The organism is Deinococcus seoulensis (assembly GCF_014648115.1).
GTDB lineage: Bacteria > Deinococcota > Deinococci > Deinococcales > Deinococcaceae > Deinococcus > Deinococcus seoulensis.
In genome coordinates this window covers 1-57,671 of the sequence record NZ_BMQM01000009.1, presented here as the reverse complement: position 1 = coordinate 57,671, position 57,671 = coordinate 1, and the positions used below count along the sequence as shown (strand labels likewise).

At 71.0% G+C, this 57,671-nt stretch carries 45 protein-coding genes (1 of these 45 running past the window's edge); 25 read left to right on the top strand and 20 right to left on the bottom strand.

Annotated elements, in window-relative coordinates; translation table 11 throughout:
* The 5 genes from hypB to IEY70_RS08545 all read left to right on the top strand — a co-directional run.
* On the top strand, positions 1-656 hold the 3' portion of the coding sequence (gene hypB, locus IEY70_RS08565; RefSeq protein ID WP_189064587.1) for a hydrogenase nickel incorporation protein HypB. Its footprint begins 7 nt before the window's first position; the window shows 656 of its 663 coding nt (coding positions 8-663); the start codon falls outside the window, past its left edge; it ends in the stop codon at positions 654-656.
* Complete coding sequence (ureE, locus tag IEY70_RS08560) at positions 653-1,108, top strand: urease accessory protein UreE (protein WP_189064586.1); 456 nt, start codon at positions 653-655, stop codon at positions 1,106-1,108. Before hypB ends, ureE begins: the two co-directional genes overlap by 4 nt.
* Positions 1,109-1,241: 133 nt before the next feature.
* Positions 1,242-1,886, top strand: coding sequence for an urease accessory protein UreF (locus tag IEY70_RS08555; protein WP_189064585.1), 645 nt, complete (start codon positions 1,242-1,244; stop codon positions 1,884-1,886).
* A gap of 14 nt (positions 1,887-1,900) precedes the next feature.
* A complete protein-coding gene (gene ureG / locus IEY70_RS08550; protein WP_189064584.1) occupies positions 1,901-2,590 on the top strand; it encodes an urease accessory protein UreG in 690 nt (229 codons plus the stop codon).
* Positions 2,591-2,643: 53 nt separating this feature from the next.
* Positions 2,644-3,414, top strand: coding sequence for an urease accessory protein UreD (locus IEY70_RS08545; protein ID WP_229777773.1), 771 nt, complete (start codon positions 2,644-2,646; stop codon positions 3,412-3,414).
* A gap of 19 nt (positions 3,415-3,433) precedes the next feature.
* Here the strand turns inward: IEY70_RS08545 and IEY70_RS08540 are convergent, their stop codons facing one another.
* A complete protein-coding gene (locus IEY70_RS08540; protein ID WP_189064583.1) occupies positions 3,434-4,312 on the bottom strand; it encodes a LysR substrate-binding domain-containing protein in 879 nt (292 codons plus the stop codon).
* Positions 4,313-4,413: 101 nt separating this feature from the next.
* On the opposite strand from IEY70_RS08540, the gene IEY70_RS08535 reads away from it, so the two are divergent.
* Positions 4,414-5,532, top strand: a complete 1,119-nt coding sequence (locus IEY70_RS08535) for a TDT family transporter (RefSeq protein ID WP_189064582.1) — start codon at positions 4,414-4,416, stop codon at positions 5,530-5,532.
* 166 nt (positions 5,533-5,698) lie between these two features.
* On the opposite strand, the gene IEY70_RS08530 is transcribed toward IEY70_RS08535, so the two are convergent.
* The 8 genes from IEY70_RS08530 to IEY70_RS08495 all read right to left on the bottom strand — a co-directional run bounded on the left by IEY70_RS08530 (position 5,699) and on the right by IEY70_RS08495 (position 19,719).
* Positions 5,699-7,618, bottom strand: coding sequence for an ATP-binding protein (locus tag IEY70_RS08530; protein WP_189064581.1), 1,920 nt, complete (start codon positions 7,616-7,618; stop codon positions 5,699-5,701).
* Positions 7,618-9,399 carry a VgrG-related protein gene (locus tag IEY70_RS08525; protein ID WP_189064580.1) on the bottom strand — a complete coding sequence of 594 codons (1,782 nt, stop codon included), beginning with the start codon at positions 9,397-9,399 and terminating at the stop codon, positions 7,618-7,620. The genes IEY70_RS08530 and IEY70_RS08525 overlap by 1 nt, the downstream gene beginning before the upstream one ends.
* Positions 9,400-9,532: 133 nt before the next feature.
* Positions 9,533-10,171 (bottom strand): CIS tube protein, encoded by a 639-nt coding sequence (locus IEY70_RS08520; RefSeq protein ID WP_189064579.1) that lies wholly within the window; start codon positions 10,169-10,171, stop codon positions 9,533-9,535.
* A gap of 53 nt (positions 10,172-10,224) precedes the next feature.
* Positions 10,225-15,012, bottom strand: a complete 4,788-nt coding sequence (locus IEY70_RS08515; protein ID WP_189064578.1) for an FHA domain-containing serine/threonine-protein kinase — start codon at positions 15,010-15,012, stop codon at positions 10,225-10,227.
* Positions 15,009-15,983 carry an FHA domain-containing protein gene (locus IEY70_RS08510; RefSeq protein ID WP_189064577.1) on the bottom strand — a complete coding sequence of 325 codons (975 nt, stop codon included), beginning with the start codon at positions 15,981-15,983 and terminating at the stop codon, positions 15,009-15,011. Before IEY70_RS08510 ends, IEY70_RS08515 begins: the two co-directional genes overlap by 4 nt.
* Positions 15,983-18,115, bottom strand: a complete 2,133-nt coding sequence (locus IEY70_RS08505) for a putative baseplate assembly protein (protein ID WP_189064576.1) — start codon at positions 18,113-18,115, stop codon at positions 15,983-15,985. Before IEY70_RS08505 ends, IEY70_RS08510 begins: the two co-directional genes overlap by 1 nt.
* Positions 18,116-18,230: 115 nt before the next feature.
* On the bottom strand, positions 18,231-18,704 hold the full coding sequence (locus tag IEY70_RS08500; protein WP_229777772.1) for a GPW/gp25 family protein: 474 nt from the start codon (positions 18,702-18,704) through the stop codon (positions 18,231-18,233).
* A gap of 133 nt (positions 18,705-18,837) precedes the next feature.
* Positions 18,838-19,719, bottom strand: a complete 882-nt coding sequence (locus IEY70_RS08495; protein ID WP_189064575.1) for a Pvc16 family protein — start codon at positions 19,717-19,719, stop codon at positions 18,838-18,840.
* 296 nt (positions 19,720-20,015) lie between these two features.
* Between IEY70_RS08495 and IEY70_RS08490 the strand changes: the two genes are divergently transcribed.
* The 6 genes from IEY70_RS08490 (at position 20,016) to IEY70_RS08465 (ending at position 29,145) form a co-directional block, all read left to right on the top strand.
* Positions 20,016-21,659 carry a phage tail sheath family protein gene (locus tag IEY70_RS08490; protein ID WP_189064574.1) on the top strand — a complete coding sequence of 548 codons (1,644 nt, stop codon included), beginning with the start codon at positions 20,016-20,018 and terminating at the stop codon, positions 21,657-21,659.
* A 67-nt stretch (positions 21,660-21,726) separates the two neighbouring features.
* Positions 21,727-22,185, top strand: a complete 459-nt coding sequence (locus tag IEY70_RS08485) for a phage tail protein (protein WP_189064573.1) — start codon at positions 21,727-21,729, stop codon at positions 22,183-22,185.
* A 23-nt stretch (positions 22,186-22,208) separates the two neighbouring features.
* A complete protein-coding gene (locus IEY70_RS08480) occupies positions 22,209-22,658 on the top strand; it encodes a hypothetical protein (RefSeq protein WP_189064572.1) in 450 nt (149 codons plus the stop codon).
* Positions 22,655-22,855 carry a hypothetical protein gene (locus tag IEY70_RS08475; protein WP_189064571.1) on the top strand — a complete coding sequence of 67 codons (201 nt, stop codon included), beginning with the start codon at positions 22,655-22,657 and terminating at the stop codon, positions 22,853-22,855. The genes IEY70_RS08480 and IEY70_RS08475 overlap by 4 nt, the downstream gene beginning before the upstream one ends.
* Positions 22,856-22,954: 99 nt before the next feature.
* On the top strand, positions 22,955-23,584 hold the full coding sequence (locus tag IEY70_RS08470) for a phage tail protein (protein WP_229777771.1): 630 nt from the start codon (positions 22,955-22,957) through the stop codon (positions 23,582-23,584).
* Positions 23,585-23,658: 74 nt separating this feature from the next.
* Positions 23,659-29,145, top strand: a complete 5,487-nt coding sequence (locus IEY70_RS08465; RefSeq protein ID WP_189064570.1) for an eCIS core domain-containing protein — start codon at positions 23,659-23,661, stop codon at positions 29,143-29,145.
* 93 nt (positions 29,146-29,238) lie between these two features.
* On the opposite strand, the gene IEY70_RS21290 is transcribed toward IEY70_RS08465, so the two are convergent.
* Positions 29,239-29,526: a PAAR domain-containing protein gene (locus IEY70_RS21290; protein ID WP_189064569.1), complete on the bottom strand. Its 288-nt coding sequence runs from the start codon at positions 29,524-29,526 to the stop codon at positions 29,239-29,241.
* A gap of 47 nt (positions 29,527-29,573) precedes the next feature.
* Positions 29,574-29,876, bottom strand: coding sequence for a recombinase family protein (locus IEY70_RS08455; protein WP_189064568.1), 303 nt, complete (start codon positions 29,874-29,876; stop codon positions 29,574-29,576).
* Positions 29,877-30,114: 238 nt separating this feature from the next.
* Between IEY70_RS08455 and IEY70_RS08450 the strand changes: the two genes are divergently transcribed.
* The 6 genes from IEY70_RS08450 to IEY70_RS08425 all read left to right on the top strand — a co-directional run bounded on the left by IEY70_RS08450 (position 30,115) and on the right by IEY70_RS08425 (position 41,644).
* Positions 30,115-30,708 carry a TetR/AcrR family transcriptional regulator gene (locus IEY70_RS08450; RefSeq protein ID WP_189064567.1) on the top strand — a complete coding sequence of 198 codons (594 nt, stop codon included), beginning with the start codon at positions 30,115-30,117 and terminating at the stop codon, positions 30,706-30,708.
* A gap of 300 nt (positions 30,709-31,008) precedes the next feature.
* Positions 31,009-32,460, top strand: coding sequence for a TolC family protein (locus IEY70_RS08445; protein ID WP_229777770.1), 1,452 nt, complete (start codon positions 31,009-31,011; stop codon positions 32,458-32,460).
* Positions 32,457-33,551, top strand: a complete 1,095-nt coding sequence (locus IEY70_RS08440; protein WP_189064566.1) for a TolC family protein — start codon at positions 32,457-32,459, stop codon at positions 33,549-33,551. The genes IEY70_RS08445 and IEY70_RS08440 overlap by 4 nt, the downstream gene beginning before the upstream one ends.
* A complete protein-coding gene (locus IEY70_RS08435) occupies positions 33,548-34,882 on the top strand; it encodes an efflux RND transporter periplasmic adaptor subunit (protein WP_229777769.1) in 1,335 nt (444 codons plus the stop codon). The genes IEY70_RS08440 and IEY70_RS08435 overlap by 4 nt, the downstream gene beginning before the upstream one ends.
* On the top strand, positions 34,879-38,301 hold the full coding sequence (locus IEY70_RS08430) for an efflux RND transporter permease subunit (protein ID WP_189064565.1): 3,423 nt from the start codon (positions 34,879-34,881) through the stop codon (positions 38,299-38,301). The genes IEY70_RS08435 and IEY70_RS08430 overlap by 4 nt, the downstream gene beginning before the upstream one ends.
* 373 nt (positions 38,302-38,674) lie before the next feature.
* Positions 38,675-41,644: an EAL domain-containing protein gene (locus IEY70_RS08425; RefSeq protein ID WP_189064564.1), complete on the top strand. Its 2,970-nt coding sequence runs from the start codon at positions 38,675-38,677 to the stop codon at positions 41,642-41,644.
* A gap of 22 nt (positions 41,645-41,666) precedes the next feature.
* Here IEY70_RS08425 and IEY70_RS08420 read toward each other — a convergent pair whose 3' ends face one another.
* Together IEY70_RS08420 and kynU are read right to left on the bottom strand one after the other, a co-directional pair.
* Positions 41,667-42,464: a tryptophan 2,3-dioxygenase gene (locus tag IEY70_RS08420; RefSeq protein WP_189064646.1), complete on the bottom strand. Its 798-nt coding sequence runs from the start codon at positions 42,462-42,464 to the stop codon at positions 41,667-41,669.
* Positions 42,465-42,529: 65 nt separating this feature from the next.
* Positions 42,530-43,846 carry a kynureninase gene (gene kynU / locus IEY70_RS08415; RefSeq protein ID WP_189064563.1) on the bottom strand — a complete coding sequence of 439 codons (1,317 nt, stop codon included), beginning with the start codon at positions 43,844-43,846 and terminating at the stop codon, positions 42,530-42,532.
* A gap of 295 nt (positions 43,847-44,141) precedes the next feature.
* Between kynU and trxA the strand changes: the two genes are divergently transcribed.
* Both trxA and IEY70_RS08405 read left to right on the top strand, forming a co-directional pair.
* Positions 44,142-44,570 carry a thioredoxin gene (gene trxA / locus IEY70_RS08410; RefSeq protein ID WP_189064562.1) on the top strand — a complete coding sequence of 143 codons (429 nt, stop codon included), beginning with the start codon at positions 44,142-44,144 and terminating at the stop codon, positions 44,568-44,570.
* A gap of 120 nt (positions 44,571-44,690) precedes the next feature.
* Positions 44,691-45,320, top strand: coding sequence for a hypothetical protein (locus tag IEY70_RS08405; RefSeq protein WP_189064561.1), 630 nt, complete (start codon positions 44,691-44,693; stop codon positions 45,318-45,320).
* Between the two features lie 137 nt (positions 45,321-45,457).
* Here IEY70_RS08405 and IEY70_RS08400 read toward each other — a convergent pair whose 3' ends face one another.
* Positions 45,458-45,763, bottom strand: a complete 306-nt coding sequence (locus tag IEY70_RS08400; protein ID WP_189064560.1) for a metal-sensitive transcriptional regulator — start codon at positions 45,761-45,763, stop codon at positions 45,458-45,460.
* Between the two features lie 113 nt (positions 45,764-45,876).
* Positions 45,877-46,200: a GNAT family N-acetyltransferase gene (locus tag IEY70_RS08395; protein ID WP_189064559.1), complete on the bottom strand. Its 324-nt coding sequence runs from the start codon at positions 46,198-46,200 to the stop codon at positions 45,877-45,879.
* A gap of 126 nt (positions 46,201-46,326) precedes the next feature.
* Here IEY70_RS08395 and IEY70_RS08390 point away from each other — a divergent pair, with 126 nt between their 5' ends.
* From IEY70_RS08390 to IEY70_RS08370, 5 genes are all read left to right on the top strand, one after another.
* Complete coding sequence (locus IEY70_RS08390) at positions 46,327-47,109, top strand: type 1 glutamine amidotransferase domain-containing protein (protein WP_189064558.1); 783 nt, start codon at positions 46,327-46,329, stop codon at positions 47,107-47,109.
* Complete coding sequence (locus IEY70_RS08385) at positions 47,106-47,411, top strand: putative quinol monooxygenase (RefSeq protein ID WP_189064557.1); 306 nt, start codon at positions 47,106-47,108, stop codon at positions 47,409-47,411. The genes IEY70_RS08390 and IEY70_RS08385 overlap by 4 nt, the downstream gene beginning before the upstream one ends.
* 271 nt (positions 47,412-47,682) lie before the next feature.
* Positions 47,683-48,990 carry a hemolysin family protein gene (locus IEY70_RS08380; RefSeq protein WP_189064556.1) on the top strand — a complete coding sequence of 436 codons (1,308 nt, stop codon included), beginning with the start codon at positions 47,683-47,685 and terminating at the stop codon, positions 48,988-48,990.
* Complete coding sequence (locus IEY70_RS08375) at positions 48,987-50,306, top strand: hemolysin family protein (RefSeq protein WP_189064555.1); 1,320 nt, start codon at positions 48,987-48,989, stop codon at positions 50,304-50,306. Before IEY70_RS08380 ends, IEY70_RS08375 begins: the two co-directional genes overlap by 4 nt.
* A 230-nt stretch (positions 50,307-50,536) precedes the next feature.
* Entirely contained in the window at positions 50,537-52,366 is a 1,830-nt protein-coding gene (locus IEY70_RS08370; protein ID WP_229777768.1) for an APC family permease, read from the top strand.
* A gap of 180 nt (positions 52,367-52,546) precedes the next feature.
* On the opposite strand, the gene cobU is transcribed toward IEY70_RS08370, so the two are convergent.
* The 5 genes from cobU to IEY70_RS08345 are packed head-to-tail and all read right to left on the bottom strand — an operon-like array spanning position 52,547 to position 57,611.
* A complete protein-coding gene (cobU, locus tag IEY70_RS08365) occupies positions 52,547-53,086 on the bottom strand; it encodes a bifunctional adenosylcobinamide kinase/adenosylcobinamide-phosphate guanylyltransferase (protein WP_189064553.1) in 540 nt (179 codons plus the stop codon).
* Entirely contained in the window at positions 53,083-54,501 is a 1,419-nt protein-coding gene (locus tag IEY70_RS08360; RefSeq protein ID WP_229777767.1) for a cobyric acid synthase, read from the bottom strand. Before IEY70_RS08360 ends, cobU begins: the two co-directional genes overlap by 4 nt.
* Positions 54,494-55,555 (bottom strand): pyridoxal phosphate-dependent aminotransferase, encoded by a 1,062-nt coding sequence (locus tag IEY70_RS08355; protein WP_189064552.1) that lies wholly within the window; start codon positions 55,553-55,555, stop codon positions 54,494-54,496. The genes IEY70_RS08360 and IEY70_RS08355 overlap by 8 nt, the downstream gene beginning before the upstream one ends.
* Positions 55,552-56,469 carry an adenosylcobinamide-phosphate synthase CbiB gene (cbiB, locus tag IEY70_RS08350; RefSeq protein ID WP_189064551.1) on the bottom strand — a complete coding sequence of 306 codons (918 nt, stop codon included), beginning with the start codon at positions 56,467-56,469 and terminating at the stop codon, positions 55,552-55,554. The genes IEY70_RS08355 and cbiB overlap by 4 nt, the downstream gene beginning before the upstream one ends.
* Positions 56,466-57,611, bottom strand: a complete 1,146-nt coding sequence (locus IEY70_RS08345) for a cobyrinic acid a,c-diamide synthase CobB (RefSeq protein WP_189064550.1) — start codon at positions 57,609-57,611, stop codon at positions 56,466-56,468. Before IEY70_RS08345 ends, cbiB begins: the two co-directional genes overlap by 4 nt.
* Between the last annotated feature and the right edge of the window lie 60 nt (positions 57,612-57,671).

Below are 57,671 nucleotides of genomic sequence, written 5' to 3'. Positions count from 1 at the left end.
TAGCGAATCCGCGCATCGTGACGGTGCGGCAGAACATCCTGAAGGCGAATGATCACACGGCGGCCGAAAACCGCGCTGCCTTCGCGGCGGCGGGCGTGCGGACGATCAATCTGGCGAGCAGTCCCGGTGCGGGCAAGACGGCGCTGCTGGAACGCACGCTGCGGGATCTGGCGGGGCAGGTGAGCATGGCGGTCGCGGTGGGGGACCTGGCGACCGAGAACGACGCGGCGCGGCTGCGGCAGCACGGCGCGCAGGCCGAGCAGATCGTGACGGGCACCATCTGCCACCTGGACGCGGCGATGGTGCAGGCGGTGCTGCCGCGCTTCGATCTGGCGGGGCTGGAGGTGCTGTTCCTGGAGAACGTGGGGAACCTGGTGTGCCCCAGTTCGTACGATCTGGGCGAGGCGGCCCGCGCGGTGCTGATCAGCACCACGGAGGGTGAGGACAAGCCGCTGAAGTACCCGACGATGTTCAACACGGCGGACGTGGTGGTGATCACGAAGATGGACCTCGCGGACGCGGTGGGCTTCGACCGGGACCTGTGCCGGGAGAACATCGACCGGGCGCGGCCCGGCGTGCCGGTCATCGAGCTGAGCAGTCGCAGCGGCGCGGGCCTGGACGCGTGGTTCGCGTTCGTGCGGGGCGAGCGGGCGTGACCCGTCTGTCCGGGCTGCGCCGCCCGGTGCTGGGCACGGTGACGACCGCCGGGGCGGTGGCGGGCGAGGTGGTGCGCGTGCCCATGACGGCCGCCGACCGCCGCCGGGTGCGCCGCCGCCTGCGCGCCCCGGACGGCGCGGAACTGCTGCTGGCCCTGCCGACCGGGACGGTGCTGTCGCCCGGCACCCTGCTGGAGGTGAGGGGCGGCGTGAGTTACGTCGTGGCCGCCGCCCCGGAGGACGTGGCGGTCGTCACGCCACGCACGCTGGCCGAGGCGGCGGCGCTGGGGCACGCGGTGGGGAACCTGCACCGTGACCTCGTGCCGGACGGGGCGACGTTCCTGGCGTTGTGGGACGCGCCGCTGGAGCTGCTGCTGACGCGGCTGGGCGTGCCTTTCACGCGCGAGGAACGCCCGTTTCATGGCCGCCCGTCCTGGGAGCACGAAGGATGATACGGATTCCGTTTGTTTCGCCGACAATCCGGAAGTTCACCGGATTGCCAGCTCCACGTCCGGAACCCGTTTCTCTCCTGCTCGCATCCGCTCGAATTGAACGGGCTTTGCAGCCCATTCAATCGGAGTCCGTATGAGCCTCCTGCGCCTCCTGCAACTGGCGGACTCGGCGTTTCCCACCGGGGCGTACGCGTTCAGCGACGGGCTGGAGACCCTCACGACGCGCGGCGAGGTCCGCACGCCCGGCGACCTGACGGCGTTCCTGGCGGGGCAGCTGACACACGGGTGGGGGGCGCAGGACGCGCCCGCCTGCGCGCTGGCGTGGGGCGCCGCCCCCGCCACGCTGGCGGACCTCGACGACCTGCTGGACGACCTGAAGCTCGTGCCGGGGCCACGCGCGGCGAGCACGCGGGTCGGGGCGAACCTGCGCCGCGCCGCCACGCACCTCTGGCCGGACATCGTGGCGGACCTGCCCGCCACCCGGCACCACGCGACCACCTTCGCGCTGCTGGGGCACGCGCTCGGCACGCCACGCGCGGACACCGTCACGGGGTTCGTGAGCGGCTGGCTGCTGGGCCGCGCCACCAGCGCCACGCGCCTGATGAAACTCGGCGGACTGGACGCCCAGCGCTGCGCCGCCCACTGCGAGGGGGCCGCGCAGGCCTGCATCCACGCGGCCCTGCACGCCACGCCGGACGACCTCTTTACCTTCACCCCGCACCTGGACGTCGCCGCGAGCGAACAACCCCGGCTGGACGCGCGACTGTTCCAGACGTGACCCAAGGAGTTCCAATGAGCAATCCCAATCCTTCCTCTCCCCTGCGGATCGGCGTGGGCGGCCCGGTCGGCAGTGGCAAGACGGCGCTGCTGGAGGCGCTGTGCCGCGCGCTGCGCGACCGTTTCGAGCTGGCCGTCATCACGAACGACATCTACACCTTCGAGGACCAGCGGATCCTGACGGCCGCCGCCGCGTTGCCCGCCGACCGCATCCGGGGCGTGCAGACGGGCGGCTGCCCGCACACCGCGATCCGCGAGGACGCCTCACTGAATCAGGAGGCCGCGGAGGCCCTGACGCGCGAGTATCCAGGGCTGGAACTGCTGTTCATCGAGTCGGGCGGCGACAACCTGGCCTCCAGTTTCTCGCCGGAGCTGGTGGACGCGTGGATGTTCGTGCTGGACGTGTCCGGCGGCGAGAAGGTGCCGCGCAAGGGGGGTCCCGGCGTGCGCGGCAGCGACCTGCTGGTGATCAACAAGACGGACCTCGCGCCGCACGTGGGCGCGGACCTGCGCGTGATGGACGCCGACGCGCGGGCCGGGCGCACCGTGGGCGGCGAGGTGCGGCCCTTCGTGTTCACGAACCTCAAGAGTGGCGACGGCCTGGCGGACGTGATCGCGTGGATCGAGCACGACCTGCTGTTCCGGAACGTGCCGCCGCCCCGCGTGGGGTTGCAGGACACGGGCCAGCGGGGAGCGCCGGTCTGACCCTGCCCCGCCCCCTGTCTTCCGGCACGCTGCTGGCCCGCACGCGCACGGGCGTGCTGCACCTGCACTTCGGCGTGCGGGGCGGGCGCACCGCGCTGCTGCGGGACACGCAGAAGGCGCCGCTGATGGTCATCCGGCCCTTCGAACTGCCGTGCGGGACGCTGATGGTCTTCATCGTGAATCCGACCGGCGGCGTGCTGGGCGGCGATCACGCCGAGATCCGCGTGACGGTGGAGGCGGGCGCGCGGGTGCTGATCCTCACGCAGTCCGCCACACGGGTGCAGCCGTCGCCGGATGGTCGCCCCGCCACGCAGGACGTTCACTTCACGGTGGCGGCGGGCGCGCGGCTGGAATTCCACCCGGAACGCACCATTCCCTTCGCCGGGAGTGCGTTCGCGCAGACCCTGACCGCCGAGCTGGAGGTCGGCGCGCAGTTCGCCCTGACCGAGACGCTCGCGTCGGGCCGGGTGCAGACCGGCGAGCGGCTGGCCTTCCTGTCCTACGAGAGTCGCGTGCAGGTGAGTGTCGCGGGGCGGCGGGTGTACCTGGACCGGCAGCGGCTCGTGCCGGGCGAATTCACCCGCGCGCCGGGCGTGTGGAGCGGGCAGGACTATCAGGCGTCCGGGGTGTTCGTCGGCGGCCCGGTCCCGGCGGACCTGCCGGACGTGCCGGGCGTGCTGGCGTCCGGGGTGTCGGCGGGCGGCGCGGTGTGGCTGCGCGGCGTGGCCGCCAGGGGACCGGACCTGGACAGGACGCTGCTGGGCGCGCGCGAGTCCCTGCGCGGGCAGCTGTGGAACGCGCCGCCCGTGCAGGTGCGGCGCTGAGCAGTCCACGCTGACCCGGTCAGGGCCGCTGGTCCAGCAGTGTCAGGAACGCGCGGGCCGCGCGGGACTGCCCGTCCGGGTGCGGGGTCACGCGGGTCAGGGGGCGGCGCAGGCCGGGCAGGGTCAGCGGCAGGCGCACCAGCAGTCCGGCGCGCAGTTCTCGCCGCACGCGCAGTTCCGGCAGGAACGCCGCGCCCAGGCCCTGAATCACGGCCTCCTTGACGGCCTCGGTGCCCGGCAGTTCCAGCAGGGTGGGGGGCGTCAGGCCCGCGCGGGCCAGGGCGGCCTCGGCCACCTCGCGCGTGCCGGAACCGCGTTCCCGCCAGATCAGCGGCAGGTGATTGAGGTCCGGGGGGGGCGCGGCGGGCGTGCCGGGCGGCGCGACCAGGATCAGTTCGTCCTGCCCGAACGGCGCGGCCACCCAGTCGGGGCCGGGCGTGCCGGGCGGTCCCTCGATCAGGGCGACCTCGGCCTGCGCGGCCTGAAGGGCGGCCAGGACCTCGCGGGTGTTGCCCTGACGGACCTGGATGGTCACGCGCGGGTGCGCGGCGTGAAAGGCGGCCAGCACGCCGGGCAGGATCGCGGCGGCGACGGTGCTGCTCGCGGCGACGTTCAGGGTGCCGCTGTCCAGGCCGCGCAGTTCGTTCAGGTAGTCCTGCGCGGCGCGCAGTGAGCGGGTCAGGGTGCGGGCGTGCGGCAGCAGGCCCTCCCCGGCGGGCGTGAGGGTCACGCCGTGGCGGTGGCGGGTCAGGAGCGGTTCCCCGACCGCCTGGGTCAGCAGTTTCATCTGGGCGGACACGGCGGGCTGCGTGAGGTTCAGTTCGGTCGCGGCGGCGCTGAGGCTGCCGCGCGCCGCCACGCGGGCGAAGGTCAGCAGGTGGTGCGGGTCGAGGCTCACGCGCCGCAGCATACCCGCCAGGGGAGTGGTATCAGTATTTTTTTGGGGAATCCAATGAACTCTCATTTGAGTTGAGGTCAGCGGGCGCCTACGCTCGGGGCATGGTTCCCGCTCGCCTCCCTGCCCGCCCGGCCCTGCACGCGGACGTGATCCGCGGTTTCACGCCGAACTGGTTCACGGCCGTCATGGGCACCGGCATCGTGTCCCTGACGCTGCCGCACCTGCCCGTGGCGGGCGCAGCGGCGGCGGGCGAGGCGCTGTGGTGGCTGAACATGACGCTGCTGCTGCTGTTCACGGTCCTGTCCGCCGCGCGGCTGATCCTGTACCCGGCCGAGAGCCGCGCCACGCTGCACCACCCGGCGCAGAGCATGTTCCTGGGCGCCGTTCCCATGGGGCTGGCCACCGTCATCAACGGCCTGATCGTGTTCGGCGTGCCCCACTGGGGCGACGGGGCCGCGCAGGTCGCCCGCTCCCTGTGGACCCTGGACGCCCTGCTGGCCGCCGCGACCGGCCTGCTCGTCCCGTACCTGATGTTCACCCGGCAGGACCACGCGCTGGAACGCATGACCGCGCTGTGGCTGCTGCCCGTCGTGGCGTCCGAGGTGGCCGCCGCCAGCGCCGGACTGATCGCCCCGCACCTCGGCGCCGCGCAGGCCGCCCCGCTGCTGGTGGGCGGGTACGTGCTGTTCGCGCTGTCCGTGCCGATCGCGCTGATGCTGATCACCATCCTGCTGCTGAGGCTCGCGCAGCACAAACTGCCCGGCGCGGAGGTCGGCGTCAGCATGTTCCTGCCGCTGGGACCGCTCGCCACAGGCGCGCTGGCCCTGCTGCAACTCGGGCACGCCGCGCCGCCCGTGCTGGGCACGCTGGGCCTCGCGGACCTCGCCCCGGTGTTCAGCGGGTTCGGGCTGCTGGGCGGGCTGATCCTGTGGGGGTTCGGCGGGTGGTGGCTGGCCCTCGCCGCGCTCACGACCCGCCGTTACGTGCGGGGCGGCCTGCCGTTCAACCTGGGCTGGTGGGGCCTGACCTTCCCGCTGGGCGTGTTCACGGCCGCCACCTTCGCGCTCGGTGAGCAGAGTCACCTGAGCGGATTCACGCACCTCGGCTGGGCGCTGACCGGCGTCCTGGCGGGCCTGTGGATCATGGTCGCGGCCCGCACGCTGCGCGGCGCGTGGAACGGCAGCCTGTTCGCAGCGGGAGCCGCGCCGCGCCTGCCCTGAACCGGGAGCCTGATACGGATTCCGTTTGTTTCGTTGACAGATCGGAACACCACCGATCTGCCCACTCCACGTCCGGAACCCGTTTTGCTCCTCCTCGCTCTTCTGCGAAGCTCTGCGAGTCCGCTCGGATTGAACGGCTTTATGAGCCATTCAATCGGAGTCCGTATCACAGCACCAGTCGGCCCAGCTTGCGGTACTCCAGGTGCAGCGCCTCCTCGACCAGCGCCTGACTGACGGGCACGCCGCGCGCCACGGACATGAACACGGCGTTCATGACCACGCTGCGGATGTTGCCGCCCGACACGTCCGCCTGCGCCAGCCGCGCGAAATCCACCTCGGTGGTGTCCAGCGTACGGGGGAACGCGCCGCGCCACAGCCGCTCGCGTTCCGGGGCCTGCGGCGCGCGGAAGTTGATCACGAACTGAAGGCGGCGCATGAACGCCACGTCCATGCTGCTCTCCAGGTTGGTGGTCAGCAGGGCCAGTCCGTTGAAGCTCTCCAGGCGTTGCAGCAGGTAGTTCACCTGCGTGTTCGCGTAGCGGTCGTTGCTGTCGCGGACCTCGCCGCGCTTCCCGAACACGCTGTCGGCCTCGTCGAACAGCAGCACGCAGCCGCCCTGATCCGCCGCGTCGAAGATCCGCTTCAGGTTCTTCTCGGTCTCGCCGATGTACTTGCTGACGGTGCTGCTCAGGTCCACGCGGTACAGGTCGAGGTTCAGGTCGCGGGCCAGGACCTCGGCGCTCAGGGTCTTGCCGGTGCCGCTGGGGCCGCTGAACAGCGCCGTGATCGAGCGGCCCCGTCCGGGGCGGGCCATGCCGAGGTCCTCGTACACCACCGAGCGGTGCCGGACGTGCGCGGCGATCTGCTCCAGGGCCAGCCGCTCGGTGTCCGGGAGGATCAGGTCCGCCCAGGTCGCGCGGGTGTCGATGCGCTGCGCGAGGCTGCCCATCAGGCGGCGGTTCGCGCCGCGCGCGGCGTCCCAGGCGCGTTCCAGGCGGGCGGCGTGGCTGGCGTTGCCGCTCAGGCCCGCGCGGGCGTCGCGGGCCAGCGCGTCGATGCGGTCGAGGTTCAGGTGAAACTGGTCGCCCAGTTGCCGCAGCAGCGCCTGATCCTCACTGACGCCCAGCGCGTGCGCCCAGCGTTCGCGCTGCTCGGCGGGCGTGGGCGCCCCAACCTCGGCGCTCAGGACCGCGCGCGGCGAGTCCAGCGGCAGCGGGTCAGCGGCCAGGACCACCACCGGGCCAGCGGCGACGTCCAGCACGCGGTCCACCAGTCCCTCGGGCGGCTGCGCGTCGGGCAGGGGCGTGGCGGCGTCCACGGTCAGGCGGGTGCCGCGCAGGCGGGTGTCGCGTCTCAATGCGCGCAGCACGCCCTCCTGCTCCTCGGGCGGGCGGGACGCCAGGACGGGCAGGTCCAGCAGATGCGCGCCGTTCCCCAGCAGGTGCCCGGCAACCGCCTGCATCCCGGCCACGTTCGCGCCGAACAGCAGCGCCGCCCGGTCCTCCTTCTTCAGGTGCCGGGCCAGCGTCTCACGCTGCGCCTCCTGCGAGTCGCTCAGCAGACCGCCGGGCGGCAGGGCGCGCAGCACGCCGCGCAGGTCCGGCGGGACGTCCGGCGCGCCCCGCAGGTCGGCCAGCAGACCCGCACTGAGCCGCAGGGGCGTCAGGGCTTCGAGCACGCTGGCATTCACGCTCGCGCCGAACTCGATCAGGCCGCAGTCCAGCAGGGGCCGCCCGGCGCTGAACGCCGCGCCCTGCGCCCAGTCGTCCCCCAGCAGCCAGCGGCGCGTCAGGGACGGCGTCAGGAACGCCGCGTACAGGCTGTCCATCTGTAGCGCCGCCGCGCACGCCGCCAGCATCCGCTCGGGGAACAGCTCGGTCGAGAGGGCCAGCGCCAGCACCCCAACCTCGAATTCCGTCAGCTCCAGCCGCGCCTGCACGTCCTCCAGGCGTGTTCCGCTCAGGTCCGGCAGGACCACCACGTACCGCACGTCCGGCTCGGCCTGCTCGTTCAGCGCGACGTCCAGCACCTGCGCGCTCAGGGCGTCGCACAGGGCGTGCAGGGCCTGCACCCGTGTCCCGTCCATCAGTTGAGGTTGATCATGACGCCCTTGACGTCCACGTTCCCGCCGCCCGCGTCGATCTTGATGCCGCTGCGGGCCTTGAGTTCAAGGCGGCCGGTGCTGGTGATGGTCAGGGTGTTGGTCTTGGTGTCGAGTTTCAGCTGGTTGCCGTTCCTGTCTTCCAGGGTCACGTGGGGGGCTCTGGGGTCGTCCATCAGGGTCAGGCGGTGGCCGGAGGTGGTGCGCAGTTGCAGGAAGGGTTTTTTCTTGTCGTCGTTGAGTTCCAGGGCGTGGTTCTTGCTGCTCTGGAGGGTGATGCGGGGCGGGTCGGGGTCGGGCGGGTCGTCGTACACGAGTTCGTGGCCCAGGCGGGTGCGGTAGACGCGCTGGATGACGCTGCCGTTCTTGATGGTCTTGCCGGTGGGGCGTGGGGGGGCGTCGCTGCCGTTCCAGAGGCCGCCGATCACGTACGGGTGGTGGATGTCGCCGTGTTCGAAGCCGATCAGGACCTCGTCGTTGACTTCCGGCGTGAACTGCGAGCCGCGGTTCGGGCCGCCGCCCAGGTTCACGACCCTGGCCCAGTCGCTCTCGTCATCCTCGGTCAGGGCGGGGAATTTGACTTTCACGCGGCCCAGGTTGTCCGGGTCGTCGTTGTTGGTGACGACGCCGATCATCAGGCCCGGTGCGGGCGTGACGGGCGCGGCGCCGGGTCCGGCGGTACTCTCGCGGATCAGGGCGGCCAGCGAATCCGGGCGGCTGCCCGTGACGCTGAATTCGGTGCTGTAGCCCTCGCCGTTGCGGTACAGGTGCCGGACGTTACTGGCGACGTACGCGCCACTGAAACGCTTGCCGACGTTGCGGACGTTCAGGGTGGTCCCGGCGGTCAGGCGCGGGTACCCGGCGGCGGTGCCGCGCGCCTCGATCAGGTGTTCGCTCACGCGGTTACGTTGCGCCTGCGCGATGGCGGTGGCGTACGCCTGCTCGCGGACGATCAGGGTGCTGCTCGTGGCGGGCGTGTCCATCCCGAACGCCTGCTGCGAGACGCCCTCGCTGCGGCTGCCCTCGGGCACCTCGGCGCGCCCCTGGCCGCTGCCGCCCTGGCCGACCACGCTGCGTTTCTGCCTGGGGTCCCAGGAACGCACGGTGCTCTGACTGGTCTGCCCGAGGCTGGTCAGGCGGGGCGTGAATTCGGTGAGGGTGTCGCCCCACGTGAGGTCGATGGGGTCCTGGCCGCGCACGGCCTCGCAGTGCAGGGTGGTGCCGTCGGCGTACAGGATCAGGCCCAGGCGGGAGGCGCGTTCCCGCAGGAATTCCAGGTTGGTCTGGTTGTGTTGCAGCACGTACGGGTGCACGACGCTGCTGTCGGCCGTCTGGGCGGTCATGCCGGCCTCGGCGGCGAGTTTCTTGACGAGGTCCATGTCGCTGACGTTCAGGAACGAGCGGGTGTGCGTGCCGCGCGCCAGGCGGTGCAGGCGGTCGAAGGCCCGCAGGCGCAGGTGCTGCGTGCCGCGCGAGAAGCGGGGTTCGATCTCGACGAGTTCACCGTCGAACACGGTTTCCTGGTTGCTTTTCACCTGCGCGATCACGCGGATGCGGGCGCCCAGGCGGTACTTCTCGTCGTCGATCAGCAGGCCCTGCGGGTCGCGCAGCGTGACGGTCGCCACGTCCGGCAGTTGCAGGCTGCTGTCCACGGTGATCTCGTCGATCATGCGTACGGCGTCGGCGGTCATGTCCTGCCCGTCGATGTTCAGGTACAGGGTGCTGACCGCGCCTTCCATCGGGTGGCGGGTCGCGTTGCGGGTCATACGGACTCCGATTGAATGGGCTGCAAAGCCCGTTCAATCCGAGCGGACGCGAGTGGGAGCCGGGCGGATTCCGGACGTGGAGTTGGCAACCCGGTGCCCTCCCGGGTTGTCAACGAAATAAACGGAATCCGTGTCACGTGCCCTTCCCGTAGGAGGTCTGTCGCAGGTCACCCACGAAGCCGCGCTGTCCGGCGGCGGCGCGGATGCCCTGGCTGATGTGGAAGGTGGAGGTGCTGCCGCTCTTGCCCTCAAAGCCGGTGCTGGCGTCGCCCTGTTCGAGGCTGACCTTGATGATGGACCGCACGGGCGTGCCGTCGGGCATGAACAGCGTGAACTGCTGCTCCATGCTCTTGATGACCGCCTGGAAGTGCCAGGTGGACCCCCACTGGAACAGCACCATGGGCGGGCGTTTCTTTTCCACGCCGGACCCCTTGGCCGTCTCGGAGGTCTGGGGGTCCATGCGGGTCAGGTCCCACAGCGGTTTGGTGTACCGGCGGACGTCCTCGACCATTCCGGCCGACTGGCGGCGGGCGTACGTGTCGAAGAACAGTTCGAGGGTCATGGTGGCGGGCTGCCCGCCCCGGAAGACCTTGTTGGCGCTGTCGCCGGTGTCGGTGGTCTGGTTGTCGTACTGGACGCTGCGGGTGATGGTGTACTCGCGCGGGTTGAACATGCACTCGATGGGCGTGCGCTGGTTGCTGTTCTCGTCGATGGGAACGATCTGGGCCTTGGTGAACTGTCCGCCGGTGCCGCCTGCTGACGTGATGCTCATGGGGTTCCTCCGTGGTCGGTGGGTGAGGGCGCGGTGAGGGGATGGGACGGGCTTCAGCGGCAGTCGGCGGGCTGCTGGACGGTGGGACGGTACGCGCACCAGCGTTCGCTCTGGCCCTGCAGGGTGTATGGCCCGCGCAGGATCTTGCGGCCCGCGTCGATGGACGCCACGATCTTGAAGGTGTCGAGTTTCGGTGAGGTGATGGTCAGGGTGCCGCCGCTGAAGATCACGTTGATGGGCAGGTCCGGGATGTCGTCGCGTTCGCTGGCGAAGGTGCCGGTCGCGCGGCGGCCCTCGATGTTGTAGAAGGTCAGGTACCCGAACGGGTGCGTCCAGGAGCCGATCAGGTCGCTGTACTCGCTGACCTGCGTGGCGGCGCTGGTGACCGTGACGGTGACCGGTTCGCTGCGCACGTTCCCGGCGACCAGGGTGTAGGTGGTGGTCTGGGCGGGGCTGACCCGCAGGATGCCGCTGCTGCGCAGACTGCCGCCCGCGCCCTCGATGGTCACGGAGTCGGTGCCCGTGACCTTCCAGGACAGGGTGGCGCTGCCGCCCGCACGGATACTGGCGGGTTTGGCGCTGAAGTACGAGATGACCGGCGTGGCGGGCCTGGCGGGCGGGACGTTCCCGGAGTCCTGTCCGGGCGTGGTGGCCGACGTGGTGACGGTGGAGGGTTTGACGATCACGGTCCGGCTGGCCTGGGCGCTGCCGGCCGTGAGGACGAAGGTGGTGGTCTTGCCGACGTTCACGGTCGTCTCGCCAGTGGCCGCGAGGGTCTGCGGCACGCCGCTGATGCGTACGCTGCTGGCGTTACTGACGCTCCAGCGCAGGCGCACCGGTCCCGGCGCACTCAGGGCGGCGCTGGAGGCCGTGAAGCTGTTCACGCGGGCCTGCGGGGCGGGCGTGACGGTCACGGACGCGGTTTTCGTGACGTTCCCGGCACGCAGGGTGAAGGTGCGTGTGGCCTTCACGGGCAGGGTGGTGCGGCCCGTGGCGGGCCAGGACCCGTCGGTGTTCGGGCCGCGCACGCCGTCGATACGCACGGTGCTGGCGTTCCGGACACTCCAGGTCAGGACGGCCGTGCCGCCGCCCGTGAGCTGCGTGGGCGCGGCGCTGAAGGTGATGACGGGCGTGGGCGGCTTGACGCGCACCGTGACGCTCTTTTGCAGGGCGCCGACACTCAGGACGAAGGTGCGTGTCTTGGGGACGTTCAGGGTGGTACTGCCACGCGCGGGCCACTTGCCGCCGGGCAGCGGGCCGCTCAGTCCGGCGATGCGCACGGCGGGCGTGTTCGCCACGTCCCAGCTGAGCGTGACGGGGCCGGGCGCGCCCAGGTCGGTGGCGCTGGCCTTGAAGGTACGGAATTCGACCGGGCGCGGCGTGACCTTGACCGTCCGTTCGATCTCGAGTGGTTTGCCGTACTTGAGGTACAGCACCAGTCTGTAGGTGCGGGTGGTGTTGACCTTCTCGATGATCTCGCTGCCGCTGGCGTCGAACTTCCCGTTCTGCGGGCCTTTCAGCGGCAGGATCGTGACTGTCTCGAAGCCCTGCGCGTTCCAGTTGAGGGTCACGTCACCCTCCCCGACGATGGTGGCTGGCTGCGCCGTGAAGGTCACCTTTCCGGCGGCGGCCTTCTCGGCTTCGGCGGCGGCTTTCTCGGCGGCGGCGGCCGCCTCGGCTTCGGCTTTCTTGCGCTCGGCTTCCGCGTCGACGGGCGTGACCTTCAGGGGTTTCTTGACGGTCACCTGGTCCCCGGCGTCGTTGCGGGCGGTCAGGATGATGTCCACGTCGGTGGTGGGCGCGGGTTTGATGGTCTGCCCTTCCGGGGCGTTGTCCTCGGTGCCGCTGCCGTACTGCACGTTCACGCTGCTGGCGTTCTTGGTCTTCCAGCGGATCGTGAAGGTCTGATCCGAGCGCACGGTGCTGGGGTCGATCTCGAAGTTCAGGAATTCCGGGGCGGGCGAGGTGATTTCCAGGCGGGCGTTGGCGCTGTTGGTCAGGTTGTTCGCGCCGCTGGCCGTGATGGTGTAACTGGTGGATTCGCGCGGTTTGACGGTCTTCTTGCCCCTGGCGGGCACGATGCCCAGGCCCTCGATCATGACCGTGCTGGCGTTCTGCACGTTCCAGGACAGGACGGCGCTGCCGCCGCGTTCGATTTCGGCGGGTTCCAGTTTGAAGGTCTTGACCTGCGGCCCGAGCACCGTGACGCTGCGGGTGTCGGTCTCGCGTTCGGTGCCGTTCTGGGCGGTCAGGGTGAAGGTCGTGTCGCGGCTGGGCGAGAAGCGCCGCGTGCCGCTGGCCGGGACCTTCCCGAGTTCGCTGATGGTCACCTGCTGCGCGTTACGCACCTGCCAGCGGATGGTGACCTTCTGGTTCCCGGCGACGCGGGCGGGCGTGACCTCGAACGTCTGGATTTCCGGGCGGTCGAAGCGGGCCTGCACGGTCTGCGGGTTGATCACGGTGCGGCCCAGCAGCGAGCGGGCGGTCAGGGTGTACTTCTGGTCGCGGGTGATGCCGGGCACGGTCAGTTGACCGTCGCGCGGCAGGTTCCGCCCGGCCGCCCCGAGTTCCGGGATGGTGACGCGGGTGGCGTTCTGGGTGTCCCAGCGCAGCGTGAACGGCGTGCCGGGCCGCACGACGGTGTCGCTGTCGGCCCGGTCGAACTGCGTGATCTGCGGCGGGCGGGTCAGCAGCCAGATCAGCACGCCCAGCAGGATCAGCACGATGGGCAGCATCCACAGCGGGATCAGCGGCAGGTGGTTCAGTTCGGCGCTGGCCTGCGCGGCCGGGTGTTCGCCGCTCTCGCCGCTGGGCAGTTCCGGGAACACGTCCACGTGCATCTGATGCTGCGAGGGCGCGCCCAGCCAGCGCAGCGGCACCCGCACCTTCAGGGTCTCCTCGGCGCTCTGCCCGGCGCCCAGGGGCAGGCGGGCGGGCAGGTCGGTCACGCGGATGCGGCCCTGGCCCTGCACGGCCTGACGGGCGGCGGCCACGGCGGCGTACCGGGCCTCGGCGGTCGCCTGCCGGGCCGTTTCGCGCGCCAGTTGTGTCGGGTCGACTGGCATGCCGGTGGTCGTGACCTGCGGGACCGTCATCAGGTCGTGCAGGCGCGGCAGGATCCGCAGTTGCCCCTCGTTGTCCCGCAGGCGCGGGTGGTACGCCTCGTCGGTGTTGCCCCGGTTTTCCAGCCGCACCGTGTACCGCGCGTGCCGCCACGTGCGGCGCACGGGGGGCAGCATGGTGGCGACCAGTTCATGGAACGGCTCGACCGTCACGGCCAGCGGGGCCTGCCCGGTCTGCGCGGGGTCCTCGCGCGAGTGGGCGACGACGGTCACGTCGTAGTCCCCGGCGCGGCTGTCGCTGTGGCGGGGGGCCAGCAGGGTCAGGGTCGCGCCGCCCTGCATGCCGGGGTTCAGTTGCACCTCGGTGTGCGCGCCCTGCACCCACTCGGCCGGAATGCCGCGCAGGTCCACCCGGAAGTGATCCACGGTGGGGCCGGTGTTCGCCAGCATGACGTGCAGGGTCAGCGGCGTGCCCGGCGTGAGGGTCACGCGGTCCCGTTCGGGTTTCACGACGATGCGGGGCCGCGCCGGGGCCTGCTGGGGTTCCAGCAGCACCAGCCAGTAGGGCCGCAGGTACAGCGGCGTGCGGTACGGCCAGCGCAGGCGGGTCATGGGCGTCAGGGGCAGGCCGTCCATGACCGTGCCGTTCGTGGCGGTCAGTTCGGTCACGTGCGCCTGCCCGCCCGTGAATTCCACGTTCAGGTGGTGGCGGCTCACGCCGACATGCTCGAGTTTAACGGCGTTGTCCGGCGCGCGGCCCACCGTGAAACTGGCCTGCGTGACCGGGTCGCTGCGCAGCAGTTCCAGGCGTTCGCTGAACACCAGCAGGGTCGGTTCCGGGCCACTGGCGTGCCCGTCCAGGCCCGGCGCGGGCGGCATGACCGGCAGGGCACTCAGGCGCACGGTGGGTTCCGGCCCGCCGGGCATCAGGCCGTTCAGGACTTCCTGTAGCGCCGCTTCCAGTGCCGGCGCGCCCGCGTAACGGTCCTGCGGGTCCTTGGCGAGGCAGGTCAGGATGATCTCCTCGAGGGCCGGAGGCAGGTCGGGGCGCAGCAGGCTGGGCTGGCGCGGCGCGACGTGCTGGTGCTTCTCGAGCGCCTCGGCCGCGTCGCGGATGTCGAAGGGCACCAGTCCGGTCAGCAGTTCGTACAGGATCAGGCCCAGCGCGTACAGGTCGGTGCGCAGCTCGTTGCGGATGCCGCGGCACTGCTCGGGGCTCATGTACGCCAGGGCGTTCACGACGGCGCGGTCGTGCGTGCCGTAACTCCCGGCGCGCAGTTCGGCCAGCCCGAAATCCGAGAGTTGCGTGACGTACCCGGTGTGGCCCAGCAGGGTCCGGCCGGGTTGCAGGATCAGGTTCTCGGGTTTCAGGTTGCCGTGCATCAGGCCCTGGTCGTGTGCGTACGCCAGTCCGGCGGCCGCCTGGCGGATCAGGTCCACGGCCGTCACGACCGGCAGCGGCTGCGCGGCGCGGGCCTGCCCCTGTAGCAGCTGGCGGGCGCTGCCCTGCTGGCCCAGGTCCATGGCGTAGAAGGCGCGGCGGTCGCGTTGTTCAAGGGCGCCGGTGGGCAGGATGTTCGGGTGGCGCAGCGAGCCGACTTTCAGCAGCAGCCGCTCGAGCTGCATGATCAGGAAGGACTGGCCGCTGCTGGCGTCGTCCAGGATGCGCAGGGCGACCTCGCGGTTCTCGTCGAGGTCGGCGGCGGCGTGGACCGGCCCGAGCCAGCCTCCGCCGAGCAGCCGTCCCAGCTGGTAGTGGTGGAAGATGCGGTCGGTCATGCGGTACCTGCCTGCGGGCCGCCCGGCCCGGTGGGAGTGGTCTGGTCTGGGGTGTGGCCTGGGGTCTGGCCTGGGGGCGTGGGCGCGTCCACGAACTCCACCGTGACCCGCGTGTGCGCCGGGGCGTGTCGCTGCACGAACTCCGTGATGGCCTCGCGGCTGGCGGTGTCGTCGCCGTCCGGCGAGTCAAGCAGCGTGACGCGCAGCGTGTGCGGCTGCGCGGAATCCTCGCTCAGCACGGGCGTCAGGCCGAACACGGTTTCCAGGGCGCGGCTCAGGCCGTAGCGGGTGCCGCGCCAGCGGTACAGCGTGACCGCCTCGCGCAGCCACGCCCGCTGCCGCGCCTCGGGCCAGTGCGGGTCCAGCGGCACGCCCAGCCACCCGGCCATCCAGCCGAGCAGTTGCGGCGGCGACACGCGCGGATCAAAGTGCAGGTCCACGCTGTCCTGGCGGCGCTGCATGGGTTCCCACACGGCCTCCAGGATTTTTAGGAAGCGGCCCAGGAACTCGGATTCCTGAAAGTACGGCGGCAGGAACGACGTGTACAGTCCGGCCCCGCCGGGCGGCGGCAGCGGCGCCGGGAACGTCGGGATGGGCGGCCGGGCCGGGTGGGCGGCCAGGGTGCCCTGCACGTCCGTGCGGCCCTGCGGGGGTTCGGGGGGCGCGGCGACCGACTCGCTGAGGAACGCGACCGTGAACGGCCCGATCTGGATCTCGTCGCCGTGCGTCAGGCGCCAGGGCTGGTTGGGCGTCAGGCGGCGTCCGTTCACGAAGGTGGCGGCCTCGCCGCCGGTCAGGTCGGTCAGCAGCAGCGCGCCGCCCTCCACGCTGATCTCGGCGTGCCGGACGGCCACGCTGGGGTCGCGCAGCGGCAGGCCGTTGTCGGGCGTGCGGCCGATGGACAGCTGGCGCATCCCGAGGTTCAGGGTGCGCAGCACGTCCCCGCGCTGCCGGACCTGAAGTTGCGGCATCAGTGATCCACCCGCACCACGTGCACGTCCGAGACGATCAGCGCCTGCGGAGGCAGCGGCAGGCTGCCGGTGATGGTTTCGCGCTGCTGCGGCTGGCCGGGTTCGGTCAGGACGACCTGCACGTCCTCGGCGACCTCCACGCCGCTCACGCCGCGCAGCAGGCCGTACAGTTCGCTGAGGCTCAGGGTCCGCCCGAACGGCCAGCCGCGCCCGTCCGGGCCGCCCGTGTAGGGGTTCAGGTAGCGGTACAGCGCCTGCGTGGCGCGGCGGCGCACGTCCTCGCGGGCGGGGCGGCTGGCCCCGGCGTACGCGCGGATGGTGGCGGTCACGCTGACCCACACGTACTGCGGGGCGCGCAGGTCCAGGGTCGTGCCGACCGGGCGGCGCAGGTCCAGGTCCTCCTGCACGGCCCCGCGCAGTTCGGCGCTCAGGGTCAGGCGTTCCGGCGCGATGCGGGCGCTCAGCGGAGCGAACGGGTCGGCGCTGTCGTCGCCCCGCGTGATCTGATCCTCGAAGGACACGCTGGGCAGCACGGCCAGCGTCACCTGTCCGGGCGGGACGTTCAGGGCGCGCAGTTGCCCCGGGTACGTCTGGCCGGGCGCGGCCATGTTCGGCGTGACGCAGCGGGCGCGGGCGACGCCCGGCACCTGCGCCGCGAGGTGCTCGTAATCGTCGGCGGTGACGGCGCGGGTGCGGGTGTGCAGCAGCGTCGGCACGCGCTGAATGGCGTCCTCGAGCAGTTGCCCGTTGCGGCCCCCGGCGGCCGGGGCGTGGTTGGTCACGCGGGCCACGTACGGGATGCTGCTTTTCAGGACGGTCAGCGTGCGGGCCGGGACGTTCCCGCTGGCCCCGCCGCCGTACTGGTAGCGGCGCATGCGGACCGTGGCGTCCTGCGCCGGCACCGCGCCGAAGCGGTACACGCTGCCGTCGGGTTGCAGGATGCTGGGCCCGAAGGCGACCTCGCCGCTGCCGGTGTCCAGTGTGAAGTGCCGGTCGTCGGGCGTGGACGCCGAGAAGTCCGCGACCGGCGCGTAGATGTGCGCCTCGCCTTCCGGGGTCATGACCTCGATCACGTCGCGTTCCGGGTCGAGGTTCAGGACCGGGCCGCGCAGCAGCCGGAACCGCTGGCCCGGCACGCCGCTGCTCTGGCCCAGCAGTTCGCCGCGCACGATGGTCGCGTGGCGGGCGGGGACCGTGACGCCGCGCGCGTCGATCTGCAACGTTTCGAGGTCCGGGCTGACCTTGTACCCGGCGTGCATCTGTTCGTTCGTCAGGCGGCAGCGCAGCCAGTAGCCGCTGGTGTCGAAGAACACGCCCTCGCGCATGGTCGGCAGCCGCAGGATCAGTTCGCCGCTCACGTTGAAGGCCTGGGTGCCGTCGTACTCGACCTCGCAGGTCGCCCAGCGGCCCACGCCTCCCTGCCACGCCTCCCACACGTACGGCGGGTGGTTGGGGTTCACGCCCGCCCCGCCCGCGAGTTCCACGCCGAAGATCAGGGCCAGCACGTGATCGCTGTGGTCCCCGGCCAGCTGCACGAACAGCGCGTCACCGGGACGCGGTTCCGGCTGGAAGATCGGGAAGCGGTGCCCCGGCAGGCCCAGCTGCGCCAGGTCGTGCTGCGTGCCCGCGTGCCCGCTGCCCTGCGGCCCGGCGGTGACGCCGCCGTCCGCGCCGGTCTGCCCGTCGCTGTCCATCCGCACCTGCGCCAGGGTGTTCGCGCTGAACAGGCCCAGCAGGGTCGGCGGGCGGACCACGCCGCCGCGCTCGGTGGAGAACACGATCGCCTCGTTCACCTCGGTGCGCAGCGTGGCGACCTCGGTGCCGGCCGCGATGGCCAGCGGCGTGTCCTGCGGGGCGCTGAGGTAGAAGGTGACGGGCGCGCCGGCCGCGCGGGGCGGGGCCAGCTGCACGCCGATCATGTCCAGGAACGCGATCAGCAGTTTGTCCGGCACCTGGTTCACGCGGTACAGCAGCAGATCCGTCATCCAGGCGAAGATCTCGATGATGGCGATGCCGGGGTCGCTGGCGTTGTGGTCGGTCCATTCCGGGCAGTACTGCGGAATCAGTCGGCGCGCCTCGTCGAGAATGTCATCGAAGCGGCGGTCGTCGAGGTTCACGGTCGGTAGGGGCACGGCGGGTTCTCCAGGGTGAGGAAAGTTGAGGCGGGCGCGGCGGCCCGGTTGGGACGGGGTGGGTCGGGATCGGGCGGGGCGGGGGCAGTCGGAGCGGGGGCAGTTGGGGCGGGCGTTACAGGGAGCGGTAGAACGGGAAGACCAGCGAGCGCGGCTCCGGGTTGCCCTTCAGGCGGTAGCGGATGTCCACGACGATGCGTGAGGTGTCCTGGCCGTCCAGTTGCGCCTGCACCTGCTCGACTTCGATGCGGGGCTCCCAGGCGCGCAGGGCCTCGTCCACGTAGTACGACGCGAGGCCCAGCGTGGTCGCGTCGCCCGGCGCGAACACCAGTTCGTGAATGCGGCAGCCGTACTCGGGCCGCATGACCCGCTGGCCGCGCGCGGTCATCAGCAGGCTCAGGATCGCCTGCGTCACGGCCCGCTCGCCGGACACCATGGACAGTTGCCCGCGCGGGTTCACGCCGATCGGGAAGGCCACGCCGGTGCCGAGCACGTCGGCCGGTGAACGCAGCGGCGTGCCGGGCAGCGCGCCCGGCGCGGACTGCGCCGTGGAGTGCGGGGCATTCAGGGGCGGTCTGGACTGGGTCACCGGGGGCCTCCTGCGCGGTGTGCCGGGTGGGGGGCGGACCAGAGTGGATCGGCGGAACGGACGGAACCGGCGGCACTGTAACTCAGGCCGGGCCGCCGCGTGGGCAAGGTTGCGGCGGGGCGGGTCACGCAGGTCACGCGGTCCCCGGTTCGGCCGCCTGAGGGGTCAGGGCCGGAAGTGCCCGTGGGCCGGGCGCGGTGGGTTGATCGGTGGAGTCGTGGGCCGGGAGGGTCAGGGCGCGGCCGTCGAGGGTCAGGACGCGCAGTTGCTGCACCTCGCTGCGGCTGACGTTCAGATGCACGAGGCCCGCCTCGTCGCTGAAGGCGCGCACGCTGCCGTCGCCGCCCTCGCTGCGGACCAGGGCGTCCGCGATGGGCTGCCCGAGTTCGTCCAGCAGGTGCCAGCTGCTGCGAATGCGGCGCGAGACGGGGGGTTGCTCGCCGGGCGTGGCCTGCGCCCGGAAACTCAGGTCGCGTTCCAGGACCATGGGCGAGCGGGTCGTGACGCCCAGGTCGAGCGGGACGGTCACGGTGTAGTTCAGGTGGGGCCGCACGGTCTGTCCCAGACTGCTGAACACGCCGCTGCTGGTGTCGCCGGGCGTGATCTGGCCCAGGATGCCCAGGCCGGTGGCGCGGGCCGTAGCAGGCAGGTAGCGGTCCTCCCACTCGTCCTGGCGCATCAGGGCGGCCAGCACGCGCCACAGCACCTGCCACTCGTCGCGGCCCAGTTCGTCCAGTTGCGCCTTGAAGAACACCGTGACCAGAAACCGCAGGTCCATGCGGCGCGGGGCCAGGGTGCGGGCCACGCCCAGCCCGGTGGGCGCGTGCGTGAATTCCATGGACCGCAGCGAGGCGTTCTCGCGCAGGTCGTGCATGAAGAAGTTCAGGGTGGGACGGGTCAGGCCCGACACCCAGGCGGGTGTGGGCGCGGCGAAGCGGATGTCCAGCGCGTCGCGCGGCAGACCCGCCTCGGTATAGACAAGTTCTTTCAGGGACTGCTGGATTTCGTCGATCACGCGGCGCACTCCCGTCCGTGCACGCGGGCCGACGCCAGCGCCCCCACGGCTGCCACCACCGGGGGCGTTGTGGAGTTTCGCACTGAGATCTGTCGTCCTGGAGCGGTAATTTTCAAGTTTATCCCTCGGCGCTGAATGAATGACTGGTCAGTATAGAACCCGGCCCCCGCCCGCGTCTGCTCAAGTTCGCTTGAGCCCAAACCGGGCGTCTGCAATGTTGGGTATCTCACACCCCACGGGCGCCGCCACACCCGGCCGACGCCCCCCTACCCCTGCCCCGCACTCCGGAGGAATCCATGCCCGAATACCTGTCCCCAGGCGTCTACGTCGAAGAAACCCAGAGCGGCCCCCGCCCGATCGAGGGCGTCAGCACCACCACCGCCGCGTTCGTCGGCTTCGCACCCAACGGCCCCGCCAACACCCCGGTGTTCGTCGCCAACTGGCAGAAGTTCAAGGAGATCTTCGGGACCGTCACCGCCAGCGGCGAACGCGACCCCTTCATGGACGGCGCGTACCTCGCGCAGACCGTGTACGCGTACTTCAACAACGGCGGCACCCGCTGCTACGTCGTGCGCCTCGTGCCCACCCAGCCCGACGCCAAGGGCGCGCGCACCGTCGAGGCCGCCCGCCCGCTGCAACTGCCCAGCCGCGCCAGCAAGGCCGTACCCAGCCTCAGCATCGTCGCCCGCGACGGCCGCCAGAGCGACATCCAGATCGAAGTCCTCGCCCCGGACCCCGTCAAGACCGAACAGGCACCCAAAGGCAAGGACGGCAAACCCGCCGATGGTGGCGGCGGCGCCACCCCCGACGAGGGCACCGACGGTCTGTTCACGCTGCGCGTCTCCCGCAACGACGTGACCGAAACCTTCCCGAACGTCTCGATCGGCAAGAAGCACAGCCGCAGCGTCGCGGACGTCATCAACCGGGAAAGCACCCTGATCACCATCGAGGAAGCCAGCGCCACCGGCCCGCTCGTGGAACGCGCCCCCGAAATCGGCAGTTACGTGCTGCAGGCCCACAGCAACGTGATCGAGGAAGGCCGCGAACTCAAGGGACAGGACTTCGTGGGCAGCGTGGACAGCCGCAGCGGCATCGAGAGCCTCGAAATCGCCGAGGAAGTCAGCATGATCGCCGTGCCCGACCTGATGAGCGCCTACCAGGCCGGCATGATCGGCGCGGACGGCGTGAAGGCCGTGCAGCGCGCCCTGATCGACCACTGCGAACGCAACGCCAACCGCATCGCGCTGCTCGACACCCCCCCGGACCTGACCCCGCAGCAGGCCGTGCAGTGGCGCAACGTCGAAACGAACTTCGACTCCAGCTACGCCGCCATGTACTACCCCTGGGTCAAGATCGAAGGCCCCGACGGCAGCCCCATGATGGTCCCGCCCAGCGGCTTCGTGGCCGGCATCTACGCCCGCAACGACGTGGAACGCGGCGTACACAAGGCACCCGCCAACGAGGTCGTGCGCGGCATCATCGGGCCGGCCCTGCAGATCACCAAGAGCGAACAGGACATCCTGAACCCCATCGGCGTGAACTGCATCCGCGAGTTCCCAGGTATGGGCGTGCGCGTCTGGGGCGCCCGGACACTGTCCAGCAACGCCCAGTGGCGCTACGTGCCGGTCCGGCGCCTGTTCAACTACGTCGAGAAGAGCATCGAACGCGGCACCCAGTGGGCCGTGTTCGAACCCAACGACGAGAACCTGTGGTTCCGCATCCGCCGCGACATCAACTCCTTCCTGACCAGCGTCTGGCGTGACGGCGCCCTGTTCGGCAACACCACCCGCGAGGCCTTCTACGTGAAGTGCGACGCCGAACTGAACCCCGACGAGATCCGCGACCGTGGCGTGCTGCAGGTCGAGATCGGCCTTGCGCCCGTCAAACCCGCCGAATTCATCGTGTTCCGCTTCAGCCAGTACGCGGGCGGCGGACAGTAAGACAGCTGTTACCTGACCACCCCCTCCCCCACCACGCTCCCCTCATTCCCTCACCGGAGGTATTCATATGACCGCACCCACCCGCAAGGACCCCCTCGTTGCCGCCTACTTCAGCGTTCAGTTCGACAACAAGGTCGTCGGCGCGTTCCGCGAATGCACCGGCCTGGGCAGCGAAAGCCAGGTTGTCGAGTACCGCGCCACCGACGCCAAGGGCCGCGCCGTCCTGATCCGCGAACCCGGCACCATGAAGTACAACGACATCGTCCTCAAGCGCGGCATCACCAACGACATGGACATGTGGGAATGGCGCCAGCAGGTCGAGGAAGGCAACATGGACGAAGCCCGCCGCAGCGGCACCATCACCCTGCACAACCAGAAAGGCGAACCCGTCGCCGCCTGGACCTTCGAGCGCGCCTGGCCCAGCAAACTGAACGGCCCCACCTACGACGCCAAGAGCAACGAGGTCGCCATCGAGGAACTGACCATCACGCACGAAGGGTACAAGCGCGTCCCCGCGGGCAGCTAAGCACCCGTGACCCGGACTGACGCGTGAACGAACTGACATTCATGCTGCCCGCCGGACTGCACACGTCCGACGGGCAGGTTCACCGGGGCGGCGTCATGCGCCTCGCCACCGCCCTCGACGAGATCGAACCGCTGGGCGACCCGCGCGTGCAGCGCAACGAGGCGTACTACCCGCTGCTGCTGCTGGCCCGCGTGATCACGCGCCTCGGGCCGTTCTCACCCGTGACACCCGACGTGCTGGGCGTGCTGCCCGCCGCCGACTTCGCGTACCTGCAATCGCTGTACGCCCAGATGAACACCGCCCCCACCCTCGCGCTGCCCCCGCAGTCCGCGCCGCCCGCCGCGCCGCCTACCTGGAACGCCGCGCCCACACCGGCCTTCACGGACGGTCAGATCGAGACGGAATGCCCGCACTGCGGCGCGATCCTGGAACTCGACCTGAGCGCCGACCTGGAACAGGGCGTTCCCTCATGACCCCCCCCGCACGCCCACCACACCCGGCCCCACCACACCCAGCCCCGCCCCGCCCGACCGGCGCGGCGGGCGAAGCCGTCCCGGTCGGGTCGCGCGCCCAGACGACCGCGGACATCGACCTGGACGAGGTGACGCGCCGCGTGTACCGGCTGTTACAGGACGACCTGCGCCTGGACCTGACCCGCAACGGACGCTGATACGGACTGCCGTTCAACCGGAGTCCGTACGACACCCCACCCAGGAGACCGCCGATGACCTTCCGCTCCAATGTCAGTTTCAACCGGGGACGCCCGCGCGTGACCGCCTCCCTGAGCCTCGGGCCGCTGGGACAGGTGAACTTCAGTGCCGGGTTCGACCTCCGCAACCCCACCAGACCGAACCTGCCGCGCCCGGTCGCGCCGTCCGAACTGACCATGACGCACGCCACCCGCTTCAAGACCATCACGCCGCAGCAGACGTCGCTGCACGTCCTGAGCAACCACCGCTACCAGGTGTCCATCGACGGACTGGAACACGCCGCGTTCAGTGAGGTCAGCGGGCTTCAGGTCGAGACCGAGACCATGGACTTCATCGAGGGCGGCGTGAACGACCGCGTGCTGCGCCTGCCCGTGCGTTCAAGGGTGGGGAACCTGATCCTCAAGCGCGGCATGGTCTCCGGGAACGAACTGCTCGAATGGCACCTGAACATCGTGCAGGGCTACCTGGACGTGCGCAACATCACAGTGACCGTGTACGACCACCCCACCGGCGCCCGCGACAGCGGCGGCACCTACCGCACCGCCGACCCGAAAGTCCGGATGCGGTTCGAACTGCTGCAGGCGTACCCGGTCAAGTGGAGCGGCCCCACCTTCTCCGGAAACGGGGACGCCGTCGCCGTCGAATCGCTGGAACTCGCGCACGCCGGGTTCCTGCAACTGAGCCGCTGAGCCGCGCTCATCCTTTCCCCCGAACAGACCTGCGGCCCGGCCACCCACTCCGCCCGGCCCCGTGAAGGAGTCCAGTGAGTATCTTCGACGAGCGGCTGCGCCGCCTGAAACACGCCTCGCAGATGGCCGTCACCCGGCGCGACCATCCCCGGAGTGACGCGGCCCTCGCGGCGAACCCCACCCTGACCCTGAACCCCCCGAGCCCCCTGAGTCCCCTGAGTCCCTGGTCGCCCGTGACGCCCTTCACGCAGCCCGCCGTGCCCGGCCATCTGCCCGGCCATCCGCTCAGCCGCGCCCGCAGCGGGCCGCGCCGCGTGCCTGCCCGGCTGCTGTCGGCCCCGCCCGGCGCGGTCACACCCACCCCGGACGACCTGCCGCAGTGGTCACCGGCCGCCACCCCCGATCTGTTCGTGCCCGGCCCGGCGCCGCGCAACACCGACAACCACGCGGCCGAGTGGGCCGCCGGGTGGGCCGCCGCACCGGCCGTCAACGATCCGTACGGCGATTACGAGGACGCCCTCGCGGCCGGGCTGAGCCCACTGCCCCCGCTGGGCGCGCTGCCCCCGGAACCACTGCCGGACCGGGCCGCGCCCCGTGAGGCCGACGCGCACCGCCCGGCCCCGCTGCGCCCCGCGTCGTTCCTGGAAACCATGGCCCTGAACGCACCGCCCCCGGAACCGGATGCGGCCACCGAGAAGACCCCGGATACGTTGCCCGCCACCGAACCCGCTCCTGAACCCAGCACGGAACCCCAGGCCGGGAGCACAGGCCCGCAGGTGACTGGCCCCCAGGTGCCCGGCCCGCAGGTGAATGCACCCCAGGTGAATGGCCCGGCGCAACCGCACACGGAGCTGCCCCAGACCACGCCACCCAGCCCGGCGCCACCCATCACGGGTCTGCCCATCGCGGCTCTGCCCGACCCGGTAACGCCCGGCCCGGAAGCGCCGCGCCCCCCGGCACCGCAGGCGACCGGCGCGCAGGCAATCACCCGCACCGAGACAGCACCTGAAACCGGGGCAGCCACCGAAATCGAGGCAAGCACCGGAACGCCCGTCACCGGAACGCCAGTCACCGAAACGCAAGACGCTGGAACACGCGTCACTGGAACGGGAACCACCAGCGAACCCCGCGCCGACCGCAGCGAACCGGCGGCCCCCGCACCGGCTGCACCCGCCCCCTCCGGGAAACGGGACGGAAGCGACCAGCCGCCCCGGCCCGCGACCCCGGCCGCGCCTGAACCGTCCCGCACACCCGCGCCGGACGCGACGGCCGGTGAACCCACGGACGAGGACGGGCCGCCGCTGGTGTTCCCGGACGTGCTTCCGCCGGACGTGCGTGAACAGCAGGAACAGGAACGCCGCGAGCTGGAGCGACTGCTGCGTTCCGGGAACAACGACATTCCGGTGCGACTGCCGCGCCGACCGCGCCCGCAGGCGGCGCCCATCGTCGCGCCGAAGGTCGAGGAGGAAGTGAAGCCCGCGCCGCCCATCCCGCAGGACGTCTCGCAGAACATCCTGGCGCGCCTGAACCGCTTCGCGGAACTGGAGGAACGCGGCGAGATCGAGAGTTCCGCGCTGGGAGCCGGGCAACTGCACGCCTGGCAGGACCACCATCCGGAACGCAACGTGAGTGCGCCCGGCGCGGCGGAACCCGACCTGACGGACCGCGCCGCGCCCACCCAGGCACGCGCGGACCAGCCGGGCACGCGCGGCAGCGTCACGCCCCGCCTGCGCGCCCGCGCCAGCCGCTCCGGCCGGAACGCCCGCACCCCGGACGGCGGCCCGGCCGACCCGGACGAGGAACCGGACACAGCGGGTCACACGCCCGGTCAGCCCGCTGCCAGCGCCCCCATGCTCGGCGCACCCGTGCCCAGCGAACCGGCACCCAGTGAGCCGGTGCCCAGTCCCACTGTATCTAGCCTCTCTGTGCCCGACACCGCCGTGCCCGACATGCCTGGACCCGCCCAGGATGAACCCGCCGGGTCCAGCCGTGCGGAGGCCGCGCCGGTGCAAGTTCACTCTGCGGACACCAGTCTTGCGGAAATCTCCCGCCCGGCACCGACCGCGCCCAGCCCGGCCGCCGCGCTGGACAGGCTGATGCCACCGGCTGCTCCGGTTCCAGTCGCCACAGCACCGGGAGCAGACCGCAGCTCAGACGCGCCTCTCCCTGGCGGCACCCCGGTGACCCCAGCGGTTCAGGCGCCAGTTCAGGCCCCGGTGGTCGGGGTTCAGGCTGCACCATTCCCGGTGGCCGGTCAGGTGCCGCCGCACCCTGACCTCCGGCCGACCCCGGGTGTCCAGCCCGGCCCGGTCGGGCGGCCCGGAACGCAGCCGGAGGCCCCCTCGTCCACAGCGGCGCGGCCCGCAGCGGTGCGCCCCACAGCCGATGAGGGCCTGCCCGGCGAGGCTGTACCTGTCCTGCCCGGGTCGGGCACGCCCCGTTCAGAGGGGATGGACCGCGCGCCCCTGCCTGCAATCCCCCCGCCTGCAATCCCCCTGGCGGCACGGCCCGTTCAGCGCAGCGTCCTGGAGCGGGAGGCGTTCCCCGCCCTGCCCGTGCCCATCCTGCCCGTGCCCGGCCTGCCTGCCGCGCAGGGGGTCGTCTCCGTACCGCCAGCCGCGCCCGTCGGCCGTCCGTCCGGGGCGACCCGGCGGCCCGACCGGAACGGCGTTCAGCCTCTTCCCTCCCGGACCGATCAGGTCCCGGCGAACGAGGCGACGACCGGGGCGACGACCGGGGCGGTCCCCTCGCCTGCGGGGCCTGCGGATACTGCGCCGGACTTCCCGGCCGACCGCACGCGGGAACCTGTGGCGGGTACGCACCCACCCCGGCTGCTGCCGCCCCAGCCTGCGCCGCCTCCGGCTGATCTGACACGACCCGTGCTGTCAGTGCCTCTGTCGTCAGCACCTCTGTCGTCAGCACCTCTGTCGTCTGTGCCCGTCGCCCCGGTGCCTGTCCCGGTGGTGCCTGTCCTGCCCGTGCCCGCGCATCTCACCGGCAGTGGCCCTGTGCCCGGCTGGCCGGAAGAGACCGTTGACGGACCACAGGTCACCCCCGCGCCCCTGTCACCCGAACAGTCCCACGCAGAGCCGACCGGGAGGGAGGCGGCCGCCCCTGCCACTGAACGCCCCCCCCTCCCGGAGACTCCACGACTTCCCGACCCGCCGACCGGACACCCTGCCGGGCAGGCGGGCCGGAACGCGCCGTCACCGCTGAACTGGCCAGAGGCGCCCGCCGCTCCCCAGACCGGTCCTGTGGTTCAGGCGGAGACCGCGCCGATCGCCACTGCACCGATCGCCACTGGGCCGATCACCACTGCGCCGGTGGTCACTGCGCCGGTGGTCCCTCTGCCCATCGTTCCTGGGCCGGTCATTCCTGGGCCGGTCGCTGCCGCGCCGGTTCCTTCCGACGGGCGGCCCGCCGCCGTCCGGCCAGGAGCCACGTCCGGGCCGGAGGCCGGTGATGTGCCGGGCCGTTCCCTGCGGGCAGAGCGGGCAGAACCGGCCTCAGCCCAATCTCGATCAGCCCAATCTCAATCAGCACAGTCTCGATCAGCCCAGGTTCAGCCCGTCCGGCCGGGAATTTCCTCCGCTGCACCCGCGGTGTGGGAGGGTCCGGCACGCGCCGCGCCGCGCGTGCTGCCGCGCCCGGTGAGCGCACAGCCCGCCGGGGTCGGTCCGGCCCGCACGTCCCTCAATGCGCCGCCCCTGCCCGTGCAGAGGTCGGCCCGGCCGGACGCTGCCCAGGTCCCGGTGGACGCTGAGGTGGACGCTGGCCGGTCAGCCTCCACGGTCCCAGGCCGCGCACCGACCACCCGGCCCGCTCCGGCGGTTCCGGCGCCCGAAAACCCGGACAGCCCGCCTGCCGATGCGCTGGTCACCATGCCCGTAGCTGTACAGCCCACTCCTGTGCAGCTCAGCCCTGTGCAACCCAGTCCTGTGCGGCCGCAGCTTGCCCCGGTGCAGGTGCCGGACCTGAATCCAGGGGCGGGGTCGTGGCCCGCTGGACCGGGTGGCCCTGTTGCGGTGCTCCCGGTGGCCGGGCTGCCGACCGTGTCTTCCACGGGGGTGCTGCCTGCCGGGCCGTTCCAGTCGAGTCCGGTGGGGACCGGGTATGCGGTTGATGGGCCGCTGCACCTGCCGTACGCGCGTGACCCGGACGGACAGCGCGGCCGGACGGCGCCGGTCCCGGCAGAGGCGGCGGAGGTCGTCCCGGTCCTCCCGGACGCGCCCTTCAGCGCAGCGGACGGGCGCCCCGGCACCGCCATGCAGGTGCCGTGGGTCGAGGCGGTCGTGCCGGGATTCGAGGGGCCGGGCGTGCCGGGGTCCGGGGATCGTCCGGGCGTTCAGTTCACGGCGGTTCCGGCGCCCGTGACGGCCGCAGCGGTGGGCGGGTTGACGGACAGCGTGACTGGCGGCCCGACTGGCGGCCTGAATGACGGCTGGGAGAGCACGCTGCGGGCCGCGCTGCCGTCGCTGTTCGGGCCGGGGCCGAGCATCAGGATTCCTGTGCCGGAAATACCGGGACTGGTGGGGCCGGGGCCGGAGGTGTCGGGGCCGGTGGTGTCGGGGCCGGTGGGGCCGGGCACGTCGCGGCCGGGCGTGCAGGCGGTGACGCCGCAGGGTGCGCCGCTGCACAGGGATGGGCTGCCCGGTGCCCTGTTGCCCGGTACCCTGCTGGGCGGTTCGGAGTTGGATGGGCCGCAGGCGCGGTTGCTGCGGACCTTGCAGGCGGCCGTCATCCGGGACGGGCATGGTCAGCCGTTGCCGCCGGGGGTGCAGGCGTCCCTGGCGCAGTTGATGGGTACGTCGGTGGCGGATGTGCGCGTGATCCGCAACGCGGGGGTTCCGGCGGCGTTGCGGGCCGCGCGGGCCGAGGCGCTCACGGTGGGGCGCACGGTGTTCCTGTCGCCGGACACGCCGCTGGAGTCGGCGGCCGGGCGGGCGCTGGCGGCGCATGAGGTCACGCACGCCCTGCGCCGTGACCGCGCGGGGTTCGTGCCGGAGGTGCTGCGCCGCGCGCCGGGCCGTCCGGACAGCGGGGCCGAGGAGGCCGTGGCGCTGGCGACCGAGCATGCCAGCGCCCGCCAGTCGGCGCAGGACGTGCGTGCGGGTTCCCGGCCGGGCATGAACACGTCGGCACAGTGGGCGTGGACGGTCAATCCCTTCAGGAACGACGGCCCGAGCGATGGCCCGGACGACAGCACCGACGCCCGCGCAGACGCCTCGCCCTGGTGGTCGTCGGACGTCCCGTCGCCCGCCGGGCGGGGTCCGCTGTCCGGGCAGCGCGCGCCGGAGCCTGCGCCCCCGCCGCCACTGCCGTTGCCTGCGCTGGGCATGGCTTCTGGCGGTCTGGGGTCTGCGGGCAGTCTGCTGGGCGGCGTGGTGAACGCGGCCGCCAGTGACCGGGCCGCGCCGCAGGTGCCGAAGGATACGCAGGCGGGCGCCCCGCCGGTGGGGCGGCGGGCGCAGGCTCCGGCGCAGGTGGATCTGGATCAGGTGGCGCGTGAGGTGTACGCCCGCCTGCGTGATCGACTGAGCAGTGAGTTGCGGCGGCACTGAGCGAGGGAAGCGCAGAGCGAGGCAGGCGCTGAATCCGGCGGCGCTCCCCCACGATGGCACTCCCCCACGGTAGCGGGGCGCCGCCTGTGCGGGTCAGCCGCCGATGTTCACGGTGGGCGCTCCGGCGCTGATGACGCCGCCGTGCGCGGTGCTGTCGCCCAGGCGGGCGGCGGGGCGGCCGTTGATGCGGACGGTGGCGCTGCCCTGCGCGATGGTGTCGGGCGGGCCGATGCACACGCAGGGGTCACCGGCGCGGGCGGCGGGTTGCCCGCCGATCAGGACGTTGGCGCTGCCGCCGCTGACCGGCCCGCCGACGTGCGGGGTCCAGCCCTGGAACTGGGGGCAGGTGTGGGTGTCTCCGACGCGGGCGGCCATGGGCATGCGTGCATGGTACGGCGTGTGGGGGCGTGAGGTGCGCGCAGGTGCGGTCAGGGGGTGGGGGCGCGGCGGGGCGTGTCGTGCAGGAAGCGGGCGTCGGCGCCCTGCTGCGCGACGCGGCCGAGCAGGATGGTCGTCTGGGTGGCGTTGCGGCTGAGGCGGTCGCGGTTTTGCAGGATCAGGGTGTCGCCGGGGCGCAGGCTTTCGATGGCGCGGTGCAGGACCGGGCGTTCGAGGTGGTCGCCGCTGTTGTTGTCGATGAAGATGGACTGGCACCCGGCGCTGAGCAGTTCCTTGATCTGGGTGATGGGTTGTTTCTGGGCCTGGATGGAGCGTGCGTAGCCGATCAGCATGGGGGGACCTCGGTCGTGTGGGGCGGGTGGGTGGCCGGTCTGTCGGGCCGGGCGGGGTGCAGGTCCGTGAGTGGGGGCAGGTCCGTGAGTGTACGCCCCGGAAGGGGGTGCCCGTGGGAGGCGCAGGGGTGGGTCTTCTTCATCATGCACTGCCCGGTGGGGGGGCCGGGTGGGTGGTGGGGGAGGTTGTGAGGAAGCACACACCACGCCGCCGGGTTAATGGAGTAAATACTCAGGTATGGCCCGTCCCCGCTCGATCACCGATGAACAGATTGTGGAGGCCGCGCACGAGGTCTTTCTGGAACAGGGCTTCTCGGCCACGACCGCCGCCATCGCCCGCCGCGCCGGGGTGTCCGAGGGCACGCTGTTCAACCGTTTTCCCACCAAGGAGGACCTGTTCGTGGCGGCCATCGGCCTGAGCAACTACGGCCGCTGGCGTCCGGAACTGCTCGCGCAGGTCGGCCAGGGCGAGGTGCGCCGCAACCTGGAACGCGCCCTGATGAGCGTGCTGGACGAGGCCGAACTGCTGATGCCCAAGCTGATGGTGATGTTCTCGCGCGGACACGATCCTGGTCACAACCCGCTGCTGCAACGCCTGGACGACCCGATCCGTTCGGACGCCGACGCCCTCGACACGTACCTGCAGGCCGAGGCGGGGCGTGGCCGTGTCCGTCCGCTGGACGCCTCGGTGACGGCGCTGGCCATGATGGGCGCCGTCACGCACTACATCCACCGCGAGCGGATGCTGCCGCACATGGGGCACGATTCGGTCGAGCGGGGGCGGTTCGTGCGCGGCCTGCTGGACGTCATGTGGCCGGGAATGGCGCCGTGAGCGGGTCCGGCCGGGCGGCGCCGGGGTCGCGTCATCCTTTCGGTGGGTGTCAGGCTGGGCCGGATGCGCTGTGATTCGTAAGTAAGTGTTCACTCTTTAATTCCGGCCCACCTTCACCGCCCACCGATCCCGCCACCCGTTCCGGCCGCCTCCGTCGGCACCGAGGTCCCAGATGCTGCCTGCGCTGCACGTCCACCCGCTGATTCCGCCGCGCGCGAGAGGCCCCACCCGGCCCTGCCGGTTCCCGCGCGTCTCGCGTTCCGTTCACGCCCCACTGCCCGACCCACCGAGGTTCCCTGCATGACTGATCTTCCCTCTTCCCTTCTGGCGCGGCCCGCGCGGATGACCCTGCTGACCCTGAGCGTCCTGCTGGGCTTCGCCGGGGCGCAGCAGACCGCGCCGCCCACGGCCACCCCACCGGCGGCCAGCGGCGCCGCGGCCCCGGCCGCCAGCCTGACACCGCTGCTGGAATCGCTGCGCGGCGCCCCCGACTGGCGCGCGGCGGACCTGAACTACCGCGCCGCGCAGCTGACCCTGGACAGCGCCCGCACCCGCGCCGGCCTGAGCGTGACGGCCGGCGTGGACGGCAGCCTGACCCGCGTTCCCTGGGACAGCGGAACGTTCACGGGTGCCACGACCCTCACGGTCAGCGCCAACCTGAACGTGCTGCCGTGGGCTCCGGCCCTCGAGGGCGCCCGCAGCGCCGCGCGTTCCCTGGCGGGCGCGGCGGTGGACCTGCGCAACACCCGCGCGCGCCTGACCGTGCAGGTCCTCCAGGCGTACGAGGGTGTGCGCGGCGCCTCGGGCGCGCTGGAACTTTCACGCGCGCAACTGGACCTGGCCCGCGCGCAACTGAGCGCCGCGCAGTCGCAGCGCAGTGACGGCGTCCTGTCGGCCGAGGGACTGCTGGCGCAGCAGGCGGCGTTCGAGAACGCGCAGGCCGCGCAGACCCGCGCCGAGCGCACGCAGGCGCAGGCGACCCGCAGCCTGAACCGCCTGCTGGGCGCGCCCGTCACGCTGCCCGCCCAGGCAGGGGCGTTCGCGCCGCTCCCCACGGTGACCGTAAACGGCACGCTACCCGAACTGCTGGACCGCGCCCTGTCCCGTCGTCCCGAGGTCGCGCGGGCGCAGGCGGCGCTGGCCGACGCGCAGGCGGGCCTGAGTGCCGCGCAGCTCGACGCGCGCTTCCCGGACGTGACCGCCAGTGTCCGCGCCGGGCAGCTCAGTGACGGAGCGGGCGGCAGCGGCCGCCTGCTGAGCGGCACCCTGAACGTCAAGCAGGGCACCCTGGGCGCGCAGGTCAGCGTGCCGCTGAAGGACACCAGCGCCATTCCGGGCGGCGTGGCCCTGTCGCTCAGCGCGTCGCTGCCGGTGTTCGGGAACACGCGCGGCACCGCCCTGACGCAGGCGCAACTGGGCGTCACGCAGGCGCAACTGGCGCTGGACAGCGCCCGCCAGAGCGTCGAACTCGACGTGCGCGCCGCGCTGGACGCCCTGCAGAACGAGCAGGACGCCCTGAACGCCGCCCGCACGACCGCCGAACAGGCACGCACGGCGCTGGACAGCGCCCGCGCCCGCCTGAACGCCGGACTGGGCACCGCCCTGAACGTCCGGCAGGCCGAACTGACCTCCTTGCAGGCCGATCAGGCGCTGCAATCGCAACTGAACGCCGTGACGCTCGCCACGCTGACCCTGGCGCAGGCCACCACCGACCTCGACCCGCTGCTGCTGACCTCCGGAGGCACCCCATGAAGAACACGATCCCCACCCCGACCCCCACCGCTGCCCGGCGCGCACTGCCCGGCGCGGCACGCCTGCTGGCCCTGACGCTGGCACTGGCCGCCCCGCAGGCGTCGGCGCAGGCCGCGACCAGCCTGACGCTGCCCGGAGCCGTCACCCGCGCCCTGAGTGACGGCGCGGACGTGACGACCGCGCGCGCCAACCTGCAAAAAGCGCAGGCGAACCTGCGGGCCGTGCGGGCCGACCCGACCTCCCCGATCACGGTCCTCACGCAGGCCGAGCAGGACGTGGCCGCGCAGGCCGCCACGCTGGCCTCCACCAAACTGAACGTCGCGCAGACCGTGATCACGCAGTACCTGGGCGCCTACGAGACGGCTGCCCGCACCGGCGTGCTGGCCGCGCAGGTCGAACTGGACGCCCGGCAGCTGAAGATCGCGCAGGCGAAACTGGCCGCGCGCGTGGCGACCACCCTGGACGTCAGCCGCGTGCAGAACACCCTGGACAGCGACCGCCAGGACCTCCAGAGTGCCCGCGACCAGCTGCCGGTCCTGGAAGCGCAGCTGGCCCGCAGCCTGAACCTGCCGGCCGGCACCGACCTGAACCTGAGCGCCCCGCCCGCCCCGCCGAAACTGAGCCTGACGCTGGCCGGATTGCAGGCCGGGCTGGAAAAACGCCTGCCGGGGCTGGTGCAGGCCGCGAACGGCGCGGCGTTCAGCGCCCTGCAGGTGAAACTGGCCGACAACGACTACACCCCGGCCCGCACCCTGGAAGACGCCCGCGTGGCCGCGCAGAACGCGCAACTCAGCCTGGGTGACGCGCAGCGCAGCGCCCTGACGCAGGTGCGTGACGCCTACCGCAGCCTTCAGGACGCGCAGGAACGCGTGGCGCTGTCGCGTGACAGTCTGGCGAACGCGCAGACCAGCCTCACGCAGGCGCAGGCCCGCCTGAAGGCCGGGACGGCCGCCGCCGTGGACGTGCAGCAGACGCAGGTGCAGACGCAGCAGGCCACGCTGAGCGTCACGCAGGCGCAGAACAACGTATGGCGCGCACTGGCAGCCCTGGGCAGCGCGGCAGGCACCGACGTGACAGGACTGGTGAAATGAGCGGCGCACCCACCCGGTTCATGGCGGCCCGCCGCCCCGCCGCGCAGCTGACGCTGGCCGCGCTGCTCAGCGCCGCGCTGGCCGCCTGCGCCGCGCCCGGCCAGACCGACGCCGCGCCCGGCACCACGCCCGGCACGGAGGCCGCCGCACCCACCACCAACGACCTGGACGCCGCGCCGCCCAAGACCACCACCCTGGACGTGACGGTCGTGCAGGCCACCAGCGGCACCCTGAACGTGCAGCGCAGCGCGTCGGCGGTGATCGAGGCGCAGCGGGACTCGCAGGTCGCCGCGCAGAGCGGCGGGAACGTGCGCGCCGTGCTGGTCAGCGAGGGCGACCGCGTGAACCGGGGCGACGTGCTGGTGCAGCTGGACGACACGCAGCAGCGGCAGGCGCTGGAGAACGCGCGCCTGCAGGTGCAGCAGGCGCAGATCAACCTGGATCAGACGCGCACGAACACCAGTCAGGCGACGGCCGCGCTGAGCGCCTCGGTCACGTCCGCGCAGGCGGCGCTGGCGCAGGCGCAGAGCAGCGCGCAGAGCGCCGAGACGCTGTACGGGCTGGGCGGCGTGAGCCTCGCGGACCTGCAGGCGGCCCGCTCGCAGCTGGCGCAGGCGCAGAGCGCGCTGGCGCAGGCACGCAACAACCTCGCGCAGAACGGTAGCAGCGCCAGCGGCAGCGTGCCGCTGCAACAGGCCAGCCTGAAATCCGCGCAGGCCAGCGTCGCGCAGGCCGAGGAGAACCTGGCCCGCACGGCGGTCCGCGCGCCGTTCTCCGGGACGGTCGCCAGCCTCGCGGTCAGCGTGGGCGAGTTCGCCGCGCAGGGCTCGGCGGTGGCGCGACTGGTCGATCCGGGCAGCATCCGCGCGAAGTTCAGCGTGCCCAGCGGCGACGCACTGGCCCTCAAGGACGGCACGCGCCTGAACCTGGGGTACGGCGGCGTGAACTACGTGGCGGTCGTGACGGGCACGCCCAACATCGCGGGCACCAACCGGCTGGTGCCGGTCACGGCGCGCGTGCAGGGCGGCGAGGCGCTGCCGGTCGGCGCGACCGCGCAGGCCCGCTACCGCAACACGCTGGGCACGGGCGTCCTGGTGCCCAGCAGCGCCGTGCAGGTGGACGGCGGGCAGAACACGGTGTACGTCGTCTCGGACGGCGTGGCGCAGCTGACGCCCGTGACGGTCGTGGCCGAGAGCGGCGGTCAGGTGGCGCTGCGCGGCGTGCAGGCCGGGCAGGAGATCATCACGCCCGTTCCGGCCAGCCTGCAGGACGGCGCGAAGGTGAAAGTCGCCCGCGCGGCCGCTGAAGCGACCGAAGGCGGCGCGCCGTGAGCACGCACGACTCCGACGACTTCCGGGATATTCCCGGCGCGACCCTGCCGGACGGCACACCGGAACCCACCATTCACCCGCTAGTACGCTTCAGCGTGAAGAACTACGTGTTCTCCATCGGTATCTTCGTGATGCTGGTGCTGGCCGGGCTGGTCACGACCTTCCGGCTGGGCGTGGAACTGCTTCCGAACTTCGAGGTGCCGATCCTGGCGGTCAGTACCGGCTACCCCGGCGCGAACCCCGATCAGGTGGACCGCGAGGTCAGCCGCAAGATCGAGGACGCCATCAGCACCCTGGCGGGCGTGACGGACATCAACACCACGTCGGTCAGTAACCAGTCGGCGGTCGTGATCACGTTCAGCGACGACACCGACATCGACGGGGCCGCGAACTCGGTATCGCAGGCGGTCGCCGCGATCCGCGGGAGTCTGCCGGACGGCAGTAACGCCCCGGTCGTGCAGAAGTTCGACCCGAACGCCACGCCGATCCTGACGCTGGCACTGCTGGGCGGCAGCAACCCCCCGGCGCAGGTCACCACCTACGCCGAGGACGTGCTCGTACCCCGCCTGGAACGCGTGGAGGGCGTCGCGGACGTCAGTGTCAGCGGCGGCCCGGAACGCAAGGTGCAGGTGCTGCTGGACCCCGCCAAACTGCAGGCGTTCAACCTGTCGCCCGCGCGGGTCACGCAGGCCATCGGCGCCAGCGCCCTGGACCTCCCGGCCGGGACGGTCGAGCGGGGCGGCGTGCAGACGCAGTTCTCGACCCGCAACACCCCCAAGAGCGCCGCCGACGTGGGCCGCATCACGGTGGACGCCCAGACGGGCCTGCAGGTCTCCGACGTGGCCAGCGTGCGCGACGGCGCCGTGACCGCCAGCAGCCTGGCGCGCGTGAACGGGCAACCGGCCGTGCTGCTCAGCGTCCGTAAGGGCAGCGGCACGAACTCGGTGGCCGTGGCGGACAACGTGCGCGCCGCGATGGAAGCGCAGCCGCTCCCGGCCGGGTACAGCCTGTCCCTGGCGAGCGACACGACCACCGAGACCCGCGCGACCGTCAGTGACACCTTCAAGGAATTCCTGATCGCCGTGGCTGCCGTGGGCGTCATCTGCCTGCTGTTCCTGGGTCGCCTGAACACCGTGCTGGCCGTGATCCTGGCGATTCCGATCTCGATCAGCGCCGCGCCGCTGCTGTTCGGGCTGCTGGGGTTCACGTTCAACATCATCTCGCTGCTGGCGATCATCGTGGCGATCGGGATCGTGGTGGACGACTCGATCGTGGTGGCCGAGAACGTGCAGCGTTACCGCGACCTGGGGTACTCGCAGCTGCGCAGCGTGCTGCTGGGCGGCAGCGAGGTCTTCAGCGCCGTGACCGCCGCGAGCTTCTCGCTGCTGGCCGTGCTGATCCCCCTGAGCCTGATGCCGGGCATCCTGGGGCAGTTCTTCAGTCAGTTCGGGCTGGGCATCGCGGCCGCCATCGTGCTGTCGTGGCTGGAAAGCCTGCTGTTCCTGACGGTCCGCATGGCGTACACCCGCGACCCGGACCCCGTCACGTGGGCGCAGGTGCCGGGCGTGCTGGGCCGCTTCCCGGCCATGTTCATGGACGCCCTGCGCGGCGTGCGCACGCCCGCCGGGCTGCTGTGGCTGGCCCTGGCCGGCGCGGGCGTGTCGTTCGCGCTGTCCCGCACGGCGCTGGGCGTGCCGGGCGCCGTGATCGTGGCGGCCGTGATCGCGCCGCTGGTCGTGGCCGTCGCCCGGTACCTGCTGACCAGCCTGTTCGCGCTGCTCGAGGCCCTGACCGGCACCCTGCACGGCTTCACGAACCGCGCCGTGGCCCGCGTGGCCCGCTCGTACGCGCGGGGCCTGAACCGCGCCCTGAACGTCCCGTGGGCGGTCATGCTGGTCGCGCTGGTGTTCCTGCTCACGGCCCCGCTGGCCCTCAGGGGCGTGGGCTTCGCGTTCACGCCCAAGACCGACAGCGGCGTGATGACCGTCACGCTGAGCCTGCCGACCGGCACGGACCTGAACGCCACCAACCGCCTGACCCGGCAGGTCGAGGACCGCCTGCTGGCCAGCCCGAACGTGCGCCTGCTGGAAACCAGCGTGGGGGCCGGGAGCGCCACCGGCGGGAACAACTCCAGTGAGAGCGCCCTGACCGTCACGCTGATCGACCGGGCCGAACGCCCGGCCATCGAGGAACTCGTCGCGCAGTTCAACCGGGAACTCACGCCGCTGGTGGCGGCCGTGCCCGGCACGGAACTGACGGTCGGCACGCAGCAGAACGGCCCCGGCGGCAGCGCCGACATCAGCCTCGCGCTGACCGCGCCGAACCAGGCGCTGCTGATCGAGAAGAACCGCGAACTCGTGCGGCTGCTCGCGCAGGACCCGAACCTGAGGACCGTGGAGAGCAGCCTGAGCGCCACCCGCCAGGAACGCACCTTCATTCCCGACGCCACCCGCCTGTCCGGCACGGGCCTGAGCGCCACCGACGTGGCCCAGGCGCTGCGCACCTACAACGACGGCAGCACCGCCGGAAGTGTCCGCGACGGCGACCGCAGCATCGACATCGTGGTGCGCCTGGACCCGTCCCGCATTCAGGACGAGCAGAGCCTGCTGTCGCAGACGGTGTACTCCAGCGGCCTGAACGCCAACCTGCCGCTGTCTCAGCTGGGGGCCTTCGAGGTCTCGCAGGCGCCCGCCACCCTCAGCCGCCTGAACAAGGCGTACACGGCCAGCATCGACATCAACCTGAAACCCGGCGGCCCGAACGCCTTCGCGTACCAGCGCGAGATCGTCGCCAGCGCCGAGAAGGCAGGCATCCTGACGGACGGCGTGACCCTCGGGAACGCCAGTTCCTTCGGCAGCGCCGGACTGACCGGCGACCTGGTGTTCTACGGCCCGGTCCTGATGGTCGTGGCGATCCTCCTGACGTACCTGGTGCTGGGCAGCCAGTTCAACTCGTTCCGGTACCCGATCTACCTGCAACTCCCGATTCCGCTGGCGGTCGTGGGCGCGCTGTGGAGCCTGAACTTCTTCGGCGCGGACCTGGATGTCATCACGGTGCTGGGCATGGTGATCCTGCTGGGCCTGAGCACCAAGAACTCGATCCTGTACCTGGAGTTCGTGACGGAACGCGCCCGCAGCCTGCCGCTGCGTGAGGCGCTGATCGAGGCGGCCGAACTGCGCTTCCGGCCGATCCTGATGACCACCCTGACCGTCCTGGTGATCAGCATTCCGCTGATCCTGGGCCAGGGCGACGGCGCCGAATTCCGCCGGGGTCTGGGGATCGTGATCCTGGGCGGCGTGGTGACCAGTACGCTGCTGACCTTCTTCGTGGTGCCCACGGTGTTCTGGCAGTTCGAACGCCGCCGCCAGAAGCCCGTCGCGCCCACCGCGCCGGAAGGGACGCTGGCTGCCGGGGACTGATACGGGTTCCGTTTATTTCGTTAACAGATCGGAACACCACCGATCTGTTAACTCCACGTCCGGAACCCGTTTCTCTCCTACTCGCTCCGCTCGGATTGAACGGCTTTATAAGCCATTCAATCGGAGTCCGTATGACCCGGACGGCACCTGAACGAGGCCCCCTGCACCCATCCGGTGTGGGGGGCCTCGTTCAATGATGCGATACGGACTCCGTTTCGCTCCTGCTTGCATCCGCTCGGACCCAGTGGCCTTTGCAGTCCATTCAATCGGAGTCCGCATGAGCGCTATCATGAGAGCTGAACGAACCCGGCCTGGTTCCTGAAGGTGTGCTCCCGTAATACCCGTGTGAGGTATCCGCGTGAATGATCCTGCTATGTCTGACGATGCCCGCCCCGACCTCCCGGCTGTGAGCGGCGCGTTGCCAGCACGGCCCAGCCTGAGGGTCCTGATCGTCGAGGACAGCGAGGAGGACGCCTGGACGTACCAGCATCTGCTGCGGCGCGCGGCCCCGCAGGTGCAGTGCACGGTCCTGGGCATGGGCGCCGACGCCGTGGAGTACCTGCGCCGCGAGACGCCGGACTGCGTGCTGCTGGACTTCAACCTGCCGGACATGACCGGCCTGGAGGTCCTGGCCGAGGCGCGGCCCAGTTGCGCGGTCGTGATGCTGACCGGCGTGGGCGACGAGCAGGTGGCGGTACTGGCCATGAACGCCGGGGCGCAGGACTACGTGGTGAAATCCACCCTGAGCGCCGCCGGGTTGCTGCGTGACCTGGAACGCGCCGTCGAGAAGTACCGCCTGCAACGCGAACTGACCGTGTCGCGCGAGCGGATGCAGGCGGCGCTGGGCAGCGTGGACGACAGCCTGCTGAGCCTGGACCATGACCTGAACCTGCTGTACCTGAACCCGGCCGCGCAGCGCCTGCTGAGCCTGCCGGAAGGCACCCTGAGCCACGCCGAACTGACCGGGCACGCCGGGTGGATGTTCGCCGACACGTTCCTGAAGGTGCTGCGGCGCGCCCTGAAGACAGGCGAGCGACAGGAAACCGAACTGAAAGGCCCGCAGGGACAGTGGCTGGACTCGCGGGTGTACCCCAGTCCGGGCGGCCTGACCGTCACGCTGCGGGACGTGACGCAGCGGCGCAGCGAGGAGGAGCGTCTGCGGCTGCTGGAGAGCGTGACCGTGAACGCCCGCGAGGCCGTCGTGATCTCGGAGGCCGAACCGGTCGTCGGGGAGGGGCCGCGCGTGGTGTACGTGAACGAGGCCTTCACGCGCATGACCGGGTACGCGCCCGAGGAGATCATCGGGCGCACGCCACGCATCCTGCAGGGACCGGGCTCGGACCGCGCGACCCTGGACCGCGTCCGCGCGAACCTGCTGTCCTGGACGCCCGTGGACGAGGTGGTGCAGAACTACCACAAGGACGGCACGCCCATCTGGGTACACCTGAGCATCGTGCCGGTCGCCAACACCCGCGGCTGGTTCACGCACTGGGTCAGCGTGCAGCGCGACGTGACGCAGGAGATGCAGCGCGAACGCCGCGACCGCATGCGGCGCGAACTGCTGGAACAGGCCGCCGCGGGCCGACCCGTGGATGACCTGCTCAACGGCCTGTGCCGCCTGATCTGGCTGGACCTGAACAGCCTGACGGTCGCGGCGTGGCTGCGCGAGGACTCGCTGCTGACCCTGCGCGCCAGCGTGAACTCGGACGCGGACGCCCTGCGCGCCTCGGCTCAGCGCGGCGTGACGCAGGTGGACCTGCAACACGACGACGGCGTGTGCGCGACGGTGGTCCGCACCCGCCAGCCCGTGATCGTGGACGACATACGCCGGGAGAGCCTGGTCATGCACCGGGGCGCACGCGAGGCCCTGCTGGCCGGCGGGCTGCACGCCATGTGGGGCCTGCCGATCCTGTCCAGTCACGCCGACCAGCCGCCGCTGGGCGTGTTCACGGTGTTCAGCGAGACGCCCCGCACGCCCACCCAGACGGAACTGGCGGCCCTGCAGGACCTGACCGGGCTGGCCTCGCTGCTGCTGGAACGCGCGCTGGCGCAACGCGAGATGCAGCGACTGGCGATGTACGACAGCCTGACGGGCCTGCCGAACCGCGCGCTGTACCTGGAGTACCTGACGCAGGCGCTGAGCCGCAGCACGCATGACGGCGAACGGCTGGCGGTGGGGCTGCTGGACCTCGACCGCTTCAAGGTCATCAACGACACCCTGGGGCACAGCGCCGGGGATGAACTGCTGGTGCAGGTCGCGCGGCGCCTGCGCCGCACCTTCCGCCCGTCGGACGTGGTGGCCCGCATGGGCGGCGACGAGTTCACGCTGATCCTGCCGTTCGGGAACGATCCCGGCGTCTTCCGCAGCGGCGTGCAGAACCGCCTGACCAGTTGCTTTCAGGCGCCGTTCCACGTGCAGGGCCAGGAGTTGTTCGTCGGGGCGAGCCTGGGACTGGCGTTCACGCCCGATCACGGCACCGACAGTGACACGCTGCTGAGCGCCGCCGACCTCGCCATGTACCGCGCCAAACGCACGGGCAGCGGCGTGGCCGTGTTCGACCCGGCCGCGACCGCCCTGCAACCCGGCACGGTCAGCCTGGAAACCGACCTGTACCGCGCGCTGGAACGCGACGAACTCGAACTGCACTACCAGCCGCTGTTCCGCGCCGGAACGCGCGAACTGATCGGCGCCGAGGCCCTGTGCCGCTGGCGGCACGCGCGCCTGGGCATGGTCTCCCCGGCCGAGTTCATTCCGCTGGCCGAGAACACCGGCCTGATCCTGCCGATCGGCGCGTGGGTACTGAACGAGGCGTGCCGTCAGCTGGCCGAGTGGCACCGCACGCACCCGCAGTTGCAGATGAGCGTGAACCTCAGCCCCCGGCAGTTCTGGAATCCTCAACTGGTCGAGACGGTCCGGGCCGCCATCGCCGCGCACAACATTCCACCCGGGCGACTGGTGCTGGAAATCACGGAGAGCGTCCTGATGAACGTCCCGGACGCCGAGGCCACCCTCCGGCGCCTGCGGGCGCTGGGCGTGGCGCTGTCCCTGGACGATTTCGGCACCGGGTACAGCAGCCTCAGTTACCTGAACCGCTTCCCGCTGACCGCCCTGAAGATCGACCGTTCGTTCCTGCGTTCCGTGACCGGCAACCCGGACGGCACCGCCGAGAAGATCATCCAGGCCGTCATGCTGCTGTCGCACGCGCTGAACCTGCACGTGACCACCGAGGGCATCGAGACGCCCGAACAGGCCGCGTTCATCGAATCGGTCGGCGGTGACACCCTCCAGGGCTTCCTGCTGGGCCGCCCCGTCCCGGCCGGGCAGTTCCGGCTGCCGGACTGACCGGAGCGGGCCGGAAGTGCCGCTAGAGGCGGGTGCGGACCTCCCACAGTTCCGGGAACAGCACGGTTTCCAGGGCGCGGCGCAGGTACCCGGCCCCGCTGGTCCCGCCGGACCCGCGTTTGAACCCGATGGTGCGTTCCACGGTGGTCAGGTGATTGAAGCGCCAGCGGCGGAAGTTGTCCTCGACGTCCAGCAGCTTCTCGGCCAGTTCGTACAGGTCCCAGTAGGTGTCGGGCTGGCGGTACACGGTGATCCAGGCGTTCAGCACGTCCTCGTTCAGGGTGGGCGGCAGGGTGAGGTCGCGGCCCAGGACTTCCGGGGGAACCGGCAGACCCCGCGCGGCGAGCAGGCGCAGCGTCAGGTCGTACACGCTGGGGCCTTCCAGCGCGGCCAGGAGGGGTGCGTGCAGGTCCGGGCGGTGCTCGTGCGGGCGGGCCAGGACCGCGTGCCGGTTCCCGAGCAGGAATTCCACCATCCGGTACGAGGAACTCTGAAAGCCGGACGCCTGCCCGAACGCGTCCCGGAAGGACAGGTAATCGGCGGGCGTCATGGTCTTCAGGACCTCCCACGCGTTCGTGAGTTGCTCCTGCGCGCGCACCACGCGGGTCAGGCCCTTCAGGGGCGCGTCCGTGATGCCCTGCGAGAGCTGCTCCATCGCGGCGCGCAACTCGCGGATGATCAGGTCCAGCCAGACCTCCGAAACGTGATGCACGGCGATGAACAGGTGCTCGTCGTGCGCGTCCGTGACGGGCCGGTGCGCGCTCTTCAGGGTGTCGAGTTGCAGGTAGTCGCCGTAACTGAGGCTGCGGGTGAAGTCCATGTACGCCTGCTCGGGGGCGTCCCGGTCGGGCGCTCCGGGCCGCGCGGCACCGGGGTCGGCGGCACTCACGCGCGGGCCTCCAGCGCGGCCTGCACGCCCGCCACGGCGCGCGCCACGTCCGCGTGCGAGTGGTACAGCGGCGTGAACCCGAAACGCAGGATGTCCGGCGTGCGGTAATCGCCGATCACGCCGCCCCCGATCAGGTCCGCCATGACCTCACGCGCCTGCGGGTGCCGGTAACTGACCTGCGAGCCGCGCCGCACGTGCTCCTGCGGCGTCACCAGCGTCAGCGGGAAGCGGGCGCACAGCGGCTCCATCAGCCGGATGAAGGTGTCGGTCAGCGACAGGCTCTTGGCGCGCAGCGCGTGCAGGTCCACGCCCTCGAACACGTCCAGGGCGCTGTCCAGAGCGCTGAGGCTCAGGACCATCGGCGTGCCCGGCACGAAACGGCGCGCGCCGGGCGCGGGCGTGAACGCACGGTCCATCTCGAACGGATCGGCGTGCCCCATCCAGCCGCTGATCGCCACGGGCGCCGCGTTCATGGCGCCCAGGTGCCGCTCGGAGACGAACAGGAACGACGGCGCGCCGGGGCCGCCGTTCAGGAACTTGTACCCGCAGCCCACCGCGAAATCCGCGCCCGCGCCGCGCAGGTCCACCGGGAACGCCCCGGCCGAGTGCGCCAGGTCCCACACGGTCAGGACGCCCGCCGCGCGCGCCTGCGCCGTGACGGCCGCCATGTCCAGGCGGCGGCCCGTGCGGTAATCCACCTCGGTCAGCAGCAGCGCCGCCACGTCCGCCGTCAGGTGCTCGCCCAGGGCGTCGGGGTTCACGCGCCGCAGTTCGTACCCGCCGCCCAGCAGGTCCAGTAGTCCCTGCGCGATGTACAGGTCGGTGGGGAAGTTCTCGGCGTCCGTCAGGATCACGCGGCGCCCCGCCGGGGCGAGTTTCAGCGCGGCGGCCAGCACCTTGAAGGTGTTCACGCCCGTGCTGTCCGTCACCGCCACCTCGTGCGGGAGCGCGCCGATCAGCGGCGCGATCTTCGCGGCCACCCGGTCCGGCAGGTTCATCCAGTCGCGCCCCTCTGCGGCCCCGGCACCCCACGAGCGGATCAGGGCGTCGCCCCACTCCTGCGCCGCGACCCGCTGCAACCGCTCCGGCACGGCGCGCGGCAGCGCCCCCAGGCTGTTGCCGTCCAGGTACACCACGCCGCCCGGCAGCGTGAATTCCTCACGCTTGTGGGCCAGCGGGTCGCGGGCGTCCAGGTCCAGCAGGTCGGCAGGAATGGCGGCCCCGGTCAGCGCCGCACCAATCCGCGCGTGCACGGAGGTGGGCTGAGGCTGGGCGGTCTGGACATCAGTGTTCGTCGCATCGATATTCGTCATGGCAACTCCTATAAGGAACCAGGCGGCCGTACCGTCAGCGCCGCACGCATGGCGCGGGCGACAGAACCAGCCGTCAGGGATGAAAGGCAGAGACAGTAGGTGGATCAGAGCCGGTCAGAAACGGCGTTCACAGCCGCGCGCCGCGCATCGGGCGGCCCAGGTTCGCGCACCACCAGTCATGCAGCGCCCGCGCGATCTCATTCGCGCCGGGACGGACCTGCCAGCAGTGACGGGACGACCTCATCAAGCGGCAGTATGCCACGCACGCCCCCTCCCCTGCCGTACCCTGAACAGCATGAGCGACATTCTGACCTGCGCCCACTGCGGCGCCAGGAATCGCGTGCAGACCGTCCCGGACGCACAGGTGCCCGTGTGCGCCCGCTGCGGCCAGCCGCTCCCGTGGCTGGTCACCGGGACCGACGCGACCTTCACGCAGGACATCCGGGCGTCCGTGCCGGTCATCGTGGATTTCTGGGCACCCTGGTGCGGCCCGTGCCGCGTGATCGCCCCCGCCCTGGAAACACTCGTCAAGGAACGCGCCGGAACCCTCAAGATCGTGAAAGTGAACGTCGACGACCAGCCGCAGGCCCCCGGCCTTCACGCCGTGCAGGGCATCCCCACCCTGCTGGTCTTCCAGAACGGTGAGGTCGCCGGGCGTCAGGTCGGAGCCGTGGGCCTGCCCGAACTGCGGGCGTGGCTGGACCGCAGCGTGCCCACGAAGTAACTGGAAAGCGCAAGAAGCATTCTGAACCGAAGAGAATGGAACAGAAAGACTCTGGCTATTGATTGTCATTCTCCACTGATATCGAGGCTATTCGTCAAGATTTTTCAAGGCGGAAATGAAATGAAACTCAGGACCTCAACGCCCATCATTCTCCTTGCCTTTCTCATGCAGACTGCTCCCGCCAGGAGCGGCAGCTTGTTACATCAGACAGGAATTGAACTATCTTCAGTGCAGCTACAAGTCATCGAACAGCTCAGGGTCGATGCGAATAAAGACCTGCCAGCCAGCTTTACGCATCATCCTAACTATCAGATCTGGAAGGATCATCCTGCTTACATCGGGATGGGCTTACGGGATGGAGACAGAGTCGCCACTTACTCCCTGAGCACATTTACACGTGCTGGCGGACTGCTCAAACTGCAAAACCGTTTACGGGAAATTTACAACGATGAAAGCATTCGAATAGAGGGGCTACAGAGTGGTTTGACCTGGGGAGAGGGTATGACCGCACTCCAGGTTCTGTTTGAGGCAGGAAAGCTGGGTATCATTCCCCCGATTCAGGGTGGAGGACTGTCAGGGCCTGACGGCCGCCTCATAGTCAGGCTCTACGACATGAAAGATGCCGAGCAGACTGTCGCGGTCTTGACTGCTATCGGAATAGACCCCGAGATGGTTAGCTTCGAAATCGATCCACTTGAAGGCAAAGCGACCAGCACTGGAGAAGATGCCTTAAAGAAAGCTGGCCATTGAGTAGCTTTTCCGCTCATTGAATCAATGGTGATGGGAGCAAAGTCCAATCAGGGCGTTTTACCTAGGCAAAAACCCGCTCTCTCGGATCAGGCATGGTTCGCGGTTCGCCTTGCCTGCAACAGGTCAGGAGGCCCGACTCAGCGGCGGAGCAGTTTCACGGCGCGGACGACGTCCTGCGGCGTGACGGTCTCGCCGGGGCGGGCGCGGCAGCCTCCGGCGTACTGTTCGAGGATCTGCTCTCCGGCGGCGTCGAGGGCGCTGCGTACGCCGCTGAGTTGGGTGAGGATGTCGTGGCAGTCACGGCCTTCCTCGATCATGCGTTGCAGGCCGCGCACCTGTCCCTCGATGCGGCGCAGGCGCAGCAGGACGCGGGTGTCGGTTTCGGTGAGGGGGGGCGCGGCGGCCGGTGGGGTCTGGGGGTTGGGGGTCGTGTCGGTGGTCATGGTGCGGGGCGCTCCTGTGCGGCGTGAACGGCGGGTCGGCCCGGTGGGGCGTCGTGTACGCACAGCAGCATACTCCGGGGGGGCATGGCCCGGGTGTGTTCCCGCGTGGGCGCTCAGAGTTTGAACACGCCGCGCTGTTCGGGCTGCACGAGGTCCAGGTACTCGCGGTGTTCGCGGATGAACGCGGCGATGAAGGGGCACATGGGAACGGCGTGTTTGCCCTGGGCGCGCACGTCGTCGAGGGCGGCGCGGGCCAGCAGGCTGCCCAGGCCTTCGCCCTCGTGGCCGGGCATGACCTCGGTGTGGGGGAGCATGACGGCGTGGTCTCCGGCGGGGCGGAATTCGGCGAAGCCCAGCAGGGTGCCGGTCTGGTCGGTCAGTTCGTAGCGGTGGGTTTCGTCGTTGCGGCGGACGGTGGGGGTGTGGTCGTGGGTCATGGGGTCAGTATGTCCGGGTGGGGGCGTGCCGCTTCATGAGGATTCGTTCATGAGCTGCCCCTGCTTTGCTTGGCAAAGTGATTCGCATGACAGAGCCCTCATGAAACCTGACATAGGGTGCCTCACATGACCAAGCAGATTCTCGTCGTGATGTCCAGCGAAAGCCAACTGCCCATGCAGGACGGCAAAACCCACGCCACCGGCTTCTACCTCAACGAGTTCGGCGTGCCCGCCCACAAACTCGTGCAGGAAGGCTACGCGCTGACCATCGCCACGCCCAAAGGCAACCGCCCGCCCCTGGACGCCGGGAGCGACACCAAGGACCTCTTCAAGAACGAGGAAGAGTACGAGCAGATCAAGGCCTTCGTGAACGAGACCCTCAGCGGCCCCATCGCGAAACTCGCGGACGTGACCGGCAACCTCGACCAGTTCGACGCGGTGTTCCTGCCCGGCGGGCACGCCCCCATGATCGAACTGATGCGCGACGCCGACCTCGGCACCGTGCTGCGTCACTTCCATGAGAAGGCGCAGCCCACCGCGCTGATCTGCCACGCGCCCGTGGCCCTCCTGGCCGCGCAGCAGGACGCGCCCGCCTACCAGAAAGCCCTGCAGGACGGCCAGACGCCCACCGCCAGCGGCTTCATCTACAGCGGCTACAAGGCCACCGTGTTCAGCACTCCCGAGGAGAAGGACGCCGAGCAGGGCTTCGAGGCGCCCATGCAGTACTACCCCGAAGACGCCCTGACCGCCGCCGGGATGACCATGGACAACGGCGCCAAGTGGACCAGCAACGTCGTCCGTGACCGCGAACTGATCACCGGCCAGAACCCCATGAGCGACGACGAGTTCGTGAACGTGCTGCTGGCCGCCCTGAACGAGCAGGCCCAGACCGCCGGGGTGAACGCATGAGCGTCATCGCCGTTCACGCTGTCATCGTGCCCAAACCCGAGTTCGTAGACGTGGTCGAGAAGGAAATGCTGACCATGGTGCAGGCCAGCCGCCAGGAAGAAGGCAACCTGCGCTACGACCTGCTGAAAGAAGTCAAGGACGGCGTCACCCGCTTCCACGTGCAGGAACGCTACCGCGACCAGGCGGCCGGGCAGGCGCACCGTGACAGCGCCCACTATCAGGCGTACCGCGCCAAGGCCGGCGACTGGTTCGCGCAGGCGCCCGAAGTGACGGTCCTGACCGAGATCGACGTCGCGGGCTGATCGATTCCCCGCCTACCTGCCCCGCACTGCCCTCCCCGGCGGTGCGGGGTTTCTGCGCGGTGCGGGTTTGTGGGCGGTGCGGGGCGGTTGCCCGGCTGCACGCCCGCCATGCCCACAGTGTGAAAGCAACACCAAGGGAGGCGGGCACCCCCCTGATAGACTGCTCTGGTATGACGCTGCCGAAGAATGACAGCGCCGACCCTCCCAGTTGGCGATCCCGCAGACCCGTCGCAATCCAGACCACCACGCAGCCGCGCTGGAGGGACCGACTGTGAGCGCCCTGATTCCCGCGCTGGTGATCCTGCTGATGGTGGCCTTCAATGCCCTGTACGTCGCGGCCGAGTTCGCGACGGTCGGTTCGCGGCGTTCGCGTGTGCAGGAAGCGGCCGAGGGCGGTAACCGCACGGCCGTGGCGCTGCTGGGCATCCTTCAGGACCCCAAGAGGATCGACACGTACGTGGCGGCCTGCCAGATCGGCATCACGCTCAGCAGCCTCGTGGCGGGCGCGTACGGTCAGTCGCAACTGACGCCGCTGTTCACGCCGCTGCTGGGCGCCGTGGGGGGCGAGGTCGCCGCGACCGTCGCGGTCCTGCTCCTCGTGACCTCGTTGCAGGTCGTGCTGGGTGAACTGCTGCCCAAGACCGTGGCACTGCGCTACCCGGAGCGGCTGGCACTCGCCACGCTGCGGCCCATGCAGCTGAGCCTGCTGCTGTTCCGCCCGCTGATCGCGCTGTTCAACGGCACGGCCTTCGCCATCCTGCGCGCCGCGAAGATGAACACGGAACACAGCCACGCGCACGTGCACTCGCCCGAGGAACTGCAGGACCTGTACCGCGAGAGTGCCGACGGCGGCCTGATCGACGCCAGCGAACGCGAGATGCTGGCCGGCGTGCTGAACGTCGAGGACCGCGTGGTCCGCGAGATCATGACGCCCCGCACGCGCCTGCTGACCGTTCCCGCCAGCCTGAGCGTCCGCGAGGCCCTCGAACGGCTCGCGCCCAGCGCCTACTCCCGCTTTCCCGTGACGTCCGCGACCAGCGAGATGGGCGGCGAGGAAGTCGTGGGTGTCGTGCACCTGCGCAGCCTGTACCTGAGTGCCGAGCGCACCCCCGACGCGACCGTGCAGAGCGTCATGCGGGACCCGCTGGTCGTGGCCGAGGTGATGGCCGTCCCGGACCTGTGGCGCCGCCTGCGGGATTCGGGGCGGCACAGCGCCGTCGTGGTCAACGAGTACGGCAGCGTGGCCGGTTTCGTGACGCTGGAAGACGCCCTGGAGGAAATCTTCGGCGAGTTGCAGGACGAGTTCGACCAGGAGGAAGAACCCATCAGCGTGCAGGGCGGGCGGGTCGTGGTGCGCGGCGACGTGCTGATCGACACCCTGAACAGCCGCTTCGACCTGGACCTGCCCACCGACGAGGTCGACACGGTCAGCGGCCTGATGTGGCAGGAACTGGGCCGCCTGCCGCAGCCCGGTGACGAGGTCAGCGTCACACCCGGCAACCTGATCTTCCGGGTGGAGGCCATGGAACGCCGCGCCGTGAAACGTGCCAGCTTCGCCGCGCCGGAGGTGAGCGCGTGACCTACCTCACCCCCATCCTGGTGATCGTGCTGCTGGTCATCCTGAACGGCCTGTTCGTCGCGGCCGAGTTCGCGCTGGTCGCCGCGCGCCGCTCCCGCCTGGAAACGCTGGCCGAGCAGGGCAGCGCCGGCGCCCGCACCCTGACCCGCCTGATCGACCAGCCGACCGGCAAGGACGGGTACATCGCCATCGCGCAGCTGGGCATCACGCTCGCCAGCATCGGGCTGGGCATGTACGGCGAGCCGCAGGTGGCCGGCTGGCTGTACGGCCCCTTCGAGAACTGGGGCCTGTCGTACGCGGCGGCGCACACCGCCGGATTCGTGATCGCCCTGAGTTTCATCACGTTCATGCACGTCGTGTTCGGCGAGATGATCCCCAAGGCCCTGGCCCTCCAGACGCCCGAGGCGGTCAGCGTGCGCGTGCATCCGGTCATGCGGGTGTTCGGGCTGATCTTCCGGCCGTTCGTGTGGGTGCTGGGCGGCCTCGCGCTGGGCCTGATGCGCCTGCTGCGCGTCCGCGAACCCGGCCAGAACGCCCTGCTGTACACCAGCCGCGAACTGAGCATCATCACCGACGAGAGCGCCGAGAGCGGCCAGATCGGCGAGGTGCAACGCGACCTGCTGCGCAACATCTTCGCGCTGGAGGAACGCACCGCCGAGGAACTCATGACCTCCCGCGCCCGCATGGACGTGCTGAACGTGAACGCCGCGCCCGAGGAGATCGCCGCGCGCATCACGCAGTCCACCCGCAGCCGCTACCCCGTCTACGAGGACTCCCTCGACAGCATCGTGGGCGTGCTGCACGTCAAGGACTTCATCCGGGCGCGCGTGTCGGGCCGGAACCTGCACCTGGGCCGACTGGTGCGGCCACTGCCGAGTGTCACGGCGACCGCCACCGCCGAGGACCTGCTGGCCCTGTTCAAGCGCGAGCGGGCGCACTCGGCACTCGTCGTGGACGAGTTCGGCGGCACGCTGGGCTTCGTGACCATGGACGACCTGATCGCGGACGTCATGGACGAGGACGACACCGACAGCCACTGGATCACCGTGAACGAGGACGGCTCGTACACCATGGACGGCGAGGTCACCCTGCACGAACTGCGCAGCGACTACGGCCTGAAGCTCCGCCACGACGAGGTCCTGACCATCGCCGGACTGATGCTCGCCGAGACCGGCACGCCCCCCCGCGCCGGTGACACCATGCACATCCAGAACCACGACCTGACCGCCGAGGACGTGCAGGGCCTCAAGATCACCCGCGTGCGCGTGCGGCCACTGGGGAAAGAGCATGAACCTGCGCGCAGGGGACAGCCCTGACCACCTGACCCAAGGCTGAACGCGAGCCCAGGCATGGCTTCCCGGGGTCACTCCACCCGGGAAGCCTGTGGGTTTTGTCGTTCATAGTGGTGCTCATGGATTCCTCAAACGCCCCATCGTGGCGATCCGGTTTGAAGTCGTGGTTACTGCAGGGTAAGCAGGATGAACAGGAAGGCTTTTACGAAGAGCCGCCACACGCCCAGTCCCACACGCAACCCTGGTGGAAGGTCATGTGCCTCACCGGCGTCGATTACTTCAGCACCCTGGGCTACCAGCCGGGCATCGCGGCCCTGGCGGCCATCTCCGCTGGCTCGCTCGCTCTGTCACCCATCGCCACGCTGGTGCTGGTGCTGGTCACCCTGTTCGGGGCGCTGCCGATGTACCGCCGCGTGGCGCAGGAAAGTCCGCATGGAGACGGCAGCATCAGCATGCTGGAGCGTCTTCTGCCCCGCTGGCAGAGCAAGATCCTGGTCCTGATCCTGCTCGGGTTCGTCGCGACTGGCTTTTTCATCACCATCACCCTATCGGCGGCCGACGCGACCGCCCACATCGTGGAAAACCCTTTCCTGACCCACTACACCGAAGGGTGGAACGTCCCCATCACCCTTGTGTTGATCCTGCTGCTGGGCGCGGTCTTCCTCAAGGGGTTCGGCGAGGCCATCGGCATTGCGGTCGGGCTGGTGGTCCTGTTCCTCGGTCTGAACGTGGTGGTGCTGGTCGACGCGTTCCGGCAGGTCCTGGCCACCCCGGTCCTCTGGTCGAACTGGACCCAGGCGCTCGGGAGCAGTTACGGCAGCCCGCTGGCCCTGATCGGCGCCGCGCTGCTGGTCTTCCCGCGTCTGGCGCTGGGGCTGTCCGGCTTCGAGACGGGTGTGGTCGTGATGCCACTCGTCAAGGGGGACGCGAGTGACACGGAAGCCAATCCCGCTGGCCGGATTCGCAACGCCCGGAAGTTGTTGACCGCGGCGGCGCTGATCATGAGCGTGATGCTGATCGGGTCCTCCTTCGCCACGACCCTCCTGATTCCCCCACAGGCGTTTCAGGATGGCGGTGAGGCGTCCGGCAGGGCGCTGGCGTACCTGGCGCACGAGCGGCTGGGTGAGGTGTTCGGCACGGTGTACGACATCAGCACGATCCTGATCCTGTGGTTCGCGGGAGCCAGCGCGATGGCCGGCCTGCTGAACATCGTGCCGCGCTACCTGCCCCGCTACGGCATGGCCCCGGCCTGGGCGCGCATGAACCGCCCACTGGTCCTGATCTTCACAGCAGTCAGCGTCCTGCTGACCGTGATCTTCCGGGCAGACGTGAATGCGCAGGCCGCCGCGTACGCGACGGGCGTACTCGTCCTGATCGGCAGCGCCTCCGTCGCGGTGACCCTCTCGGCCGTCCGGCGCCGCGCCACCGCACAGATCATCGGATTCGGGCTGGTCAGCCTGATCTTCGGTTACACCCTGGCCGTGACCTTCATCGACGACCTGAGCGGCCTCCGCCTCGGTGGGCTGTTCATCCTGGCGATCATGGTCGTCTCGCTGATCTCCCGCGTCAGTCGCGCGACGGAACTGCGTACGGAACGAGTCGAACTCGATGCGGGCGCCCGCGCCATTCTGGACGGGGCGGCCCGCTCGCAGGACCTGCGGTTCATTGCCAATGAACGGAACGAGGGAGACGCGGCGGAATACATCGAGAAGGAGCGCGAGGTCCGGACAGAGACGCACCTGGCCCAGGGGCACCCTGTGCTGTTCCTGGAAGTCACCGTGGCGGACCCCAGTGAGTTCAGTGACGTGGTGGAAGTTCGTGGCGTGGAGATCGGGGGGCATCAGGTGCTGCGCCTGGAATCCAGCGCCGTCCCGAACGCCATTGCGGCCTTCCTGCTCTATGTCCGCGACACGTACGGTCAGCGGCCACACGTGTACTTCGAGTGGATCGAGGACAGCCCGGTGGAAGCAGCGGGGCGGTTCCTGCTGTTCGGGGAAGGGGACGTGCCGCCGCTCACGCGGGAAATTCTGCGCCGGGCCGAACCGAACCGGGAGCGGCGACCCGTGGTTCACGTCGGCGGTTGAGCCTGGAACGCCGGGCCGGCACCCGCGCTGTTTCGCTCCCAACACCACGCCCGGAATCCGCGCTTCTCCCACTTGCCTCCACCCGGGTTGAATGGCTCAGACCGTTCCACCCGGGTCCATATCTGCAAAGTGGTCAGGTGGTCAGGGAGCGGCCACCTCCGGCCCTCCCACGGCCCGGCGCTACTTCAGCCGTAGAGGCAGACCGCTGACGATCAGGTGCGCCTCGTCGCTGGCGGCGGCGGCCCGCTGGTTCACCCAGCCGAGCAGGTCGCGGTAACGGCGGGCCAGGGCGTTGTCGGGCACGATGCCGAAGCCCACCTCATTCGTCACGAGGACCGTCACGCCGCCCCGTTCGCGGGCGGCGCGCAGCAGGTCGTCGGCTGCGTCCAGCACCGCGTCGTCGGTGTGCCCGGCCAGCATCAGGTTACTGACCCACAGGCTCAGGCAGTCCAGGAGTGCGGCGGGCGTGGTCACGGCGCGCAGCGCGGCGGGCACGGCCAGCGGTTCCTCGTGCGTGACCCACCCGGCGGGCCGGTCGGCGCGGTGACGGGCGATGCGGTCCGTCATCTCGTCGTCGAAGGCCTGCGCCGTGGCGAGGTACGTGACGCCCGGTCCGTCCGGCGCGGCCTCCTGCGCGGCGCGGCGTTCCGCAAACGTGCTCTTGCCGCTGCGCGCCCCACCCGTCACGAACACGATCCGGCCCGCCTCTGACCGCGTCACAGCATCCCCTCGATGACCGACCAGTCCAGCCCGGCCCGCACCTGCGCCGCGATTGCGTCCAGGCGGGCGTCCAGCGAATCCAGGCCCGGCGGGAGCGGCAGGTCCGCCCAGCCCAGGAAGCGTTCCAGGTACGCAGGGTTCTCCAGCAGGCCGTGCAGGTACGTGCCGCGCACGTTGCCCTGCCGCCACAGCAGGCCCGGCGCGAGCGTCTGCACGCCGCCACCCGCGCGGGTCTGCCCGTGGTGAATCTCGTACCCGGTCAGCGCGAAACCCGTCTCGGGGTCCGTGAAGGTGGTCTGCACGGTCGTCTTGTCCGGCATGAACTCGGTGTGCAGGTCCAGCAGGCCCAGACCGGGGACCTCCGCTCCCGGCACGCGGCCTTCTATGCCGTGCGGGTCGCGGATGGACTGCCCGAGCATCTGAAGGCCGCCGCACACGCCCAGGACCGGCACGCCCGCCCCGGCCAGCCGCGTGATTCCGGCGGCCAGTCCGGTCTGCCGCAGCCATTTCAGGTCGGCGGCCGTGCTCTTGCTGCCCGGAATGATCACGGCCCGCGCGCCTGCCAGCTCGTCCGGGCGGGACACCCAGCGTGCCAGCGGGCCCAGCGGCGCGAACTCGTCGAGGTTACTCACGCGCGGCAGTCGCGTGACGGCCACGAAGCCCGCGTCGGCGTCCGGTATGGCAGCGGCGCGCGAGTCCAGCCACACGCCGTCCTCCTCGGGCAGCGTCACGTCCAGCATGGGAATCACGCCCACCGTCGGCACGCCCGTCTGCTCCTGCAACCACTCCGGGGCGGGCGACAGCAGCCGCGCGTCCCCCCGGAAACGGTTCAGGATGAAGCCGCGCAGCAACCCGCGTTCCCCGGGCGTCAGGCAGTGCCAGGTGCCCAGCAGGTGCGCGAACGCCCCGCCCCGGTCGATGTCGGCGGCCAGCAGCACGCCCGCCTGCGCCTCCAGCGCCACGCGCATGTTCACGATGTCGCTGCCGCGCAGGTTCACCTCGGCCGGACTGCCCGCTCCCTCGATGACCACCACGTCGAACCCGGCCAGCAGGCTGTGCAGCGACTCCTGTACGTGCGGCCACAGGTGCGCCTTGCGTTCCCGCCACGGCAACTCCGTGATCTCGCGGCTGACCTGCCCCAGCAGCACCACCTGCGAGCGGGTATCCGCCTCGGGCTTGAGCAGCACCGGGTTCATGCGCACGTCCGGCGTGACCCGCGCCGCGCGCGCCTGCACGAGTTGCGCGCGGCCCATCTCCAGCCCGTCCGGCGTGACCCCGGCGTTGTTGCTCATGTTCTGCGCCTTGAACGGCGCGACCCGCAGGCCCTCGTTCGCCAGCGCGCGGCACAGCGCGGCCGTCAGGTAACTCTTGCCCGCACTGCTCGTGCAGCCCTGCACCATGATCGCCTTACCCATGTCGGCCTCCCCTCCCCAGGCGGGCGGTCAGGGCGCGCAGCAGGGCGGCGTTCTCGCCGGGCAGGCGCGTGCTGACGCGGATGCAGTCCGGCAGGCCGTAGCTGGCGCAGTCGCGCACGCGGATGCCGCCTTCGCGCAGGTCGGCGGTCAGGGCGGCGGCGTCCCCGACGCGCAGGGTCATGAAGGGCGTGCCCGTGTGCTCGGTACGGCCCAGGCGGCCCAGGTCGGCGGCCAGTTCGGAGGCATGCGCGGCGACACGCGGCAGCGTCTCGGCCAGGAAGCGCGCGCCGTGCGGCAGGGCGGCCAGGACGGCGGCGGTGGCGGCCGTGACATGCCATGCCGGGGCGAGGTTGTCGAGCGCCGCGACGACCGTGGGCGCGGCCAGCGCGTAGGCGGGGCGAGCGCCGACCATGCCGTGCGCCTTGCCGGGCGAGAGGACCCTCACCAGCGCCGGGTGGCGCGGCGGGACGGGCAGGGCCGTGAACGGCGCGTACGCCTCGTCTACGATCAGCAGCGCCCCGGCGGCGGCGCAGGTGTCGGCGGCGGCCAGCAGTTCGGCCGGTGTGGGGGAGTGCCCGGTGGGGTTGTGCGGGTACCCGGCGTACACGAGGCGCGTGCGGGCCGGGAGCGTGGTGGGCAGCGCGGGGACGACCTGCACGGACGCGCGTTGCAGCGCGGCGGCGCGGGTCAGCTCCCCGAACGGCGCGTGCAGGCTCAGCAGGGTGTCGCCGCCCCCCAGGAAGGCGCGGGTCAGGCGGTGCAGCAGGTCCGAGGCACCGGTGGCGAGGGCCACGCCGCCGGGTTCGGTGGCGTGCCACGCGGCCAGCCGCTCGCGCACACGGGTGTAGCCGGGGTCCGGGTAGTGGGCGTGGTCGGCGTCCCGCACCGCCTGGATCAGACGGGGGTTCGGGCCGTAGGGGTTGGTGTTCACGCTGAAATCCAGGCCCGTGAACGGCTGCGCGTCCGGCCCGCCGTGAGGGGCGCGGGGCAGGAGCGGCGGCAGGCCGGTCAGGTCGGTATCCGGCAGGTCCACACTCGGGAGGTCGGTGGTCATGGGCGGCCCCGGCGGGCAGGGCGGGCGGGTGGGCGGGGCAGCATCAGGCACAGCGTAGCGAGGATCAGGGTCAGGTGCGCCAGACGACACGCCGCGCGCAGATCAGAGGCGCCCGGTTCACGCCCCCCGGGATTCAGGACGTACACACCGCGCTTGTCGAGCCGCACGCCCAGCGCCCCGGCGAACACGCTCATCGGGTGTCCGGCGTTCGGGCTGGTCGTGGCACGGTGACCCGAGCGCCACGCGCGGAATGCGGCGCGGCCGTCCAGCCCCAGGAGCGGCGCGGCCAGCAGGGCGCACGCGGCGGTCAGGCGGGCCGGGGCGAGGTTCAGCAGGTCGTCGGCGCGCGCGGCGACCCTGCCGGGCCACTCCAGTTCCGGTGTGCGGTAGCCCCACAGGGCGTCGGCGGTGTTCGCGTAGCGGTACAGGGCCGCCAGCGGCAGGCCGCCCGCGCGGTACGCCAGCAGCGGCGCGACCACGCTGTCCGACAGGTTCTCCGCGAGGCTCTCGGCGGCGGCCCCGGCGACCTCGGCGGCGCTCAGGTGGGTGGTGTCGCGGCTTACGAGGTGCCACGCCAGCAGGCGGCGCGCTTCCGGCAGGTTGCCCGCGTGCAGGGCCGCCTCGACCTCCTGCACCGCCGAGAGCAGGGCGCGGCAGGCCAGCAACGGCTTCAGGAGGACGCCCTGCGCGGGCCACGGCAGCCGCGCCGCCGCCCCGCCCGCCAGCGCGGCCAGCGTGGCCCCGCCCGCCCAGCCCAGGCCACCCTCCAGCAGTTGCGCGGCGGGCGTGGTGGCCTGCCAGCGGCCCCGCGCGCTCTTCAGGTACGAGCCCATCCACACGACCGGATGCCAGCGGGCGGGCGGCTCACCCAGCGCGTCCAGGGCCAGGGCCAGCAGCAGGGCGCGGCGGCTCACGGGCTGCCCAGGTCGCGGCACCGGTCCACGAAGCGGCGGGCCAGCGCGGGGTCCGCGCCCAGGTGCAGGTGCAGGTAACTGGCGAGCACGTTCCCGCGCGCGTAACCCTCGTGGACGGGCGTGCCGTCCGGGGCCTGCCAGCGGTAGGCCGGGTGGGTGGGTTCGTGCGTCAGGACCGAGTGGTGGAACTCGTGACCGCGCAGCGCCGCGCCCGCCGGGGCCAGCGGCGTGCCGGTCAGGGCGTGGGCGTCGCGGTAGCCCAGGGTCAGGCGGGGGGCCATGCGGGTGCGGTCCGGCGTGACGCCGCACATCTCGAAGGTGCGCTCCGGCGTTTCCAGCGACTGGCCCAGGTACATCAGGCCGCCGCACTCGCCGATCACGGGCCGCCCGGACGCCGCAAAATCCCGGACGGCGGCGCGCATGGCGGCGTTCGCTTCCAGTTCGGCGGCGTGCGCCTCGGGGTACCCACCGGGCAGCAGCAGCCCGCCCAGGCCCGGCGGCAGTCCGGCGTCCCGCAGGGGACTGAACGGCACGAGGTCCGCGCCCTGCGCCCGCAGTTCGTCCAGCGCGTCCGGGTACGAGAAGTGAAAGGCCTCGTCGTGCGCCACGCCGATCCGCACCCGCTCGCCCGCCGGGACGGGCGTGGGGGGCGGGAGGGGCAGTGCGGGGGCCTGCGCGGCGGCCAGCAGCGCGTCCAGGCGCAGGAAGCGCGCGGCGTGCAGGGCGTCCGCCGCGTCCCAGGAGGCCTGCTCGGCGCTCAGCAGGCCCAGGTGCCGCGCCGGGAGGTGAAGCCGCTCGTCGCGCAGGACGAAGCCCAGGACCGGCAGGCCCACCTGCGCCAGCGCCGCCTCACACAGCTCCGCGTGACGTTCGCCGCCCACGCGGTTCAGGATCACGCCCGCCACCCGCACAGGCGGGACCGTCAGCGGCGCGAAATCCCGCAGCCCGGCGGCCACGGCGGCGGCGGTGCGGGCCATGCCGCCCGCGTCGATCACCAGCACCACCGGGGCGCCCAGCAGGCCCGCCAGATCGGCAGTGGAATGCTCGTCACTCAGGGGGTCGCGGCCGTCGTACAGGCCCATCACGCCCTCCAGGACGCTCACGTCGGCGGGCGCGGCGGCGCGGGCGAACAGGGCACTCATACGGACTCCGATTAATTAGCCAACAAGGGCCACCAGTGGAAGAGCGTGTGCCGAGTGACC

Coding starts and splice junctions, on each gene's coding strand:
- IEY70_RS08485 (WP_189064573.1), top strand. CDS start 21,727: ATGACCGCACCCACCCGCAAGGACCCCCTCGTTGCCGCCTACTTCAGC.
- IEY70_RS08445 (WP_229777770.1), top strand. CDS start 31,009: ATGACTGATCTTCCCTCTTCCCTTCTGGCGCGGCCCGCGCGGATGACC.
- IEY70_RS08370 (WP_229777768.1), top strand. CDS start 50,537: ATGTGCCTCACCGGCGTCGATTACTTCAGCACCCTGGGCTACCAGCCG.
- IEY70_RS08420 (WP_189064646.1), bottom strand. CDS start 42,464: ATGGACTTCACCCGCAGCCTCAGTTACGGCGACTACCTGCAACTCGAC.
- IEY70_RS08525 (WP_189064580.1), bottom strand. CDS start 9,399: ATGACCCGCAACGCGACCCGCCACCCGATGGAAGGCGCGGTCAGCACC.
- IEY70_RS08425 (WP_189064564.1), top strand. CDS start 38,675: ATGTCTGACGATGCCCGCCCCGACCTCCCGGCTGTGAGCGGCGCGTTG.
- IEY70_RS08535 (WP_189064582.1), top strand. CDS start 4,414: ATGGTTCCCGCTCGCCTCCCTGCCCGCCCGGCCCTGCACGCGGACGTG.
- IEY70_RS08400 (WP_189064560.1), bottom strand. CDS start 45,763: ATGACCACCGACACGACCCCCAACCCCCAGACCCCACCGGCCGCCGCG.
- ureG (WP_189064584.1), top strand. CDS start 1,901: ATGAGCAATCCCAATCCTTCCTCTCCCCTGCGGATCGGCGTGGGCGGC.
- IEY70_RS08435 (WP_229777769.1), top strand. CDS start 33,548: ATGAGCGGCGCACCCACCCGGTTCATGGCGGCCCGCCGCCCCGCCGCG.
- kynU (WP_189064563.1), bottom strand. CDS start 43,846: ATGACGAATATCGATGCGACGAACACTGATGTCCAGACCGCCCAGCCT.
- IEY70_RS08390 (WP_189064558.1), top strand. CDS start 46,327: ATGACCAAGCAGATTCTCGTCGTGATGTCCAGCGAAAGCCAACTGCCC.
- IEY70_RS08345 (WP_189064550.1), bottom strand. CDS start 57,611: ATGAGTGCCCTGTTCGCCCGCGCCGCCGCGCCCGCCGACGTGAGCGTC.
- IEY70_RS08490 (WP_189064574.1), top strand. CDS start 20,016: ATGCCCGAATACCTGTCCCCAGGCGTCTACGTCGAAGAAACCCAGAGC.
- IEY70_RS08355 (WP_189064552.1), bottom strand. CDS start 55,555: ATGACCACCGACCTCCCGAGTGTGGACCTGCCGGATACCGACCTGACC.
- IEY70_RS08555 (WP_189064585.1), top strand. CDS start 1,242: ATGAGCCTCCTGCGCCTCCTGCAACTGGCGGACTCGGCGTTTCCCACC.
- IEY70_RS08385 (WP_189064557.1), top strand. CDS start 47,106: ATGAGCGTCATCGCCGTTCACGCTGTCATCGTGCCCAAACCCGAGTTC.
- IEY70_RS08440 (WP_189064566.1), top strand. CDS start 32,457: ATGAAGAACACGATCCCCACCCCGACCCCCACCGCTGCCCGGCGCGCA.
- IEY70_RS08450 (WP_189064567.1), top strand. CDS start 30,115: ATGGCCCGTCCCCGCTCGATCACCGATGAACAGATTGTGGAGGCCGCG.
- IEY70_RS08455 (WP_189064568.1), bottom strand. CDS start 29,876: ATGCTGATCGGCTACGCACGCTCCATCCAGGCCCAGAAACAACCCATC.
- IEY70_RS08360 (WP_229777767.1), bottom strand. CDS start 54,501: ATGGGTAAGGCGATCATGGTGCAGGGCTGCACGAGCAGTGCGGGCAAG.
- IEY70_RS08515 (WP_189064578.1), bottom strand. CDS start 15,012: ATGACCGACCGCATCTTCCACCACTACCAGCTGGGACGGCTGCTCGGC.
- IEY70_RS08405 (WP_189064561.1), top strand. CDS start 44,691: ATGAAACTCAGGACCTCAACGCCCATCATTCTCCTTGCCTTTCTCATG.
- trxA (WP_189064562.1), top strand. CDS start 44,142: ATGAGCGACATTCTGACCTGCGCCCACTGCGGCGCCAGGAATCGCGTG.
- IEY70_RS08395 (WP_189064559.1), bottom strand. CDS start 46,200: ATGACCCACGACCACACCCCCACCGTCCGCCGCAACGACGAAACCCAC.
- IEY70_RS08475 (WP_189064571.1), top strand. CDS start 22,655: ATGACCCCCCCCGCACGCCCACCACACCCGGCCCCACCACACCCAGCC.
- IEY70_RS08520 (WP_189064579.1), bottom strand. CDS start 10,171: ATGAGCATCACGTCAGCAGGCGGCACCGGCGGACAGTTCACCAAGGCC.
- IEY70_RS08530 (WP_189064581.1), bottom strand. CDS start 7,618: ATGGACGGGACACGGGTGCAGGCCCTGCACGCCCTGTGCGACGCCCTG.
- IEY70_RS08510 (WP_189064577.1), bottom strand. CDS start 15,983: ATGCCGCAACTTCAGGTCCGGCAGCGCGGGGACGTGCTGCGCACCCTG.
- IEY70_RS21290 (WP_189064569.1), bottom strand. CDS start 29,526: ATGCCCATGGCCGCCCGCGTCGGAGACACCCACACCTGCCCCCAGTTC.